This window comes from Vibrio sp. 10N.247.311.49 (assembly GCF_041467655.1).
Lineage (GTDB): Bacteria > Pseudomonadota > Gammaproteobacteria > Enterobacterales > Vibrionaceae > Vibrio > Vibrio crassostreae_C.
In genome coordinates this window covers 1-57,671 of the sequence record NZ_JBFSVA010000004.1, presented here as the reverse complement: position 1 = coordinate 57,671, position 57,671 = coordinate 1, and the positions used below count along the sequence as shown (strand labels likewise).

Genomic DNA, 57,671 nt, shown 5'->3' with positions numbered 1-57,671 from the left:
TCGAGCAATTCACCTTACCTTTGCTATTTTCCTAGCATTTACCGCTTATCCAGCTATGAAGAACTCGCCGCGGGACCATATCCCGGCAGTCGACTGGGTATTAGCGCTTGTAGGTAGTTTTTCAGCTTCTTATATCTATATTTTCTACACTGAACTTGCCGGTCGTTCTGGTGCTCCCACAACATTTGATATTGTTGCAGCGGTGTTCGGTATGGTTCTACTGCTTGAAGCAACACGACGCGCTTTAGGTCCACCTCTTATGGTTGTGGCGGCAGTATTCCTACTTTACACCTTTGGTGGCCCTCACATGCCAGACGTTATTGCCCACAAAGGTGCGAGCCTGAACAAGGCAATGTCGCACCTGTGGCTAACAACTGAGGGGGTATTCGGTGTAGCGCTTGGCGTATCAACGTCATTCGTATTCTTGTTTGTACTGTTTGGTGCAATGCTAGAACGTGCTGGCGCCGGTGCTTACTTTATTAAAGTTGCATTCTCACTGCTTGGTCACATGAAAGGCGGCCCAGCGAAAGCAGCCGTTGTCGCATCAGGTCTGTCTGGTTTGGTATCAGGTTCATCTATCGCGAACGTGGTAACCACGGGTACCTTTACTATCCCGCTAATGAAGCGTGTTGGTTTCCCGGGCACAAAAGCCGGTGCGGTAGAAGTCGCGGCTTCAACCAATGGTCAATTAACACCACCTATCATGGGTGCAGCAGCCTTCTTGATGGTTGAGTATGTGGGCATTTCGTATGTAGAAGTAATCAAAGCCGCGCTACTGCCCGCTCTGATCTCTTACATCGCTCTGATTTACATTGTTCATCTAGAAGCATGTAAAGCAGGTATGACTGGCCTACCTCGTCGCCACACACCAACTATCGTACAAAGCTTACTGTCTTTCACGGGTACCATTTTAGGTCTGTGTGTCATCAGCGCCGCGGTTTACTACGGTGTGGGTTGGACGAAAGATGTCTTTGGCGATGCGGCAACACCAATCGTAACTGTGGCGCTATTGATCGCTTATGTTGCTCTGGTTCGCGTATCTGCAAAATACGCAGCTGAAGGCGGCATGGAAATCGATGCTGATCTAAAAGAAGTTCCGGATCCGGGGCCAACGATTAAATCTGGTTTGCACTTCCTACTGCCTATCGTAGTACTTGTTTGGTGTTTAACAGTTGAACGTTTCTCTCCAGGTCTGTCGGCATTCTGGGCGACCGTGTTCATGATCTTCATTCTGATCACTCAGCGTCCGTTAATGACTCTGATGAACAAATCAGACGATCTTGCAGAGCAAACTAAAGCTGGCTTCGTTGATCTCGCAGAGAGCTTGGTTTCAGGCGCACGTAACATGATTGGTATCGGTGTCGCGACAGCGGCTGCAGGTACGGTTGTAGGCGTGGTGACTCTAACGGGTATCGGTCTAGTAATGACGGACTTCGTTGAGTTTATCTCAGGCGGTAGCATCATTCTTATGTTGCTATTCACTGCAGTAATCAGCTTGATCTTAGGTATGGGCTTGCCAACAACGGCGAACTACATCGTTGTATCAACGCTGATGGCTCCGGTAATCGTGACCCTAGGCGCTGCGCACGGCTTGATCATTCCATTGATTGCGGTTCACTTATTCGTGTTCTACTTCGGTATTCTTGCAGATGACACACCTCCGGTAGGTCTGGCAGCCTTTGCGGCCGCCGCGATTGCGAAATCCGACCCAATTCGTACAGGTATTCAAGGTTTTACCTATGATATCCGTACCGCAATTCTACCTTTCATGTTCATCTTCAATACTCAACTACTACTGATGGGCATTGATTCTTGGTGGCACTTAGCACTAACGATTTTCTCATCTGTGACTGCGGTACTTATCTTCGCAGCTGCAACACAAGGTTGGTGGTTCACCAAGAACAAGTGGTGGGAAACGGTGCTGCTTATTGCATTAACCTTCACTTTCTTCCGCCCTGGCTTCTGGTGGGACATGATTTACCCAGAGAAAGTTCTTTCACCTGGAGTTGAGATTGCTCAAATCACGGAAAAGCTGGATGTGGGACAATCACTTGAACTTAGAGTGGGTGGCGAAAACTTAGAAGGTGACTATTCTGAACAGACAGTTCGCCTGCCGTTTGAAGATTCTGCGACCTCAAGTGAAGATCGTATTGCCTCTATGGGTCTAATGCTGACTGAATCAGAAGGCAAGATGATTGTTGATATGGTTGAGTTCGGTAGCCCAGCAGAAGCGGCTGGTATTGATTTCGATTGGGAAATCAAATCCGTTATCCAAGATGCAGATCGACCAATGAAAGAGTGGGTATTCTTACCAGCTCTGATCATTTTGATTGGTTTAGCGATGAACCAAAGAAGACGTGCTCGTAAGGATGAGATTAGCGCGTAATGGATAAGGCTGAGTAGTGCTTAGCGCTATTTGGCTTTATTACATGGAAAGGATAATTACAGTGCTAAGTGGAAGCTTAGCGCTGATTAAAAAGAGACGAATACATGTATAGACAAATCCTTGTTCCCGTTGATCTTAACGACAAAGGCTTTTCTGATAAAGCAGTCGAGCTAGCGGTATGGCACGCGAAACACAGCAATGCTGAAGTCCACATTCTGAACGTCCTACCAGGCATTCACATGTCGATGGTGGCGTCTTACTTCCCGAAAGATGCAGCGAACCAAATGAAGCTTGATGTGAAAAATCAGCTCAAAGAGTTTGCTGACAAGCACATTGACGATGAAGTGGTGTATAAAGTTCACGTTGCCGAAGGCAAGACTTACACAACGATTCTAGATTACGCAGAAAAACTGGGCGCTGACCTTATCGTGATGCCTAGCCATAAGCGTTCGAAAATCGACAAAGTTGTGCTTGGTTCTGTTGCAAGCAAAGTGGTACAGAACTCACCAATCAATGTATTGGTAGTTAAGCCGCAAGGCTAAATCACTTAATCGACACAACGATCTAAAAAGGTTGGCCTAAAAGCCAACCTTTTTTGTTTTTCGTTCACGCAATTTAATTCTTCAATCAACTCACTAAGTTCTGCGGATTACCCGCAACAAACCCATCAATATTGTCGATTAAGATATCAGACAGCTTTTGAATTGAACTGTCACTGCCCCACGCAACATGAGGTGTCAGCAATAAGTTAGGTAGGTGACTGTTAGCTAAGAGTGGGTTCGAGTTGTCTGCAGGCTCTTGTGTAAACACGTCCATGCCCGCACCTGCGATCTCATTACCTTTCAAAGCTTCAACCAAAGCTTGTTCATCGACAAGCCCACCACGGCCAGCATTAATTAACACCGCACTTGGTTTCATCATTGCTAGCTCTCGCTGTGAAATCAGATTACGGGTCGCTTCAGTCAATGGACAATGCAAGCTGATCGCATCGGCTTGCTTCAATACCGTATCAAAAGGCAGATACCCCTCTCGACAAGACTCCGCCCCTTTTCGCTCAGCAAAAATCACCTTCATACCTATCGCTTTAGCCAGTATCGCAGTCGCTTGGCCTAAGCTGCCACTACCGATTAAGCCCAATGTGCTGCCTGCAATATCTTGAATCGGATGTGTAAAAAAACAGAACTGCTTGTCCTTTTGCCACTCCCCGACTTCAATGTCTTGATGATAACCAACAAGGTTTCGTTTTAGCGTAAACAGCATAGCAATCACATGTTCAGGAACCGATTGAGTCGCATAACCTTGTACGTTTGTCACTGCAATGTTTTTAGATTTGCAGTATTCCACATCGACATTATTGACACCGGTCGCTGAAACCGCGATCAACTTGAGTTTTTTCGCACCAGCGAGATTCGACTCATTGAGCACTACCTTGTTAGTGATCACCACATCAGCTTCTTCAACTCGCTCTGATACTTGCTCAGGAGCTGTGAAATCATACTCTACCCATTCATGCTCAAAGCTCAGAGGCTTTAAATGAATTTGAGATGGGATAGTCGCTCTATCGAGAAACACAACATTCAGCGTTGGCATTCTTCTTCCTTGGTTAGATCTATGAATCAGTCCATTCTAAGCTTTTAGCTTACTGTAGTCTGGAAGCTCAAGCGCAATTTCAAAGTGCTGTTCGATTTGTGGGGATGCTTGAGGATAAAAGTCACAGGGAACAAAGGCTTTAAACAACTGATTATTCGCTGGATGATAAAAGCTCAGCTCACACGCATGCAAAGCCAACCTATCACTGTATTCAAATGCTTCTGATGTTGCGTAAAACTCATCGCCCACAATCGGTGCGCCTATTTCCATGCAATGCACTCTCAATTGGTGAGAACGCCCGGTAATTGGCAGTAACTTAAGTAAAGTCGTTTGGAGTTCTTGCTGTTCTACCACATAACGAGTCTGTGATGATTTACCATCCTCGAAACACACTTTTTGCTTCGGCCGGTTTGGCCAATCGCAAATAAGAGGGAGGTCAATCAAACCTTCTGCTTCTTCTACTGAACCCCATACTCGGGCGTAATAGAGTTTGTGTGTCAGTCGATATTGAAACTGCTTCTTCAAATGACGCTCAGCTTGTTTGTGTTTAGCGAGCAGCATCAAGCCTGATGTCGACATATCCAAGCGATGCACCACCTGAATATCTGAAAAATCCACGACTAGGCGACTCCACATACTGTCGTAATGCTCTGGTAACCTCCCAGGAACTGAAAGTAAGCCAGCAGGTTTATTCACCACAAGAATATCGTCATCTTGATACACAATATCAATCCAGGGGTCACGCGGTGGTGCGTAATGTTCTAACGCCATTCTAGCCTCTAGTTACTGTTAAATAATAATTTATGGTCAAGTTGTTTATTAAAAAATACAATTAAAGTCTTTTTTGTACATAAAAGTTGACGACCTTACAAAACATGGTATTGATAGGGGAACGGAAAATAAGAAGTCAGCATCAAAGGAAAAATGATGGAAAGTACGGTTAAAACTACAACAACAAAAGCACAAACCTCTGCTCCCCTATCAACGTTAATTCGGTCTCTTGGCCCAGGTATTATGATGGCAGCAGCTGCTGTGGGAGGTTCACATTTAGTTGCATCCACTAAAGCTGGTGCGATATATGGCTGGCAACTTGCCGCTCTTATTATCCTCGTGAACCTGTTTAAGTACCCGTTCTTTAAAGCCGGCATCCAATATACATTGGGAACGGGTCAAAGCTTGGTGGAAGGTTACTCTAACTTAGGTCGCCCTTACCTTGTGATCTTTTCTATTTTGAGTGCTATTTCAGCCGTTGTGAATACCGCAGCCTTACTGTTATTCAGTGCAAGCTTACTTAGCTACTTTGTTCCTTTTGATTTGGCCACCAGCACATTGTGTATGATCGTTTTAGCGACATGCTTAATCATTCTATTCGCCGGCCATTATCGCGCTCTCGACACGCTATCTAAATCGATCATGGCGATACTGACCATCACAACCTTAGCTGCAGTCGCCATTGCTATCGGCTCTCCAGTCGAACCTGATGCTGCTTTTGTTCCACCGTCGCCTTGGTCATTGGCTGCTATTGGTTTTATCGTGGTGACCATGGGTTGGATGCCTGCGCCTATCGAAATATCAAGCATCACCTCTATGTGGCTAAAAAGCCAAAAAGAGAAGCAGGAAGTGACCGCACAATCAGCGCTGTTCGACTTTAACGTTGGCTACATTGGTACGGCGCTGCTTGCTTTAGTATTCGTTGCGTTAGGCGCGCTAGTACTTCACGGTTCGGGAGTTGAACTGTCTCGCTCCGGTGTTGGCTTTACTCATCAATTGGTCGGCATCTACGCTTCGACAATTGGTGAATGGTCTCGTCCATTAATCGCTCTGATCGCATTCTTCTGTATCTTTGGCAGCACCATTACCGTTATCGATGGTTATTCACGCGTGCTTGCTGAATCACAACGTCTATTGCTTAAAAAAGAAAGCAGCCCAAAAATGCTACAGGGTTGGATCGTCATCGTCTCTCTCGCAGCACTCTCCATCGTGATGTTCTTCAGTGCTGCTTTAATGCCTATGCTTGATTTCGCGATGGTACTTGCTTTTGCAACTACGCCATTCTTCGCATTGCTTAACTTCATCTTAGTCAGTAAAACAAAGCTTCCAAAAGCGCTCGCGATTGGCACTAAGCTAAAATGGTTGTCTGTCGCAGGTCTTATTTACCTATTTGGTTTCCTAGCCGTATTTGTTTGGTGGAAATGGTTAATGTAATTTCTTTGCCATTGCACGTTTCAACAATCAAAACACCTTTCAAATACTAGATAAAAAGAAGGCCTTCATCATGAAGGCCTTCTTTTGTTAAAGCATTTACTAATTCAAAACTAGTTGTGAGAAACCACTATCAAACGTAGTGAATCTAATTGAACCTGAGCTTTGCTGATGTAACCTGTCAGTGCATTGATTTGAGCTTCGATAACCTCTAGCTCTTCATCACGAATATTAGGGTTCACGGCTTTAAGCGCTTGTAGACGCTCTAATTCACCGTTCAGGTTAGTCTGCATATCTCGTTGAGCCTGTTCACGCACTTCTTCCACTTTAGGAAGTACGTGCGTCTCACCCGCTTCAATTAGCTTGTGAATCTCACCTTGTACCGAGTTCACTAGCTTGCTCGCTAAGTGACGGTTTACTGGGCTTAGTTGACGGTTAAAGCTGTCGAACTCAACCTGAGCAGATAAATCGTTACCACGGCCATCCATCATCAAACGAATTGGCGTCTTAGGTAAGAACTGGCTGATACCGCTGCGCTTTGGCGCTTGCGCATCCACAAGGTAAACCAACTCAAGCAGGATAGTACCCACTGGCAGCGCTTTGTTTTTCAGCAATGATACCGCTGATGCACCCACACCTTCACTCAGTAGCAGATCAATACCGCCTTGAATCATTGGGTGCTCCCAGCTGATGAAGTTCATGTCTTCACGAGAAAGGGCTGTATCACGATCGAACGTGATGGTTGCGCCTTCGTATGGTAAGCCAGGGTAGCTTGGTACCATCATGTGCTCAGATGGTGTCACGACTAGCGCATTTTCACCCTTGTCGTCTTGGTTCAAACCAATCGTGTCGAACAAGCTCAGTGCAAACGTTACTAGGTTAGTATCGCCATCAGTTGATGCAATCTTCTCTGCGATTTCGTGTGCTTTGTCGCCGCCGTTTGAGTGCATCTCTAATAGGCGATCGCGGCCTTTTTCTAGATCCGCTTTTAGGCTTTGATTTAGCTTGGCAGACTCTTCAATCACTTCATCAAGCTGCTCTGTATTACCAGAAGCCAGCATTTCGATAAGAACATCTGAGTACTTGTCGTAAACTGTGCGACCAGTTGGACATGTCTCTGCAAATGCATTTAGACCCTCATCAAACCAACGCGCAAGAATCGCCTGTGACGTGCCTTTTAAGTAAGGGACATGGATGTCGATGTCACGCAGCTGACCGATACGGTCCAAACGACCAATACGTTGTTCAAGCAAGTCTGGGTTGAACGGAAGATCGAACATTACTAGCTGGTTCGCGAACTGGAAGTTACGACCTTCAGAGCCGATTTCGCTACAGATAAGAACCTGAGCTCCGCCCTCTTCTTGAGCAAAGTAAGCCGCGGCTTTATCACGCTCTAGAATCGACATGCCTTCGTGGAATACGGTTGCACGTACACCTTCACGCTCACGTAGTGCTTGCTCTAATTGAAGAGCAGTACTTGCACGTGATGCGATCACTAAGATTTTTTCGCTTCGCTTGTCTTGGATCTTTTCAATCAGCCAGTTAACACGCGAATCGAACTGCCACCAGCTTGAGTCTTCACCTTCAAACTCTTGGAAGATCTCTTCTGGATAAAGCATCTTCATAGCACGAGCTTCGGGAGCCATCTTGCCACCGATCATGCCAGATACACGCATTGAGGTTGTGTACTGCGTTGGAATCTCCATCGGCAGTAGGTTTACATTACGCTTAGGGAAGCCTTTGATTGCAGCTCGCGTGTTTCTAAATAGAACACGGCCAGTACCATGGCGGTCCATAAGGTTATCAATTAATTCTTGGCGAGCTAACGCTTGCTCTTCTTCGCTACTATCACCTTCGATAACACGGAACAGCGGCTCTACATCTTGCTCAGAAAGCAGTTCAGTAATCTGATTCTTCGCGCTGTTTTCAAGCTTCACACCAGAGAACAATGCAGTAACAGCATCAGCAACCGGTGCGTATTGGTCTTCTTCTTCAACGAATGCTTCGTAATCGTAGAAGCGGTCAGGATCAAGCAGACGCAGACGTGCAAAGTGACTCTCACGACCTAGTTGTTCAGGCGTTGCTGTTAGTAGTAGCACACCAGACGTATTTTCCGCTAAGCCTTCAACCACCTGGTATTCGCGGCTTGGTTTGTCTTGGCTCCACTCAAGGTGATGCGCTTCATCGACAACCAGCAAGTCCCACTCGCCTTCAAGTGCTTGCTCGTAGCGCTTACGGCTCTTACGTAGGAAATCCAAAGAACACAGAACGTACTGCTGGGTATCAAATGGGTTGTCCGATTCAGCAAACGCTTCAATACAACGCTCTTCATCGAAGATAGAGAAGTGCAGATTGAAACGGCGCATCATCTCTACTAACCATTGGTGCTGTAGAGTTTCAGGAACCACAATCAGAATTCGTTCAGCACGGCCAGACAACACCTGTTGGTGGATGATCATGCCCGCTTCGATGGTTTTACCTAGGCCAACTTCATCAGCCAGTAAAACGCGCGGAGCGTGACGACGGCCCACTTCATGAGCGATGTATAACTGGTGAGGGATCAAGCCAGCACGCATACCACACAAGCCACGCATAGGGCTCTTGTGTTGTTGGTACTGGTTACTCAACGCGCGGTAACGCAACACGAAGTTATCCATACGGTCGATTTGACCTGCGTACAGTTTATCTTGTGGCTTGTTAAAGCGGATCTGGTTACTTAAGAAGATTTCACGCAGAGTGACTTCTGTTTCTTGGGTATCTTCGCGAGTACCTAAGTAGGTTAGCAGTCCTTTGTCTTCGATAACTTCTTCGACAGACAGAGACCAACCTTCTTGGCATTCGATGACATCGCCTACATTAAACGTTACTCGGGTTACGGGAGCATCAGTACGTGCATAAACACGGTTTTCTTCTGACGCTGCAAACATTAGTGTCACTGTGCGAGCATCCATTGCTACAACGGTACCTAAACCTAAATCGCTCTCCGTATCGCTTATCCAGCGTTGCCCCAAAGCAAATGTCATGAATCGACTACCTCAATCTTATAGTTGGAATTTGGTCTTTTTAACTGCAGTTTCAAACAAGAACGTTCTTGCTCCTGAACTAAAAATATAGCCAAAAATGCCTAGTTTGCAGCCACTTTTTAAGTGCGCTCTAGATAATAAATATCTCAAGAAAATGGTGCAGAAAAAGGTCGCTAATCTTACTCGATGCTGTGATTTAGGTCACGCCTAAAGGAGATGATTTCGTGCTTTTTTTCTGTTTTCGCCAGTGCAATCAAACTGTCAAAAAATCATGGTTAATCTATAGGTAGCAGATTGCTGCTCTCAAACGAATACGCCATAGTCATCTACAACGATATGGTGGTATTCCTCTAGATGAAGTTTAGGTGAGTAGTTGACTATCACCAGAATCAGATACTAATCTTTATATGAGCTTTATCTACGTTCAATGAATGCAAGGCAAGCCGCACGTCGGCAAGGAGATGCTATGGGCGAGACCAACCGGAAGCTATTTGTTTTAGACACCAATATCCTACTTCACGAACCCTTCGCTATATTTTCTTTCCAAGAGCACGATGTCGTTATCCCCATGACAGTGCTAGAAGAACTAGACAGAATCAAAGACAGTAAGAGAGACGTTGCCCGAGATGCGAGAATTGCGATACGAACTCTCGAAGATCTATTCAGGGAAGCTACACCAGACCAAATATCGGAAGGTATCCCTTTCACCAAAGACATTAAAGCCTCAGGCAGTATTTCAATACTCGCCGATTACGAACTTCAAGAAAGCATTAAGGCCTTCGCCGACGACAAAGCTGGCGATAACCGAATCCTCAACGCAGTCCTCTATCTTCAAAACAAACGTGCGCCACGCGAAGTGGTTCTCATCACCAAAGACATCAACATGCGCTTACGAGCCAAAGGCGCTGGTGTTCGCTTTGTTGAAGACTATCAAACAGACCAACTGATTGATGATATCCAATATCTCACCAAAGGCTTTCAACAGCTCGAAGGATCATTTTGGGATGGTATCGACAATGTCGAGAGCAGAAGTTTAGGTGGAAAGACACTGCACACCTTAGCTAGAGCGCCTTTTGAGCCAACCTTCCTTAACCAATATGTGATTGATGAAGAGAGTGACTTTGCCGCTCGAGTCGAAGAGATTGAGCCAGAAAGCATTACCCTGAGAGACCTCAGTCGCGAACGACTGATGAATCGCAGAGCATGGGACATCACACCCAAAAACGTCTATCAAGGTATGGCGATCGATGCCCTGCTCGACCCTGATATTGATCTGGTGATCCTAACTGGTGCGGCAGGGAGTGGTAAAACGCTGCTCGCCATGGCTGCTGCACTTGAGCAAACCATTGAGCGTAAACAGTTCGATAAGATCATCGTAACCCGAAACACGCCCGACATTGGTGAGTCGATTGGTTTCCTCCCTGGTACCGAAGAAGAGAAGATGCTGCCTTGGTTGGCTGCTGTGACCGATACACTGGAAGCGCTGCACAAGAACGATCACTGTACAGAAGGCTCGATGAAGTACATCTGTGACAAAGCCAACATCCAGTTCAAATCGATTAACTTCATGCGTGGACGCTCGATTCAGAATGCGTTTGTGCTTCTCGATGAGTGTCAGAACCTCACCGCTTCACAAATCAAAACCATCATCACCCGTTGTGGTGAAGGTACTAAGATCGTCTGCTCAGGAAACCTAGCACAGATAGATTCTTCCTACTTAACCCCCGTGACTTCAGGCTTAACTTACATGGTTGAGCGTTTTAAAAACTTCGAAGGCAGTGCCAACATCCACCTCAATGGTGTGGTGCGTAGCCGACTGGCAGAGTTTGCGGAAGAGAACATGTAGCGACTCTATACGCTCACTGAATCAATAACCTAAAAACAAAAAGCGCCTCACATTGGAGGCGCTTTTCAATTTAATATTTTGAAGTAAGTTGGCAGAGATTCGTCTGAATTACTCAGTACCACCAACAGTTAACGAGTCTAGTTTCAATGTTGGCTGACCAACACCTACTGGCACACTTTGGCCAGCCTTACCACACACACCAACACCTCGGTCGATGCTTAGGTCGTTACCGACCATAGACACTTGCTGCATCGCTTCAATACCAGAACCGATCAACGTTGCACCCTTCACTGGGTGAGTGATCTTACCGTTTTCAATCATGTACGCTTCAGAAGCCGAGAATACAAACTTACCAGAAGTAATATCAACCTGACCGCCGCCGAAGTTCGGGGCGTAGATACCCTTCTCAACCGTTGCGATGATCTCTTCCGGCGTGTGTTCGCCCGGTAGCATGTATGTATTCGTCATACGTGGCATTGGAAGATGGGCGTAAGACTCACGACGACCATTACCTGTCGGTGCTACACCCATTAGGCGAGCGTTCAGCTTATCTTGCATGTAACCTTTTAAGATGCCGTTTTCGATTAAAGTATTGTACTGACCGTTAACACCTTCATCATCGACGTTCAATGAACCACGAAGATCAGTCAATGTACCGTCATCGACAATCGTACATAGGCTTGAAGTGACTTGCTCGCCAACTTTACCCGAGAATACTGAAGACTCTTTACGGTTAAAGTCGCCTTCTAAACCGTGGCCTACGGCTTCGTGTAGAAGAACGCCCGGCCAACCAGAACCAAGAACCACAGGCATTGCACCAGCAGGCGCAGCAACTGCTTCAAGGTTAACAAGCGCTTGGCGAATCGCTTCATCCGCAAATTGGTAAGCAACCTGAGTGCCTTTGTCATCGCTTAGGAAAAAGTCGTAACCAAAACGACCACCGCCACCAGCACTACCACGTTCACGGCGATCGCCTTTCTGAGCAAGTACACTGATTGATAGACGAACCAGCGGACGAATATCGCCAGCGTAAGTTCCATCAGTCGCAGCAACCAGCATCTGCTCATGTACACCGCTTAGGCTCACAGATACCTCAGTCACCATAGGCTCTTTCGTACGAATGTAAGCATCCAATGATTTCAGTAGTTCCGTTTTCTGCTGTTTTTCCCAGCTCGCTAGCGGGTTAACTGCATCATAGTAAGTTTGGTTAGAGTTGCGTTTAAACGCTTGAACCTTGCCGTTTTGACCTTGCTTCGCGATACCACGAGCCGCAATTGCGCTCTGTTTAAGACCATCCAATTGGATTTGGTCAGAGTAAGCAAAACCGGTCTTTTCGCCAGATACTGCACGAACACCAACACCGCAATCGATATTGAAAGAGCCGTCTTTAATAATGCTATCTTCTAGCACCAAAGATTCGTGCCAGCTAGACTGAAAGTAGATATCAGCATAATCAATTTGGCGGGTAGCAATGCTCGCCAATGTATCTGCGATATTTTGCTCCGTAAGCCCTGTTGGGTTCAGTAGCGCTTCTTCAATTTGATTAATGCTCATAGATGGCTCTTGTTTGTAATTAAAATTGATTGGTAAATCGAGAGTGTTGCGCGATGGGCATATTTTGCCTGATTGATTCGCAACTGGACGTATCTATCTCAACCACCATACTTTTAGGTTCTTGATCTAACTGTGCGACCACTCTTCCCCAGGGATCAACCACCATAGAGTGTCCCCATGTTTCTCTTTGGCAAGGGTGTTTGCCACCTTGCCCTACCGCGACGATCCACGATTGTGTTTCGATCGCACGGCATCTTAATAGTGCTTCCCAATGCGCCTGTCCGGTGACTGCGGTAAACGCAGCTGGAACCACTATGATTTGCGCCCCTTGCTTACGTAACTCAGAATACAAGTGTGGAAAACGCACATCATAACAAATACTCAAACCTAAGCGACCAAAAGGCGTTTCCGCTGTCACAACTTGGTTGCCCGGAGTGAAAATATCCGACTCTCGATAGCACTTATGGGCGTCAGCGACATCCACATCAAACATGTGTAGCTTGTCGTAATGAGCAACGAGGCAACCAAAATCATCAATCACCAAGGTGGTGGTCGTCACTCCGTTAGTTGTGCTTATCGGCATACTGCCAATGACGATCCAAATTCTGTGAAGCTTTGCTAGCTCAGAGATTTTCTTTTGCAGTGGGCCATCATTAAAAGGCTCAGCACACTGGTGATAGTCGGCTTTACTGCCAAAAACTAACGCGTTTTCAGGGCAAACAACCCACTTAGCCCCCAACTCTTTGCACTTTGCAACTTCTTGAGCAAGGTACTCAAAGTTCAATTCAGGGCTGGGGCCAGATGTCATTTGAATCAACCCAACACAATCCATGTGTATCGCTCCTCCATTCATTATGATTCAGAAATCAGCATTTCACCGTATATTCGCTGACTCGGGCATAAGGTCTTTTCGGCTAATTTAAGGCCTATTCGGCTAATTTTCTCAGCTTCTCTGGCAGCTGAAACTCGCCAGAGCTACGAGAAAGTTCGCTCACCGTTGGTGAATCCAATGGTCCTTTCACCGAATAATTTACTTGGGTAAAGACTTCCACAACTGGCGAGATAACCGTGGTCACCGCCAATACGTACAGCGCCGTTTGAGGGGTTACCGCAAAGGCCGTTAATACGGGAATACCCGAGGTAATATCTGGGGTAAAGTTCACCTCAGCATCAACCTGACGCGTGTTGAGGTTAGCGATACCTTTGATTTTCATCTCACCTGCGACCGCATCCATGTTCAGATCATTGGTCAGGAAGATACCATTTTGAATCTCGCCCGTTCCGGTGATGCTGTTGAAGGCCATACCTTTATCAAACACATCTGAGAAATCGAGCTGCATCTTACGGATGATCGAATCTAGGCTAAACAGGCCAAGTAATCGAGCTGCGCCGCTCACATCCGAGATAATGCCTTTACCAAACTTGGTTTTAACGTTGCCATCAAGGGTATCCATTTTGATTCCCCAAGGCGAACCATCCCAATTTAGTTGACCTTCCAACGCGAATGGCGCTTTTTGAATCCCGGAAGTAATACCAAAGCGCTCCATGAGCTCGCTGTTGTTTTCACCCTCAACATCAACGGTTAACGATGAATGACTCTTGTCACCTTGCAGTTCCCACCAGCCACTCACATCCGCTTTGTTACCGCCGCTTCGCACCTGGATTTTGTTCCACTCGATACGATCTTCGTTCCTCGTCATTTCAACATCGACCTTACCCACCTTGTAGCCTTGCAGCCAAAAGTCGTTCAGCGTCAGGGTCAGGTTTGGCATCGCATCGTGGATCTCTCTATCCAATTTGGATATCAATGGCGCAGCTTGTTCTTTACGTTGCAGCAGTTGCTGATCTTGGTTGTTCTTATCACTCCACTCAGGAACAAACAGATGCAGACGATCCAGTGAAACTGTCAAATCATAAGGAGGCAGGTAGTTAATATCCCCTTCTAGCTCTTGGCTAGACACTTCCATTTGCCACGCCTGTTTGTTCTTACTAGCACTAAAATCGACGTCATTCCAAGAGATACCACCCAAGATCAGCTCTTTACTCTCAAAGGTAATACGGCTTGGCGCAGGTATGGTTGGCGTGTTCATTTGACTAAGTACAGCCGTTGAAGGCTTTACCGGTTCCATTACAACCGATAACCAATCATCGGCATTGAATTTGTCTGTACGAATCAGGGCGTGATGGCCCACCACCGGGCTAATTTTGTAGCCACCGCGACCAAGCACTAAGTTGGTCGCCGTTAACTCAGGCACGTCGCCTGTGATATCAATCTCAGCTTGGTACTTGGTGTTTGGCAATTGCAGGCGCGCGGTAATCGTCTCTTGGTTACCCGATGCCTGTAGCCTTGCAGAGCCACTTTCTAGTGATTTTTTCGACAATGGATATGGGTAATCACTCGCCAAGTATTTTAGGTCTGACTGTAAGTCTAGTTGGTAGGTAAAGCCGATATCATTCAGCTGGATATCAATCTGGCTTTGCCATTGCGCATGACCTGATAAGCGGCTTAACCATTGCTCACCGATGTAAGGTTCTAGAGGCTTGACGTCCCAATCACCTAACACATCAATATCAACTGCATAGCCAGGACCATCATTAAGGCCCTTAAAATCAAGCGAGATACCTTGGTTAAGCAGATCCGCAGCGAGGCCATTTGCCGTCACTACGTCATTATCAAATTCAATTCGACCCGTGGTGTTCTCGAGCACCATTGGCGGCGCTTCAATCTCAACATGGTTGCCACTTAAGTCGGCGTAACCCCATGCTCTTGCTTCTTTTTCAGAATCAAACGGAATATTCAGCTGGAACTCAGAAGAGACATCACCACTCACTTGAAGTGCGGTTAAGGCTGCGCCTACCGAGCCCACCAGTGGCGAAGACGTCATGTAATCGCGTACTGCGTTGCCAGACGCCGTCGCTTTAGCTTCAATTTCAATATGGCCGCCTTCCCCTAAATAAGGAATGCGTCCTGTGATTCGATCTGCCGTCACATCCATCAGTTGAGCTGAGCGAGAATCCAGATGCATCGCATCATTTTCAAACAACAGATCAAGCTGAAGATCAGTAATCAGTGGCCACGCGGTATCAAAGCTGAATTTCGCATCTTCTAAGCCAACCCAAACCTGGAAAATACCATCGTGGTTAGTGTATGGGTATTGAGACAAATCACCATGCCACAACAGTTTTACGGTATCCGCTTTACCGGCTTGAATCGCAGTTGAAAGGTAGTCTGTTAGATCTTGCCCAAGAGCCAGTGTAGGTAAGTAGCGCCATGTTTCACCGACATTGTAAGCGTCCGCTTCGCCGTAGAAGGATAAAAACGGGCTCGCATCTTTTGGGAAGTCTAAGCGGAATGCGCCTAGTACTTGTAAATCGGGGGTGGCAGCTGTGATTTTGTCTGACCACAGCTTCCAGCCGTTTTCATCTTGCTGCCAAACAATATCAACCTGACCTTGTTTGATATTCAAAGGCGCTTGGAATACGTCACCATAAGGGAACACATCGTCAATAACATGCAGGCTAGCTTTCGCTTCCGAGGCCGAACCAAACACACTACCAGACACTTGGCTAAAGCCTGGGACTAGTTCCCACTGCTCGATAGCAAGATCAGAAAAACTGGCTGAATAACGTAAACTGTCAATTCCCGAACCCATGGAAACACGGATATCAGAAACAGAGCCGCCCGGCGCCAATACGTTAATCATTTTGGTTGATTGTTCAGAGTCAGGCAGCAGCTTAATCAACGGAGTAATAGTCGCAATATCCAGCTCAGAAATGTTGAGTTGCCATGGACCTTGATTCCACTTGAACGCTACGTCGAGTTCCGGCCAAGGTGTGTCATCCGTTCTAAGGTTTAGTGAGTGACCATTTACTTGCCAACCATCATCAGTCGGCGACAACTTAAAGACACCGGACTCAAGCATGAGGTCATGCTCGCCATCTTCGTTCCACGTCAGTTCTGAGGGTAAAACCTCAACATAAGCGCTCACTGGCTTGCTATTTCGCAGCGTAAGCCAGCTATTCAAGCTCACAGTACCCGTTTCAATGCCGGATTCCGCCTGCATATAATGCGTAAGCCATGGCTTAACAGAAATGCTGTCGGCACTGACATAAAACTCACCAGTCACATCAGTCAGTGACCCACCATCAATAAAGTTAGCACTCACTGACAGAGAGTTTAGATTGGCACCTTTGATACTCACCACACCTTCAGCAAGGTGATGTTTGTCTGAGTTTTGCCATTTTAAGGTTTCTATATCGAGCTGACGTTCTTCACCCGAAACAGAGTGATAAAGAATAGAAGAATCTTTTGCAGTTACATCGACGAGTGTTTTTAGCAGTAAATTATCGAGCTCTTGCATCGCTCGCTGGGAAGAGCCAGAATCTTTAGGCTCATCTTTGCCATTTTGCCCAGCAAACAGCTCAATTGAGCGGATATCAAGATACATTTGATTCATGACCAACTCGGCCACAACCGGGCGCATCTGTACGACCGATTGAATCAAGTCAAACTCGACTTCAACACGCTCGACAGAAAAGCTCACATCTTCCGCATTGGGAAGGCTGGCTTTAACGCCTTGCAGAGCAATAGAGGGGTGAGTGTTACGCCAAAAACCGCCCACGTCTTGAATCGAAAAATCAAAACCGGAGTGTTGGTTTACCCAAAGCTCAATTTCAGATTGATACTTGTTTAAATTGGGCAAGGCTACACGCAGTGTAGTAACGGCAATGGCTAGCGTTACTAAGAGAGTAACCACTAACCATAAACATGCACGTAGAATCAGAGTAACGCTTGAGCTCACAAAATTTCCATTACATCATAACAACATCAAACTGCTCTTGTATGTACAGAGGCTCAGCCTGGATTTTAACTTGCTTACCAATAAAGACTTCAAGCTCCGCAAGCGCATGAGATTCATCGCCCTCTAACGCCTCAGCTACGGCAGCTGCCGCATAGACCACAAATTTATCGGCGTCGTACGCACGATTCACTCGCGTGATCTCTCGAAGAATTTCATAACAAACGGTTTCAACTGTCTTCACACTGCCGCGGCCTTCACAAGCAGGACAGCTCGAACATAGGATATGCTCAATACTTTCACGAGTACGTTTACGAGTCATCTCAACCAACCCAAGCTGCGTGAAGCCATTAATATTGGTTTTCACACGGTCTTTGTCGAGCGCAGCCTCTAAAGAAGTTAGTACTCGCTTACGATGTTCCTCAGACAACATATCAATAAAGTCGATAATGATGATGCCACCTAAGTTACGTAGACGCAGCTGACGAGCAATCGCTTGAGTCGCTTCTACATTGGTGTTGAAAATCGTCTCTTCTAGATTACGGCGACCAACAAACGCGCCAGTGTTGATATCAACCGTGGTCATCGCTTCAGTTTGGTCAATAATCAAATATCCACCAGACTTTAATTCGACTTTACGATCCAATGAACGCTGAATTTCGTTCTCGGTATCGTACATATCAAAGATAGGTTTATCACCTTCATACAGCTCAAGCTTGTCTGTCAGCTCTGGCACGTATTCAGAGGTAAACTCTTTTAGGTTTTCATATTCTAGACGAGAATCGACCTGAATCTTGCTCAGCTCAGTACCGACAAAATCACGTAAGATACGTTGGCTTAAGCAAAGCTCACCATACAAACGAGTACGCGCCTTGTGCTTACCACGACGCTCTAATACTTTTAGCCATAATCGCTTCAAGAATGCGGCATCTTGTGCCAACTCATTTGAATCTGCACCTTCTGCTGCTGTGCGGATGATGAAGCCACCGTGTTCGTCACAGTAACGAGACACGACTTTTTTAAGACGGTTACGTTCAGACTCGCTGTCGATACGTTGAGATACACCAACATGACTTGCGCCCGGCATAAATACCAGATAACGAGACGGTAGAGTGATATCAGTGGTTAAGCGAGCACCTTTAGTACCAAGAGGGTCTTTGACCACTTGCACCACAATGTCTTGCCCTTGACGGACAAGCTCTGAAATATCACGAACCTGAAATTGTTTCTTTTCGTTTTCAGCGACACATTCAGTGTGTGGGACAATATCAGAGGCGTGTAAAAAAGCTGCTTTCTCAAGGCCTATATCCACAAAAGCCGCCTGCATTCCCGGAAGAACACGGCTTACACGTCCTTTATAGATATTTCCTACGATACCGCGTCGAGCATCTCGTTCGACATGGATCTCTTGAAGAGCCCCCCCTTCAATCATGGCCACACGAGTTTCACTCGGGGTCACGTTCAGCAACAATTCAGCACTCATGGTGCACCTCAGGTTAGTAATTATAAGAATTCTTGCAGTAGCTGGTCCGTTTCAAATAAAGGTAAGCCGACAACGGCGTAATAACTACCTTCGATTCGGGTGACAAAGCGTCCGCCCAAACCTTGGATCCCATAGCTACCGGCTTTATCGCATGGCTCCCCTGTTTGCCAGTATTGTTCTATTTCTTTTTCACTGAGGGGTTTAAACCATACGTCGGTAATAATGATTTCTGTTCTTTGTTTTTCTTCTGAAACCACAGAAACCGCCGTCATCACTTGGTGACGTTCATTCGCTAACTGAGTAAGCATACGCTTAGAGTCAGCAAAATCGCAGGGCTTCTCAAGTACTTGCCCTTGACTAACAACGACGGTATCAGAACCAAGAACGACTATATCAGAGCCATTATCTACAGTATCAGAACTAGGAACGACATGCTGCCTTTCAGAAGGGTTATCTTTTAATAAAGACAACGCAGCTAAAGCTTTATCTAAAGATAGTCGCTTAACATATTCTTCGGCGGTTTCTTGAGCGTGTTTACACTCTTCAACATCGGTTACGAGGACAGAAAACTCATAACCGAGTTGAGATAGCAATTCTTTGCGGCGTGGAGAGCCGGATGCCAAAACTAAATGTTTCTTTTCCATCGTCACGCTACCTCACATGCCAATGGCGACGCACGCGTCTCATTAATAAAAACATCCAAGGCCAAAGTATACAGTTTATCAATGCGCTCCATAACGATAACGGATTGAAAACAACATCTTGGATCAAATATTCACCAAAGAAGATCAACACCTCAAACAAGACCGTTAACGCGGCAATGATCATCGCTTGCTGCCATAACGCCATGTTACGAATGACGAGGAAGTTCATCGCAATAATGTACATCACTATTGCCATCATCATGCCTCGAATACCCAGAGTAGAGCCGATCAAAAGGTCCCACAATAAGCCTAAAATCAAAGCACTACCCACGTTAACACGATGCGGTAGAGCCAAAACCCAGTAACACGTAACCAGCAGTAACCAAGATGGTCTAAATAAATCTAAGCTACCAGGCCAAGGGATCGTCTGCAGAATCAGTGCTATTAAAAATGAGCAGAAAATTACTACCTTGCTTCTCAAAACGCTATTGGCCATCTTCGCCCTCTAACAATGCTTGTTCTATGCTCGATTGATCCGCTTGCATCTGTTTGTTTTCATCAGGCCATACAAGCAGCAGGTATCTGAGCTTATCGAACTCAACCACAGGCTCTGCTTTAATCACAGCGAACTCACGTTTCGGGTCGTAATCAACGGCCGTAACATAGGCGACTGGATAACCTTCTGGATATACCCCACCAAGACCTGATGTCACCAACAGATCTTCTTCTTGTATATCGGTACTGGTTGGAATGTGCTCTAGCTGGATCTCATCAATCATGCCATTGCCCGAAGCAATCACACGGATGTCATTACGAATAACCTGAACAGGAATCGCATTGTTTGCATCAGTGAGTAGTAATACACGACTATTATGAGCAGCAACGAAAGTGACTTGGCCGACAATGCCTTTTTCGTTGATCACCGGCTGACCTTCATACACCCCATCAATCTGACCTTTGTCGATCACGACTTGATGGCGATATGGTGAAGTGTCTACCGCCATAACTTCTGTGACGACTTTCTTCTCATCACGGATAAACGGAGACCCCAACAGCTTACGAAGGCGCTTGTTTTCTTCTTGATATTGCTCAAGCAGAATCAGCTCGCTCTTCAGACGCAAGACTTCTCGTTTAATATTATGGTTGGATTCAATTAACCCTTTGCGAGTGCTAAAACGGTCGTAAACACCATCGAACATAGTGCGAGGCAAGTTGGCTGCATATTGAATAGGCGCAACCATGCTGTTTAATAGATAGCGAACATTTGAGAAAGCATCTAAACGACTATCAGCCAGCATAAGGCTGGCTGATAAAATTACAGCAAAAAACAGGCGCAATTGTAGAGAGGGACCTCTACCAAAAATTGGCTTCATTCTATATTTGGTCCTAGAGCTACATTTGATCCTATAGACAAGGTCCTAGGCTCTTTACATAAAACTAGATAAGAAAAGAGCCTAACACTAGATATTATTCTTCGCTGAACAGATCGCCGCCGTGCATGTCGATCATCTCTAGAGCTTTACCGCCACCTAGAGCAACACACGTTAATGGCTCTTCTGCAACAACAACAGGGATACCTGTTTCTTCTGTTAACAGGCGATCAAGGTCTTTAAGCAGTGCACCACCACCTGTTAGTACCATACCGTTTTCTGAGATATCAGAAGCCAGCTCTGGTGGACACTGTTCAAGTGCAACCATGACTGCAGATACGATGCCAGATAGAGGTTCTTGAAGTGCTTCAAGGATTTCGTTTGAGTTTAGGCTAAAGCTACGAGGCACACCTTCAGCAAGGTTACGACCACGTACTTCGATCTCTTCGACTTCATCGCCAGGGTAAGCTGAACCGATTTCGTGTTTGATCTTCTCTGCTGTCGCTTCACCGATCAAGCTGCCGTAGTTACGACGAACGTAGTTGATGATCGCTTCATCAAAACGGTCACCACCAATGCGAACAGAAGACGAGTAAACCACACCGTTCAGTGAGATAACCGCAACTTCAGTAGTACCACCACCGATATCAACAACCATTGAACCTGTTGGTTCAGATACACGTAGGCCAGCACCAATCGCAGCAGCCATAGGCTCATCGATTAGGTAAACCTCACGAGCACCAGCACCTAACGCTGATTCACGGATAGCACGACGCTCAACCTGTGTTGAACCACAAGGTACACAAACCAAAACACGAGGACTTGGTTTAAGCACACTGTTGTCATGCACTTGTTTGATGAAGTGCTGAAGCATTTTTTCCGTTACGTAAAAGTCGGCAATTACACCGTCTTTCATTGGACGGATCGCTGAGATGTTACCAGGCGTACGACCAAGCATTTGCTTAGCAGCGTGGCCAACAGCAGCGACACTCTTTGCAGAACCCGCACGATCTTGGCGAATAGCTACAACTGAAGGCTCATCAAGAACAATGCCTTGGCCTTTTACATAAATAAGGGTATTGGCTGTACCTAAATCAATCGATAGGTCGTTTGAAAACATGCCACGAAGTTTTTTAAACATATTCTTCGCTCATCCTGCAAGAATTAGAAGACAAAAATTGCACTAAATGTACCAATGCCTTGCTGTTACGGCAAGGCATTGAAGTACAAACATGGACTGAAACCCGCAATTTCTTACAGATTCCTAACTTAAGGGGCAAAAATTATATTATTACTGACCTGTTAAGCCACTTTCACCTCGGTAGATCACACGATCGTTACCACGGTAGATACCAAATGTGACGACGGTGGATGGATCTTCATCACCCAGTTGGCGCCAGTTGTAACGTAGCCATGGTTGATCTTGATCACTGCCACTACATGAGATGTTATTTCCGCCATCGCTATCAGGCTCAGAGTCATCCATTCTTAACCACAGACGAACTTGCTCACGTGGCGCGTCTGTTCCTGCTGGCGTATTTTGATTTGCTGTGACCTCTTCTTCTCCATCATCCACATTTCCACTACCGCTAAGTGAAACTAAAGTGGTTGCCGCCCCTTCACTGTGCCAAATAACTTGTTTACAAGTATTAGCCCCATTGAAGGTACTGTGGTCATCATCCTCGTTAACAATAAACTCGCTGCCATCCCAGAACTCAGTTCGCAGCGGAATAGTTAGAGTAGTACCGGAATTACCACCAATATCATCAAGCGCCATTCGGCCATAACGAGCTGGAGGCTGGACCGGAAACTCGACAGAATCAGTCAAAATATCAGAGTCAGTAAATGAAACAGGATCAACTCCTGCAACGGTCAAGCCAAAGTGGGTAATAGTGGAGTTAGCATCTGAAGTATTAAACGGTGCATCTCTGCGGCTAACGTCATCTGAATCCGTAACTCGCTGAAGAACAGAGGCACTATCGTTCAACAACCAATGCTTACGATCATTAGACCAAGACCCAGCATCCGTATCTAGCAAGAAGCCGTTATCTATATTGCTATCATCTAGAACACCAAACTTTGCTTGTAGTTCTGTATTAAAGAATCGGTAATTATTAAGCGCATTATCCGTATCACCTTCACCTTCACCTGATGCCATTGGATATACTTGGTGAACTGTAGAGTCATAAGGTTGACTCAAATAAGCAATGTCGTTTTGATTCGCGACATTCCATTCAGGGTTCTCTTGCAGGAAGTACTTCGGATAGAAGCGGCCAATTGATTTACTTCCAGAAAATCCACCAAGAATCTTGCCGTAAAAGCTGCTCGAATCTTCAGTCACTTCAAAATTTATACTACCAACTTCTGAATACTTTAAACTTTTGAATTTATAACCATTATCATTAGGACTAATATCGGAACTAGACTGAGTCAATTGGCTGCCAGGCTCTAAGCTACCAAGCACTGCACCATTATTGCTAGGTGTATCCAGAGTATGAGTTGCAACGACAGCACCAGAGGACAGCAAATAGTTTTGTGTTACTAAGCTATTGTTACACGAAGGGTTAGCGTTACTCGAAAATCGAATTGGTTTAGCAAACACGTCAAACTCTTCCCCTGCTGCAACAAACGCATTCCCACCACTGCTGTTGCCATCAGAACTGTTGTTTGTACAGATTGCAAATTGCCAAGGTCTGACATAGACCTCAACGATACCTTCTAACGAATCCCAACTGTCACCATCATTATCTTCACAATCATACCCCGTTGGACATTCAAAAGTAGGGTCCGAAAGTTTGAAGCTAACCTTACCCGCTTCACTGTAAATAACGGAACCTGTAGTTTGAGCGGAACTATCAAATTCAAAAATTACCGAAGTATCGCTCCAATCGCTCTTACTTTTTACCAATAAGTTTCCATCAACGGCTCCCTGGGCAGAAGTGGGGTGCACCAATGAAAAGTCCGAGACATTGAGAGTTTTATCCCCTAGATAACCTAAAACAGGTGTTGCCGTATCATCTTTACAAGCCAAAGCTTTCAGGTCAAAGCTCGCAGCCAGACCGGCTACAGCATATATATCGCTCGCTTCAAATTTGTATAGCGATACTAAAAAGTCGCCAGAGTCACTTTGATTGGAATCTGACGCCAATTCAGCCTCAATTTTATAAGTCCCAATTGATTCAGCATCTAAACCGAGCGTTAATATCCCAGATGAATTTGTCGAATAAGAATTACCACCGTTATGGCGCCCCTCAATAACACTATCAACAATTATGCCAGCAGGTGTCGTAATATAAACTTCAACTTGCTCCGTGGCTGGATTCCCTTGAGAATCAGTTATGATGACCGTCACTTGTGGAGTTTCACACAATAAAGAGAAATCTTTATTAGGTGTCAGATCCAATTGATAATCTGATGGTTGCACAGGACAAAACTGACCATCATCAATAATTTTCCCATCAGGTCGTAATTCTATATTTTTCGCTGTTACTCGACCATTTATAAGACCGTTGCCACCAGTAACAAGGACTTTATCGCGACTAAAAATTAGCGCATTCAAGTTCCTTTCCACCTGAACTAACGCATTGCTACCTTTATAATTCTCAGCCCATATAGACAGTTTGAAGCTATTATTAATAACTTGCCCCCCGCCTGACAATTCAAAACTATTCACATAGATCTTAGTATTTTGAGATAATATTATTTTACCGCTAGCACCTACAATCAAATGCTCAATATAATAGGTATCCCCAGTCAAGTTAATCGTACCTGAACCTCCAGCGGATACTGTATTATACTTACCGCTAACCAAGTTGATTTCTTGCCAACCGGCATCCACATTTTGACCTGTTGGTAAATCTAGATCGACAATATTAGGCTCAGTTATATATAGCGATGAGTTCTCTACACACTCGTTGCCATCACATTGTGTCTTTGGGTTAACGGTTGGGTTTGTCGGGTCAACCCATATGCCTACTTGCCCACTAGACTGGTAGGTACCTTCAATCTGAATCGAGGCCGTATTTGAAGTCCATAATAAGCTACTATTATCCCCCCAAGACTGAACCACATATGGAGCAACATCACATATATCTAATGGAACATCTTCCATTTCAAAAGCAAAGTAACCCACTTCTTCCGGAATATGCGTGCGGTCTCTAAAGTCCTCATCTACAACAAAGCTAACTTGGTTCGTGTTAATGTTACATCGACGTAGCCAGCCTCCGTGTCCACCAGCCCTCTCTTGTTTATTAGCTATGATCCCGTCAATATTCGTTAGAGAGGTGGTAGCATACTTATCCTCACAGCCATCCAACATTGGGTCATTACCGCTTTGACTTGGCGTATCATACCCTCTTGCAAATTGAACCTTAAAACCATCAACATCAAGGTTAGTATTGGTGGCTAACGTCGCTAAAAACGCGATCTTCTCATCGTCATAATCATCGTTACTGCGGTGAGAAGCACTTAGCTCCAAAAACAAATCAATGTATGACGTTTCATCGGTTCGCCTAACCTTGCCAGAGGTCATCCATTTATCATTGTTATTTCGAGTTTGAATTTGATGCAATACCACCGGATTAGAAGAAAAGCCAGCTCCGCCAAAATCGCTATAAAGGACTCTATCATTACTATTTGAGCCTGATTTAGCACTGGCTGCATTGGTGTTCAAATAACCCGCTATGACTTCATGGCCATTAAAATCGGCCACACCGGGCTCAATCGCAAGGTAACTGACTTCTGTTATCGGTTGGCTATCTAAATCTGAACCACCGCCATTCTTTGGCGCCTTAATCTGCTTGATGGTCGCTTCGGTTTTGCTTACCTCGGTAACCATTAACGTTGCAGGAGCATCCGCGTCAGGGGCACTTGAATCAATGGTTGGCATCACAAACACCAGTGGCGTGTTGGTATAAGACTGAGTCAGTGGGATCTTACATTCTCCACCAGAGCACTGAACGATACCAAATTCATACTGAGCATCGTTTGAATAAACCGGCGGTGGCTCGATATCCGAGCTGTCACATTCTAGTTCAGTACTGTCCCCACTATTAATATCGACGCTTTGCGGGTGAATACCTTTAAAGTCTGCGGGGTAATTGCCTAAAAAAGTAAAACCCTGCCCATCGTCAACGTAGTAGTCTGCGGTTCCGGCATCATTTCCCGCTCCCGGCTGATAAATCAGTTGAACACTATAGTCTCCCCCACCAACCATGTAACGAGGATCGCGAATAAAGGGCGTATCTCCCACCGTAGGCTCATTAATATCATTGGTCCAGATGGTGTATTCCGGGCGGTTATTTCCGGGCTCTTGCTCTGCAAACACAGATTCAACAAGCTGGGCGGAATTGATATTAAATGATATTTTAAATTCACCGCTCGGATCTACGTTACAAGTCGACGCTGTCGCGATCAAAGGGAATAGGCAGAAACAGGCAACTAAAATATATCTACATGCTTTCATCGTATTGACTCCTTCACCCACACTTCTTGATTACGTTGCACTTGGCTCACACCAGAACCGCAAATTACCGAAGACTCTAGAACATAGAAAACAAAGCCATCAAGCTCTCCTCGATTGGAACACTGCACTCGCTCAAGAGAGCAATTCACCGAAGCCGTATCAACAATAGAGCTTGCTACCGTAAAAACCCCACCTCCGGGTTGGAGATCATTGCTGCTACAAACACTAGCAACAGCAGAAGAAGCCTGAGGATCAGGATCCGGATAAAACTGAGTCATAACATATTCATTAACAGAGTGACTGAGCAACCAAGCTTGTGTGCCAAGTACAACTCGAGTGTTTGAATCATTATCAGACCAACTCGTTCGACTCAAACTTGTCGCTAAGAAACCAAGCACCACGATAACAAAGATGACAATGACTAACGCACTACCTTTTTGGGTTGATTTACGGGACATTAATCACCTGTATATCTAGCTCAAACACTGTGGACTCATTATTTTCTGCAAACTCGAGAATCAACTCAACAACACCGTTACTCTGAACATCCGCAGGTTGATAACTCAGAGTGCTATTCTCACTCATAACTCGATCGCTTATTGTGACACCATTACGAGTTAGTAAATTACTATTCGCAAGGCAATACTCCACAAGGTTATTTGAGTCAAAAATGTAGTGCCTTTTACCTACAGATTCACTGACAAGAGTGTTAGCTCCATTTGGAATAGAAAAGTATGCAGCAGATACGCTCGGAGGAACCACACTATCAAGAGGGTATACATTATTTAGGTTGTTGATATCCGTATGTGGTCTAGTCGGATTTATAACCAATGACATAGATTGTAATGAACTACTTGTCGCTCCAGTATCACTAACTAGAAAGTTAATGTCTGCCCCCGAGGTAGCGTAAAAACCTGAATCAACAATTGGATAAAATGATACGCAACCGCTACTTACAGAAGCAGGAAACAGATTAGGTACAGCATGCCTCACTTCACGCGAAAGCTTTTCCAGTACAAACCTAGCTTCGGTTTGTAGCCGAAAGCGCTCTACAGAGCCAAAATAGCTTCTCATACCGAGTTCAGTAAAATTCGCGACACCAAGCAAAACGATACTTGAGATGACAATAGCTAAAATCATCTCTATAAGCGTAAACCCTTTCCCTTTCATTAATACTCCCCTTTATAAGCAACTAAAGTGATAGGAGGATTATTGCTTGCGGTAATTGTTAAGGTAAATTTCTGCATCGAAGCAGTTGGGGTATCGTTGGCAACAACCAAATCCACATCAAAATTAGTATAAGTGCTGCCGAGTTCAATTGGAGTACCTGAGCTCACCGTTCCGTAATCTCGAGCTAACAGATCGGTCATAATACTTTGACCTAATGCCGAAGCTCGGTTGGAATAATTTACTTGCCCTGAAAGCGCAGATTGTGGTGCAAGAAAAGTAGAAAATGCGAGCATTGCAAAACCAAGTAGTACAATAACAATGATCGACTCGATAAGCGTAAAGCCACTATTTACGTACTTCATGGGCATACCTGATTACTTGGATAAACAAAACCTTGAGAGTTAACACAAACCCAAGCTCTGTCTGAACTATTATTGGATAAAATCGTAATTTGAACACCAGATGAGGCGGTATTTTCAGGATTACCTAAAAGGCTGAATTCGATTGGCGAAGAGTAATTAGAGGAAGGTACAGACGCGAAACTATAATCATCACTAACGATAACATCACTTCTTGTTTCAGATGTGTTATCACAAGCAGATTGCGAACCGATACAATTGTTCGCAGCTACTAAACGTAAGCTTTCAGCACCTGACACAGACATATCCATATTGGATTGCATTCGATTGAGCTGAATTTGTCGGATGACAGAAGATGTCTGTTCTTGAAGAGCATACAATTCGTAGACTTGGCGACCTCCAAACCGGCTAATAGCTGTCGCTGAAATAATAGCAAGTAAAAGAATCACTACGATCAATTCAACAAGAGTGAAACCTTTGTTTGGCTTTATGTCCATATACATCCTAAGTAGCTCAATCGCAGCTCTACATTACAAGATAGAAAAAAAACAATGAATATATCTATTGTGAATATTAGAGATTTATTAGTTTATTCCTAAAATAAAAAAGGCCGGCAAATGCCGACCTCTAGCTTACCGTAGCAAGCTATTTAGTTACCATTACAACCAGCACCAAGAGTCACTGATGTAGATGCAGCTGTATCAGCAGTTGTTCCTGTTGCTTGAGTATAAGTAACGATACACTCATCTTCACCAACATCTGCTCCAGAAAAGCTGAATGAGATAGTACCTGAACCACCACTAGTAACGTCTTCCCAGTCATCATTTAGGCCAACAACAGCAGCTCCAATACCTGTAGATGTTGCAGTTGGGTAACCGAAGGCAATATCAATGCCTTCGACGTTTTGTCCTGAAGAAATAGCTTCTAATCCCTCAACAGCAGCTTTACCGTAAGTAATACCAGCAGCACCATCAATTGCACCTTTTAGACCTTGGAGTGAAGACTCACGAGCATCATCTTGCAGGTTTAGGAAGCGTGGTGCCGCAGTTACAGCAAGAATACCTAGAATAACAATTACAACCACTAGTTCGATTAGGGTGAAACCGCCTTGTCTTTTCATAGTTTAGCTCTCTCTATGTTTAATTTTACGCAGACTTACTGCAAAGTTACGGTCACACGACCAGTTTTAATTTCGTAAACAAATTCATGTTCTGTACTACCTTCTAATTGAACGTAAGTACAGGTTGCATCACCTGAATTCGCTTGCGCTGAATATTTGTAATTTGAGTCATTAGCGACATCTGAAACCGCACCTACTTTAGGTGGATTTTGCAGCAAGTTTTCCATCAACTCAGAACATGTTTGGTCTGAAATATCTTGTGGAGCAGTGCTCGAATTATTGTTCAGAGTCCACGGATAGCCATCACGAAAGTCGGTCTCGACGTTGTTACTGTTTTTTGATCTTGTTAACCAAAAATCAACACCATCATAGTTTACAGTATTGTATGTTTCAACACCTATCTTCTCTGACGGCCTTGCTTCCGCTTCCCATTGTGCTCTTGCTGACAAAACAGCCGTTGCAAAGCCACCAGCGACACCTTCAATACTGGATTTCTTGGCTTCATCCGTCACATCAAGAAAACGAGGCAACGCAGCGACCGCCAATAAACCAACAACTACGATCACTATCACTAATTCGACAAGGGAGAAACCCTTTTGATTCTTAAGCATTTTCTACCTACTCATCTAATTATTAACGCGCATTATACATTCGCGCACGTATAAAACCATACTAAAACTGTCAATATTTTCACAAAGCCAAAATATTGGCTTTTACACTAAACCTTTCTCTTTCAAGTAATATATCTACCTGATATTTATCAGTATAATGATAACTACAGTGAAAGTGTCTGTTGTCACTTTTATCTTCAACTCTTGGAGAGCTTAGCCCTAAAATGCTCCCTTGAGGATATAATTGATCCAGCCAATAATTACAGTCTCGCTCCGTACCTTGGATAGGCATTACCCACCCAGTTCTGCTGTAGATCTTTGGGGGTTCCGAGCCTTCTTCTTGCCCAGCACCCGATAACAAATACTGCTGTTTGAACAAATTGGCTTGCTCCAAAATCCGCTTGCTCGCGACGATAAATGCCGTGTTAGTCGCTTCCTCTTCTACCGTTTTGAATGCCGAAAGCACACCGACAATAAGAAAAAGAATAACCACTGTCCAAATAACAAAACGTGAGCGTTGTAGGTTATTTAGCATTCCCTAGCCTTTGATCGCATCCAACATTCCCCACATCGGCAAGAAGATACCTAGCGCCAAAATCAGCACCATGCCTGCAACGATGGTTAACAAAATGGGTTCAATTCTGGCGGTTAAGGTTTTCAGATCGTAATCGACTTCGCGGTCATAAAAATCAGCCACTTCAAGTAATAGCTCATCAATACGACCCGTCTCTTCACCGACGGAGATCATTTGTATCACGAGCGGTGTGAAAATTTCGCTGTTAATCGCGGTCGACGAAACCGTACTACCGGCTTCAATGGCCGATTTCATGGCTTGAACTCGCAACTCTAGAAAACGGTTATCTAAAGCTTCCGCCGAAAGCGCTAGCGACTGGTTCAGTGGAACACCCGCTTTAAGCATCAAAGCAAAAGTACGCGAGAAGCGTGACAACAGTGCTCGATTCACTACCCCGCCAATGACCGGCATTTTTAAGCGTAATCGATCCCACTTTTCCAAGCCTTTGTCTGTCTTCACCCAAGCTTTAAAAGCGAAGATAAGACCAAAGATCACTCCAAGCATTAAGCCCCAGTAATTCACAAAGAACTCAGACATACCAATCAAGATACGAGTAGGCAGCGGCAAGTCGACACCAAAGCGCGCAAACATGCTTGAGAACTGTGGAATAACCTTGATGTTAAGAATGAACATTGCAATCAAGATAAAACTGATCACGAATGTTGGGTAACGCATCGCAGTCTTAATTCGTTTGCGAGTCTCAACTTCTTGTTCGTAATATCCAGCTAATTGCAGTAAAGCCTGATCTAGACGGCCTGTGTTTTCACCAACGCCAATCATCGAGACAAACAACGGACTGAATACCTTGGGGTGCATCTGCATTGACGCCGCTAAGCCGCGACCATTAGTTAGCTCAGCAACCACCTCTTCCAAGGCGGCTTTCAGCTGCTTATTTTCGCAGTGTTGAGTGAGGCCTTTCATCGATCTTAATAGTGGTACACCCGCTTTGGTTAGGCTGTATAACTGTCGACAAAACAGAACCAACACCTCTAACGGTACACTCGGAAAGAACAGACTCGATACATCCATATCTAAGACTGAACCACCACTTTTGCCCAGTTTGATAGAGGTTGGAATGATCCCTTTACTCATCAAGCTTTCAGCAGCAAGATCTTCGTTATTCGCGTCTAATTGCCCACTTACTTGACTACCATCAGAGCTGCGACCTACATAACGATACGTTGGCATATCATTCTACCCCTACAGATAAATTGGGTCAGTGGCACCGGACGCATCACCTTCGCCAAGATGCATTATCTCATCAAGACTCACGACACCTTGCAGAGCCAATTCCATCGCAGAAGCCAATAACGGTTTATAGTTTTCAGACTGTCTCGCCTTTTGAGCAAAACCTACCGCATCATTAGCTCTCAGTGCATCCATCATGTTTTGTTCTAGCTCCAACATTTCAAATACACCAATACGCCCACGGTAACCGGTTAAATTACAGTTCTGACAGCCACGGCCTTTCATAAACGGCACACCCACTTGGTTAGGGAAACGAACGCTCAGCCATTGCTTACGAGGTTCATCTAACTCATCCTCAACCTTACAATCGGTACAAACTTTGCGAACCAATCGCTGTGCAACGACCGCTCGAACAGCGCTCGCGACCAAGTAACCCGGTGCTCCCATATCCATCATGCGCAGTGCACTGTCTACCGCATCATTGGTATGGAGGGTGCTTAATACTAAGTGGCCAGTCAGCGCGGCTCTCAAGCCAATCTCAACCGTTTCGTGGTCACGCATCTCACCAATAAGAATGATATCGGGATCCTGACGCAAGAAGGTTCTTAGGACTGTAGAGAAGTCGAGATTGATCTTAGGGTTTACCTGAACTTGGTTCACACGAGGAAGACGGTATTCCACCGGATCTTCCGCGGTAATGATCTTTTTACCCGGTTCGTTGAGCTCACTTAATGCCCCATACAGGGTGGTGGTTTTACCCGAACCTGTCGGCCCAGTAACCAAGATCATACCGTGCGGGCGGCGCAGCTGTTGACGAAGACGAACCAACAGATCGCTCGGTATACCCGAGGCTTCAAGTTTACGTAGTCCTGCAGATTGGTTAAGCAGACGCATCACGACAGACTCACCGTGCTGTACCGGCATGGTCGACATACGAATATCAACCGACTGACCTTTAGCACGGATATTAAAGCGACCATCTTGAGGAAGACGTTTTTCTGAGATATCGAGGTTTGCCATCAGCTTCAAGCGCAGTACAAGTGCTGAAGCAATATTCACTTCATTCAGCAATGTTTCATGCAGCACACCATCAATACGCTGACGAAGACGCAATACGTTTGAATCTGGCTCGATATGGATATCCGAAGCACCAACCTGAATAGCATCTTCAAATAGTGAGTTGATCAGCTTAACGACGGTAACTTCATCACTGTCTTCTTCAGCGATATCGAAATCAAAAGCATCATTAACTTGGTGTTCAGCGTGAAGTTGCTCAGCAAACGAGGCAATCTCTTTGGTTCTTCGATAATAGCGATCGAAGCCATCAACCAATTGCCTTTCTTGAGCAACAACGAATTCCAGCGCGTAATCGCCGAGCTGACCAAGCAAAGACTCTTGGGCAAACAGATCCGCAGGGTCACTCATTGCAACACGCAAAGTGTCACCTTGGCGTCCAATAACCAATGCACGAAGGCGACGAGCATGTACTTCGGGTAAAAGCTGTACTGCTTCAACATCGACAACGGCTCGGCTTAAATCAATAAGAGGAATCGCTAACTGCTGCGACAAAAAGCTCAGCATTTGCTGTTCTGACAAGAAGCCAAGCTCAATTAGCGCATCACCCAGCTTACGCCCAGTACTTTTCTGAGCGGCCAGTGCTTGTTCAACTTGAGCCTCAGTGATAATGCCTTCTTCGACAAGCAAATCACCAAGTCTTTTTCTTAATCTAATTTGCATCGCCGCTCTCCTCTAAAGCATTGAGTATTTTTAACCGGTCACGCACAAAGCTTTGTGATTGAGATGAGATACCGACTCTGGTTAACGCACCTTGGTATGACGCTTTAGCAGCTGTGAAATCGAGTTGACGTTCTTGCTGAATCGCTAAGCCTAACCACCAGCGAGCATTATCTGAATCGACCTCAACCAACTTTTGGTAACTTTCCAATGCCACTTCTTCTTGCTGACTCTTTTGACTCAAGGCCGCACGCATCGCCAAATAATTTTGGGTAGGGTTCGGTGGTAAATGTATTAACGGACTTAAAGCCGCTTCTGATTGATTCGCTTTTACCAGCAGTTTTGATAACCCTAAACGCAGTTTTTCACTGTTGATGTTGAGCTTGATACCAGACTGATAAAGCTCATAGGCTTTGCGAGTATCGCCTTTACCAAAATAGAGAATCGCAAGTTTCTGACGGACATCTTCATTTCTTGGGGTATAACGCAGCGCCTCGGTATAACCTTTCAACGCACCAGTAAGATCGTTCGCATCAAGCGCTTTCTGAGCTCGACCTTGTGCATTCACAGATAGCTGTTCCGGAGTTAACTCAACCTGCTCGATCAACATTCCGCTATTTTCTGAACCACCAGAGGTTATAGGCTCATTAGAGATAGACGCAGGATCTTTTTTGGCCACACTAGCAACGTAAACTGGTTGGGGGATGTCAGTCCTAATCGTTTTAGGCGTGCTTAGAGGTTTAGCCGGTGTTTGTTGTTTTGTCGCTTTTGGGGCAGACATAACAACTGATTCGGAAACACTAGGCTTAGATTGAGCGCTTTTTGCCATCGCAGTGTTTTCTGTTGAAAGGATCGCAGAGTCTAGTGTCACCAATTTCTTAGTTGGCGATGAGATAGGTTGAGCAACTTCCTGAATGCCATTTGAATCATCAACGACAGAGACTTGAACCTGTAAATCTCGAGTTGAGATTGACTGCTCAACAATAGACTGATCAATCACAGGGCCTTGCGATATCGCCCAACCGCCCATCGCTAAGCTCAAAGTAAAACCTGCAACAACCCAAACTAGGGGGGAACGCGTTTTTACTTTAGGTACGACTGCCGCTTCAATCGAAGTCGCTGACTTTTTCTTTGCCAATTCAGACAAGGCGTTGTTAATGACGCTCATAATTAATTCCAACCCCACAGTATTGGCGTTTTAAATTTAGGCTTACACACATCGTACGTTTCATGCATAGCTGAAAAAAGATGTTGGTTGTCGATACTTTTCTTATCGTCACTGAACGAAAGCAATAGAGCCTTATGGCAAAGTTGGTTTATCAATCTAGGGATACCTAACGACGAACGACAGATCGCCTTTTTTTGATTCAAGCTGAATAACTCAGGGCTACCACCAGATTTAGCGATTCGATTATCAATATAAGCCACCGTTTCATCGAGATTCAGCGGTCTCAGTGTCGAACTAAATGTGATTCTTTGGCGAAACTGCCTTAGGTGGTACGCCTCTAATCGAGCATCCAATTCTGGCTGACCTAATAAGACAATCTGCAGCAGTTTTTTATCTTCCGTTTCAAGGTTACCAAACAACCTTAATGTTTCGAGCGCTTCATCCGATAGAGCCTGAGCTTCATCAAGAATAGCCACCACTCTTAAACCAGAATTGTGCAATTCAATGAGCTTATGCTGAATGTTATCAACCAAGGTTGCTTCATTATCGACAGCTAAACCAAGCTCTGTTGCAACCGCCTGGCGCAAGTCTGCCCCTGATAACACAGGGTTTGGTAAATAGATCAGAGCTGTACAGTAATGTAGGTGATTGACCAACATCCGGCAAACCATGGTTTTTCCAGTGCCTACCTCTCCGGTCACCTTAATCACGCCCTCGCCCATTTCCAACGCCGAGATTACCGTCTGAATCGCTTCGAAATGAGGCGCTAAACCATAGAAGAAATCGGTATTCGGCGTTAAGGTAAATGGCAGTTGTTCAAAACCAAAGTGAGCTTGATACATACGACGACCTAGCTTAGTGAGACACTGCCACTCTATATTGAGAAAGTAAGCAATTACTCTTCATCAGGGAACCACTGTTGAAGAAGATCACGTGAACGCTCCAACTCATTTTGCCAAGTATTCACACCCACGATCGTTGGCTTAAGTAAGATCACGAGCTCAGTTTTTTGCGTTAACTGATTGGTATTACGGAACAAATGACCTAAGGCTGGAATATCACCGAGGAATGGAACTTTAGAGGTCACATCACTGGTGTTGGATTTCATCAAACCACCAATAACAACCACATCGCCATCTCGAGCTCGAATCACTGAGTCAGACTCACGAATAGAGCTTTTCGCCAAAGGAAGCTGCACCACACCCGTTGTAGAACCAAGGTTGAGCTCTTTCACTTCTTCCTCGACCTCAATAACGGCTGGGTGAACATGTAAGAATACGCTACCTTTATCATCTATCTGAGGGGTCACATCTAAGGAGATACCCGAAAAGAACGGAGTTAACTCAACCTCAGGTGCGACGTTCGCGTTGTCACCACTGCCTACCGCGCTAGATAAATCCGTCACGTAGTATTCGTCAGTACCCACTTTGATAACCGCTTTCTGGTTGTTTGCAGCTGTGACTCGTGGGCTTGATAGAACGTTCAGGTCACCTTGAGTATCCATAAAGCTCAATACCGCTTCAAAACTGCCATCTGAGATCGTTACGTTGGTTTGCCCGCCTAACAAAGAGCTGATCGCATCTAATGGAGGCAAAGTTCCACCAGGTCGATCAATTACCACACCGCCGCTGCCAATCGACTTAGATAAATTAGACCAGCTAATACCTTGTTGGTAACCATCACTCAAGGTTACTTCCATGATTTTGGCTTCTAGGATAACTTGACGCTGCAGGCGTTTTTGAGAAATACCTAAGAACTCTCGAACCTCACGAATTTCGTCAGGGTAAGCACGCACTGTAATCACACTCGCTTGCGGGGTCACGACAACGCTTTGCCCATCGCCCGAGCCAATTAAGTGAGCAACCGCCGCTTCAAGCTGTGGCCAAAAATCACTTTCAGAGGTCGTTTCAATCTCTGTACCACCATTCGATGTCGAGTTTGATGAATTAGAAGAGTTAGATGAATTTGACGAGTTTGAGTTCGAGTTTGAAGAGCTCGATGAATTCGAATCTGAGTTAGAGATCGTGCCGGTGGTGATCGTCGTTAGTGAGCGACCAGAACGCTTAACTTGTAAGTAATCGACAGGGATCGTTACGGTGCGAAGACCGGCAGGATAAACTTGAATCACTTTGCCACGCTTTTCAATATCGTAGCCATACATATCTTGAGCAACAGCCAGTACCTCATCTAACGTCACGTCCGTTAGATTAAGCGTAAGGTTTCCAGACACACTTGGGTGAATAGCCGCACTATATTCCGTACCTTTCACTAAGCTGGCAAAAAAAGTTCTCGCTTCAACGCCTTTTGCCTGAATACGAAAACGCTTAACCGTTTCCATCCCCGGAGACATCGAGTCAGAATTAAGCTGAGGCATAAGGTCATCTTGAACCGACGAAGGCAGCTCATGAAGCGCTCTGCTATTGGCTTCATTAATTGATTCGTTTAAAGACTCTTTAATCTCAACAGGATCTCTATGCCCCATCGAACAGCCGACTAAAGATGACACTAGGATTGCTACTACAAGTTTACGCATGTCTTCACTCTAACCTTAATTATTCTTAACATCTAAAGAGAACATCTCTAATTTCCACTGCTTAGAGCTTCTCTGCAGAGTGACGTATTCTGGATCTATGTTCTTAACTCGGTACCCTCTGATCGTTTCCCCTTGTCCGAGAATCTGACCATTCATAATCGCATAGCAAGGCGTATCTCCCTTACACACGATGCTTTCTAAAGAAGGCAAGCGATAACGAGTTGGTGCTTTCTTAGCAGGCGCCGTTTTCTGTTGAGGTGAAAGCCAGCCTAATGGCGCCGTGGGATCTTGCTCAGCCCACACAAAAGAGCTACTAAATAGCAAGGACAACAAAAGAGTTCTAACCACCGATAAACTCCTGTCTAGTACCTAATGTGTAAACCTCGAACACCAGTCGAGCTTTAGGATATTCTTCTACTGAGTATTCAAATGTGCGCCAGTAGTAACTCACAGGTAGAGACTCAAGTGCTTGAAGGTAAGCTGAGATATCAAAGTAACTGCCGGTTAGCTCCATTCTTACAGGGTGAAGAAAGTAGCCTGAATATTCGCTGGTCTCTTTATTGTTCGAAATCGCTTCTGGTTTTAATGACTCTAGCGATTCAAGCTTTAGTCCATTACCGGCGTTAAGAACGCTCTCCAGTAACTGCGACATTTGAGAAGGTGTGATTAATCCATCAACAATCTGAGAAAGCTGAAGAGAGAGATCTTGGCTCTCCACCAGCAGCTTTTTGTACTCTCGATTAATTTCTTTGTCTGGGTCTTTGTTTAACTGAGCTTGCAGAACAAGTAACTCACCTTGCTGCCTTTGATTCGATTGAGTCAGGCTGCTCGCCTTGGCATTTTTAGCTTGTAGATCGAGATACGCAGGCTCAACCAATAAGGTGAACAACAACATCGATAGGCCAACAAAACCACACACAAAAAGTAGCCATTTTTCTCTTTGACTTAATGCAAGAAACTTATCGCTCAGCTGGTTCCACTGCTGCATTATTTACTCTCCCGACGAGTACTTAGCTCAAACGTCACCACATCCTGATCATTACGGCCAATTTTTAGTTTTTCAAAAGTGCGTCCGACTAAATTAAGCTCACTTTTAAACTGACCAATCCAGTTCGGAACGACATTTGCGTTACGAGCCAAGCCACTAAGATCTAAAGTATCGTGGGTCATGTAGATGTGCGAAAGAGAAATGTCATTTCGGCCTAATTTAGCTAAGGAATTCATGACGCCAGAATACCCGACTTGTTGGGATTCGTCGTATTGTCCAACAGCCTTCAAAGCCTCTTTTTTAGCCTCAGTCTCACGTTTGAGACGCGCAACCGCCGCGACTTTCTCTGGAGACGGTTTATGCTGAGTTAACTTACTATTCAATTGGTTAACTTGCTTGTTAAGTTGATTCGAGTCTTGTTGCAGGGCTGTTAGCTCTTTATCTAGATTAGAAACTTGATACTGCATTGCGAAGTAACCACCAAGCATCAAAACACAAACTACTCCCCAGCTCGCAACAACATTGGTCAGCGTAAAATATTCTTTTTTAGGCTTAAGGTGTTCAGGGTAAAGATTGACCTTAAACGTCTCTTTTTCAGCTGCAAGTTTAAGCAACAAACTCTCTGAATTATCACGCTCACCTTCAACCAACAGTGAAACTGTCGAGCTCAATGTACTGTTTAAGGCACTTTGTAACTCTGCTTCATCTTCTTCGTCACAACAGATTTTAAGCTGGTGAAGCTGGGTGCCTTTAATTTGAGAAGAAAGGTAATCAATCGAGCGTTGAAGCTCTAAAGCGAGGCCATCTAACTGAAGAGCACTTGACGCAACACCCGTTAAAGGTGGCACAACACTGCGGATGGTTCTTTGAAAACAAACGGTATTTTCGACAAACGCACCCAATTTAAAGTGTGAATTGACGCTACGTTGTAAAAGAATGAAATTAGACAGTTCGCCTGCACTGTAACCCCAGATTTCATCTTCAGGAGCAACACCTATTAATTCAACCTGAGCCGAATTAGTGATATTCAAAAGCTTGTCCAACAGCTTTTTAGGCAGGACATATACTTGCAGCTTGTTCGACGTTGGTAACGCGACCGCACTCGCAGTAATTTCCGTGACTCTTTCTGAAACAAGATCTTTGAGTAAAAAAGGCAGTGCTACCGACCATTCACTCTCTGGAATGTCCGGTTTATCAATTTGGTAGGTTTGGTAGTAGTTAGCACAGACAATCAGTTGGACGCTATTACTGGTAAACGCCTCACTGCTAAGCGATTTTTTTAGCGCACTCTCCCAGTCCCCATTAACCACGGGAATGCTGGCTACTTGAGGATCTTGTTCTGTCGATGAAATATAAATGGCGTCATTGCCCAGCAAGACAACTTGCGAGCTACCTTTATTATTCGTTGGCTTTATTTTGTCTAAAATCGCTTTAAAATTCATTCTTAACTACTACTCTTACGCCATCGATTTCTTCGTCCAACTTTGACAACAGATTCCGCTTTCGCGGCTTTTTCTGCTTGATTAGGCAAAGGGATAATTTGTTGTTCTTCGTCGAAATATCTCCCTTGATAGCCGTTAATGCCTAACTCTATCAAGGTATTCTTTTCTTGTTTTGTCTCGACTCCAACGGCAATAACTTGAGTTGGAGAATCACCACACGCCCCAATTAAGCTTCGAACAAACAGTTGGTTCTCATGCCTTTGGTCGATTTTCTTTATTAGGCTTCGATGAAGCTTAATATAATTAACCTTCAAATCCTTTATATAGTGAGTGCTAACAATGGTTCGCCCAGCTTGGCCAACCACAACTTTACACCCTAAACCTCGCAACATCTTTGCCACCGGTCTCATATAATCAAGATGAGCAATCAAGTGCCCTTCTGGAAACTCAAACGCAAGCTGAGAGCGGTGTTGAGCAGAGAGCTGTAACAACTCACTCCTAAACCACTTAAAGTGCTGTTTATTAGCAAACGGGGTAACATTCAGATTCACTGAATAGTTGATAGGTTGAGTTGATTCTTTCAACGATTTCAACACAACCTTTAGAACCGATTGGTCCATTTGAGCTTGATAACCCACTTGCTCTACCGCAGGCATAAATCGAGACGATTTCAATAAACCTTTGTCAGGATCCTGAATTCTAGTAAATATTTCTCTATGCAATTCATTAACTTGACCAGATTCCGGCATAAGATAACACCGCTGAGCAAAGATTACTAAATTTTCAGGAAGCAGCGCTTTATCAAGTAATGTTCTCCAACGAACACTGCCTCTATCAAGCTCATTCTTATTCTCTTTCGGGTAACGGCTCCAGTTATTAATACGCTCTAACTGAGCACTCTTTAGTGCCGTTTCCGTTTCATCCATGATCTGGCTATGACGCTCACCTTCGGTATACATGGTCACACCAATATGACACCAGTTATCCGACTCTAAAGGCTCTGGCGGAGCTAGCTTATCTAACTGCCTTAAACACTGAGCAGCCAAGGTCGCAATATCTTTTGCGCCCTGATGAGGGATAAATACAGCAAAGTCCGCTTCGTAATAGCGAGAAAAAATGACATCGGGATAGCGTTGAACGATATTCGACAGTACTTCACCGACTTCAATAATAAAGCCGTCTGTGGTTTGCTTATCGTTAGCATCACTAACTTGCTCCCATTCGTCGATACGTATCAGTAACACACCGCCTCGAGCACCACTTTCATGCAGTGCCGATTCCAGCTTATTATCGAATAAAACTCGGTTTGCCGTTCCCGTGAGTTTATCTAGGAAAGTATGGGTACGAATAAAGGTATCAAAGCGACTTCGTTCTTGACGAGCATCTTGTAGCTCTTCAATCAATACATCTAAGGCTTCGCTTGCGGTATAAGGCCACTCTCGCTCATCTCCCTTTGCATGAGCTTCAACCTGACCGGCCAAGATCATTCTTCCTCGCTCTTCCAAGATTTCAGAACCCATGAGTTGTTCTTTCAACCAACGAACACCGCGAGCAAGACAGAACAGAACCAATGCGACAGCCAAAGTAATTGACCACATCGCTTCCATTGAGTAGTTGTAGCCAATATAAGGAGGAAGTGCTTTAAATTCGATTCGGTAGCCTTCATTACGCTCTAAAATGAAGCTTTTCTCATAAAGACGATTGGGATCAATTTGTGGGGAGGTATCTTTGAAACGATAAACGATGCCGGTCTTGTTCGAGAGTTTCATCTCAACAATATTGCTCGCCTGCAACATCTTAGGCATCCAACGCTGCATTGAATACGCGGCGTCAGGGTCTTCCATCTCTTTATCTACAACGTCGACAATGCCAACCAAATAATGGTCTAAATATTCCTGTCCAATACGCTTAAAGGAAAGTGTGCCACCAATAAAAAGAATGAACATCGCGCTGATCACTATCACGGTGACAAATGCGACCAATCGAGTGCTCAATTTTAGTGTCGGGGTATATCTCATGAATAACGAAATCCTTTTCAACTCACATTATACCGTATTGCTACTTATACTATAAATTGACGTTGTAAATAAAGCGTTAAGAATTGTAGGTAACAAAAAGCCGCGATGAACGCGGCTTTTTCCAATTTAATACTGTCTTTATAATATATTAAAAACAGGGACTAAAATGGGATGTCATCATCAAAATCCATTGGCGGCTCATTATATTGAGGTTGAGCCTGCTGAGGAGCTTGTTGAGGTGCTTTTGGCTGCTGTTGAGCGGGAGCACTGTATTGTTGTTGCTGTGGCTGCTGTGGCTGACCCCAACCACCTTGCTGTTGGTTGTTACCCATGCCACCTTGAGCAGGAGCACCACCTTGAGCACGGCCGCCAAGCATTTGCATTACACCATTGAAGCCTTGAACAACCACTTCAGTTGTGTAGCGATCTTGACCGCTTTGATCTTGCCATTTACGAGTTTGAAGTTGACCTTCAATGTAAACTTGAGAACCTTTACGTAGGTACTCACCAGCAACTTCCGCAAGCTTGCCAAACAGAGCAACACGGTGCCATTCTGTTTTTTCACGCTGCTCGCCAGTTGCTTTATCACGCCATGACTCTGACGTTGCAATGGTAATGTTCGCTACTGCGCCGCCATTTGGCATGTAACGAATTTCAGGGTCATTACCTAGGTTACCCACTAATATAACTTTGTTAACTCCACGGCTAGCCATGATTTGCTCCGTCTAAATTCATAGTCTCAGAAAATTTTAGCGCACAAGAATAGCATGCTTTTCTACAGTGATAAATCGCATTCCTATTCTCTCCTCACTACAAAGAATAAAAACGTAACAAATCATGATATTCAGAGCGATGTTGCTTTTTTCTCCACTTACAAACCACTCATTTACTTTGATAATTGATATTCAACGCAAGTCACTATCAAGGCGCTAGAGAAGCTAAAGCCTGCATGACAACGTGGAATCTAATCCCACTCAAACAGGACGTTTCAATGAGAAAATCAAGATACGCTCGCACTTTACACTTTCTGTGCATCGACCCAAACGATACCTATCTACATGTAAAAGAGATAGAAAAGCATTTATCTATTGTTCTCTACAAAATGACACCCGACGCATTAATGCTAGTTGATAGAAAGCAGAGTAACCGGATCTTGCTCGTCGATTACAGAGAGGTACCACAACTACTGATTATTTGTCCTAACCTGACTGTTATGTGGAAAAATCACGAAATCATTTTATTCAATGTCCCCCAGCAACTTCCAACCTCAGAGCTTCTTACCTATGGGGTACTAAAAGGACTCTTTTACAACACTGAACAAAAGGACAAGATTGCTCGTGGTCTTCAAGAAGTCATTGATGGCGATAACTGGCTGCCAAGGAAGGTAACCAATCAACTGTTGTTTTATTATCGCAATATGGTCAATACCAACACCACACCAACCAATGTTGATTTAACCATTCGTGAGATCCAGGTGATTCGCTGTCTTCAATCCGGGTCTTCAAACACACAAATCGCCGATGACTTGTTTATTAGTGAGTTCACGGTTAAATCTCACCTCTATCAAATATTCCGTAAGCTTGCGGTAAAAAATAGAGTTCAAGCGATAGCATGGGCAAACCAGAACCTGCTTGCATAATCGACCCACCTCTTAGTCTGACGATAATTTTGAGGGAAGCTCTAGTAAACCATGGCTATTGTTGCTGAATTTTCGACATAACTTATGCTAGAGTTGCCCTCAGAAATATCAACCACTCAGGTTGAATCAATAATTATTATAGATAAAGGGTCTTATCATGATCAAAAAGTGCCTTTTCCCGGCAGCTGGCTACGGTACACGTTTTTTACCTGCAACCAAGTCAATGCCTAAAGAAATGATGCCTGTAGTAAACAAGCCTCTGATTGAATACGGTGTAGAGGAAGCTATCGAAGCTGGTATGGATGGAATGTGCATCGTTACTGGTCGTGGTAAGCATTCTCTGATGGATCACTTCGATAAAAACTACGAACTCGAACATCAGATCAGCGGCACGAATAAAGAAGACTTGTTGATCAATATCCGTGAAACAATTGAAGCGGCAAACTTCACTTACATTCGCCAACGTGAAATGAAAGGTCTAGGTCATGCTATCTTGACTGGCCGCGAGCTTGTGGGTGATGAACCGTTTGCAGTCGTGCTTGCTGATGACCTTTGTGTGAACGAACAACAAGGTGTGTTGGCTCAAATGGTTGCACTGTACAAACAGTTCCGTTGTTCAATCGTTGCTGTTCAAGAGGTGCCAGAAAACGAAACGCACAAATACGGTGTTATCTCTGGTGAAATGATTAAAGATGATCTTTTCCGTGTTGACGACATGGTTGAGAAGCCAGAACCAGGTACTGCACCAAGTAATCTAGCGATCATTGGCCGTTACATTCTGACTCCAGACATCTTTGAACTTATCGAGCAGACTGAACCAGGTAAAGGTGGCGAAATCCAGATTACCGATGCATTGTTAAAACAAGCCAAAGCAGGCTGTGTATTAGCATACAAATTTAAAGGCCAACGCTTTGACTGCGGTAGTGTAGAAGGCTATATCGAAGCAACAAATTACTGCTTTGAAAATCTATACAAAAAAGACCAGCAACAAATCGAACTAGGTAAGCACTCAACAACAAAAGAAGCTTAATCGCTAGTTTTGGCATACTAACTAATGATACGTAGCGATGAGTTAGTCGCGTAATAAATGATTTAAAGGGTGACTCGAAAGCGTCACCCTTTTTTTGTTTACTGTTTTTTTATCCAGTAAAACTTTGCACAAATCTCACTCTATGTAATACTTTAGCCACTTAAAATTACATGGTCTATTGAGATGGATAAAATAGAAATTAGAGGCGCTCGTACGCATAACCTCAAAGACGTCAACCTAACCATTCCACGTGACAAACTGACTGTCATCACCGGATTATCGGGTTCAGGAAAGTCGTCACTTGCGTTTGACACACTCTACGCAGAAGGTCAGCGTCGTTATGTTGAATCTCTGTCTGCTTACGCTCGTCAATTTCTATCTCTTATGGAAAAGCCTGATGTCGACCATATTGAAGGTCTGTCTCCAGCTATCTCAATAGAACAAAAATCGACTTCACATAACCCTCGCTCAACCGTCGGTACCATTACCGAAGTCTATGATTACCTCAGATTATTGTATGCGCGAGTAGGCGAACCTCGCTGTCCAGACCACAACATCCCTCTAGCAGCACAAACCATCAGTCAAATGGTCGATAAGGTCTTAGAACTGCCTGAAGGCTCAAAGATGATGTTGATGGCACCGATTGTCAAAGAGCGCAAAGGTGAGCATGTTAAAACACTGGAAAACTTAGCTGCGCAAGGCTTTATCCGAGCCCGAATTGATGGTGAAACCTGTGATCTATCCGATCCACCAGCCTTAGAACTTCATAAAAAGCACACCATTGAGGTCGTCGTTGATCGATTTAAAGTACGTCCCGATCTACAGCAACGTTTGGCTGAATCGTTCGAGACCACATTAGAGCTCTCTGGCGGTATCGCTGTCGTCGGCTGGATGGACGAAACGGATCAAGAAGAGATCGTATTCTCTGCTAACTTCGCTTGTCCTAAATGTGGTTACAGCATGCAAGAGCTTGAGCCTCGCCTGTTCTCATTTAATAACCCGGCAGGAGCATGTGGTACGTGTGATGGTCTTGGTGTTCAACAGTATTTTGATCCAAGCCGAGTGATTTTAGATGAGAACCTAAGCATTGCTGAAGGTGCGATAAAAGGTTGGGATCAAAAGAACTACTACTATTTCCAGATGCTAACGTCGCTTTCAGAACATTATGGTTTTGATCTGTATGCGCCATTTAATTCTCTACCGAAAAAGACTCAAGAGATCATTCTAAAAGGATCAGGTCGAACTGAAGTGGAATTCAAGTACATCAATGACCGAGGTGATATTCGAGTTAAGCGTCATCCATTCGAGGGCATTTTAAATACCTTAGAGCGCCGTTACCGTGATACTGAATCGAGCGCGGTGCGTGAAGACCTTGCCAAATACATCTCAACCAAGTCGTGTTCTAGCTGTGATGGCACTCGCCTGAGATTAGAAGCTCGCAATGTTTTCATTGGTGATACAACACTTCCGGAAATCGTTGAACTTAGCATTGCTGACGCACTACAATTTTTCCAAGAATTGAAGCTAGACGGTCAACGTGGGCAGATCGCAGATAAAGTGATGAAAGAGATCAATGATCGTCTGCATTTCTTAGTCAACGTTGGTTTGAACTACCTTAACCTATCACGCAGTGCTGAAACGCTGTCTGGTGGTGAGGCGCAACGTATTCGTTTGGCGAGCCAAATCGGTGCCGGTTTAGTTGGCGTTATGTATGTACTTGATGAGCCATCAATTGGTCTCCACCAGCGCGATAATGAACGTCTATTGCAAACCTTAATTCACCTGAGAGACTTAGGTAATACGGTACTTGTTGTGGAACATGACGAAGATGCAATTCGTTGTGCTGACCATGTTATCGATATCGGTCCAGGAGCAGGGGTGCACGGTGGTCACGTGGTGGCAGAAGGTACCATGCAAGACATCATCGAAAACCCGAACTCTTTGACAGGCCAATACCTGAGCGGTGCTAAAGAAATTGCAGTGCCTGAAAAGAGAACGCCTATCGACAAGAAAAAGGTCGTCGAGATCGTTGGCGCAACGGGGAACAACCTAAAGAATGTGACCGCGACAATTCCTGTTGGCTTGTTCAGTTGTATTACGGGCGTATCAGGTTCGGGTAAATCAACGCTTATCAACGATACCTTCTTTAAAGTCGCCCACACTCAATTAAACGGTGCCACGACTGCAGTTCCAGCAAAGCACAAAAAGATTAAAGGGTTAGAACATTTTGATAAGGTAATCGACATAGATCAAAGCCCTATCGGTCGTACACCAAGATCAAACCCTGCGACCTACACAGGGATTTTCACCCCTATTCGTGAACTATTCGCGGGCACTCAGGAATCACGTTCTCGTGGTTACAAGCCAGGTCGATTCAGCTTTAACGTTCGTGGTGGTCGTTGTGAGGCTTGTCAGGGAGACGGCGTAATCAAGGTAGAGATGCACTTCTTACCCGATGTGTATGTGCCTTGTGATGTGTGTAAAGGTAAGCGCTATAACCGTGAGACTCTAGAGGTCCGCTACAAAGGTAAAACCATTGACGAAGTTCTAGAGATGACTGTGGAAGATGCTCGTGAATACTTCAACCCGGTACCTGTTATCGCTCGTAAACTGCAAACTTTAATGGACGTTGGCCTCTCTTACATTCGCTTAGGGCAAGCAGCTACAACCTTATCTGGTGGTGAAGCTCAGCGTGTTAAATTAGCGCGTGAACTGTCTAAACGAGACACGGGAAAAACCTTATACATTCTCGATGAGCCAACAACAGGCCTTCATTTCCACGATATCCAGCAGCTACTGACGGTATTACATAGACTGCGTGATCACGGTAATACAGTTGTCGTGATTGAGCACAACCTAGATGTCGTTAAAACAGCAGACTGGATCCTAGATCTTGGCCCAGAAGGTGGGCAAGGTGGTGGTGAGATTGTTGCAGAGGGTACACCTGAAGATGTGGCGTTAGTCGAAGGTTCACACACTGCTCGCTTCCTTAAGCCTATGTTAAATTTGAAGTAGGTGTAAAATAGCGCCCTGCGGACAGACAGAAAAATGTTAAAGTAACAGAGCTTGTTTCAGAAGGAACAAGCTCTGTTTTTATAAGGTTAGGGATTTATGGCAACAATACACACTAGCGGTACTCAGCTAGAAAATCAGGTCACTCAGCTACCACTCAACAAAGCATTTCTGGCTTCTTTAGCTGTTGTATTCTTGTTAGCTATGCATTTTTTTATGCCGAATCCTGGTGGTTCGGGCCTTGCTCTATCCTTTAACCCTACCACTTGGCTAGCGCTAAGCTTCACGCTAGCGATTGGCTTTTACCAACTCGCGACCAATCGAGTACTCAAGTATTCCAAATTAACAATTGGCTTGTTGATTAGCTGCATCATACTCACGCTACCCATTTTATACAGCAATGCTGCACCTCAAGGAGCGTCAGGACGCTTGCTTGGATTGTGGGCGGGCTTTGCCTTATTTGTGGTGCTGCAGCAATTTAAGTTCAGCAATAAACACAAGCAACGTATGTTGTGGTTCATTGTACTTGCTGTTGTTATACAAGCACTATTTGGCTATGTGCAATATTTCTTATTAGAACCTGGCAACCTATTTGGCTACAACACTGCTGCAAACCGACCATATGGGATATTTCAACAACCGAATGTAATGGCAAGCTTTCTTGCTACTGGTTTTGTGCTGTCCGCTTACCTTTTAGCAAGGCAGCCGGCTAAATATAACCATAAGATCAGCGAATCATTCCTACTGTATTTAACTCCAACCTTAACCGTGCCCTTGCTGATCATCATTGCATCACGTACCGGATGGTTGGCCGCTGTCATTGGGTTTATCTGCATTCTGCCCTATCTATACAAGTTCTCGACCAAGAAACGCTTCTACGGATGGTGCGCATCAGTGCTCGTCGGTGTCGTCGTCGCTTTTTCGGTGATCAGCCTAAGTGCGACTGATAGCCTCGCTAGCAAGAAAGCGAACCTAGAAAGCCCGCGCGCTTATACGTTCCCGCAAGCTTTAGATATGATGATCGAAAAGCCATTTACAGGTTATGGTTACGGGAAATTTGAGTCTGAATACACGCTATATACAGCTCGCCAACATCAACTCAACTCGAACTATCATCCAGGTCTTCCTTCAATGGATCACCCGCACAATGAGTTCCTGTTTTGGGGAGTTGAAGGGGGGATTGTACCAATCATCGGAATCTTGATTGCTGCAATATTGGTGATGTCACGCATAACAAGTTCAGCAAAGGGAACACGTCTAGCCCTGCTCGCGTTATTTATCCCAATCCTTTTGCACTCTCAACTTGAGTATCCTTTTTACCACTCGGCGATTCACTGGATAACATTCATTATATTGATTTACTGGGTAGATCAGCGCTCTTCCCGACATTATCAACAGTCGTTCAGTATCATTAGCAAGACCCTATTTAGAGTGTTGAGCTTAGTGCTCCCTATTTTGGTCAGTTTTTATATGTTGAGCGCCCTGCACACCAACTATGTACTGACTAAGTTTGAACAATCTAAGCCGAAAAATCCGGACATTCTTAAGCAGGTAACGAACCCAGTAGTGTGGAAAGATCGCTACGATTGGGATATATACAGCACTTACCTTAATATCGGCCTCTACAAAGCCGACCCGAGCCTTATACAGCCTTACATCGATTGGTCACTGGAGATCATAAAGAGTAAACCAAGACCGGCTTTCTACAGCAATCTGATTCTGGCGTATCAAGGCCTAGGAGAAGAAAGTAAAGCAGAGCAAATTCGTAGCGAAGCGAACTTTTTATTCCCTAACAGAGACTTTTCAAAGGTTCAGTATAAGAAAGTGTCACAAGCAGAAGATAACGTTTCGTCTGCAGAATAATGTTAAGAATTCGCAACGCAAGCTTCACTTAGTAGGCAGTAGGAGCTTGGGGTAGATACAAAAAAGCGCACGATCTCTCGTGCGCTTTTCTTTTTAATTTCAGTTCATGCAGCTACTTCAAAACATCTTTTAGCGCTTTTAGGCACAACGCGACATTCTCTTTACGAGCACCGTAACCCATTAGGCCGATACGCCATGCCTTACCAGCCAAAGAGCCAAGCCCAGCACCGATTTCAAGATTATATTCTTCTAAAAGCTGCGTTCTGATCTTAGCCTCATCAATTCCTTCTGGGAAATAAAGTGCATTAAGCTGCGGCAGGCGGCTCTCTTCATCAACCACAAACTTTAACCCTAGAGCTTCTACGCCTTCTTTAAGCTCTTGGTGCATCGCATGATGACGAGACCACGCATTATCTAAGCCTTCATTTTTCAACAAAACCAGCGACTCATGCAGAGCATAAAGGCTGTTCACGGGTGCGGTATGGTGGTAGCTACGCTTACCTTCTCCACTCCAGTAACCTAATACTAAACTTTGATCCAAAAACCAGCTTTGCACTGGTGCTTTACGGGCTTTCATTTTATCAACCGCACGCTGAGAGAAAGTCACTGGAGATAGCCCTGGCACACAAGACAGACACTTTTGGCTGCCAGAATAAACCGCATCAAGCTGCCACTCATCAACCAGCAATGGCACACCACCTAATGATGTCACTGCATCAACAATCGTTAACGCATCAAACTGACGAGCGACAGCAGAGATAGCTTGAGCATCAGATAACGCTCCGGTTGATGTCTCTGCATGCACAAATGCAACAGCAACGGCATCGGGGTTTTCTGCCAATGCTTGTTCTACCTTTTCAACTGAAACGGGCTTGCCCCATTCGTCATCAACAAGGATGGCTTCGCCACCACAACGCACCACGTTTTCTCGCATACGCTCACCGAAGACACCGTTACGACAAACAATCACCTTTTCACCAGGCTCAATCAAGTTAACAAAACAGGTCTCCATACCTGCACTGCCCGGTGCAGAAACGGCAATCGTAAATTCGTTTTCAGTCTGAAAAGCGTATTTAAGAAGTTGTTTAAGCTCATCCATCATCGCAATAAACAGCGGATCTAAGTGACCTATGGTTGGACGGCTCAAAGCCTGTAACACTTGAGGTGAGATATCTGAAGGACCAGGTCCCATTAACGTTCGGTGTGGTGGATAAAAGCTATCGATAGCAGTAGTGAGTGGTAAATTAGACATGTACATCCCTTACGTTAATGTTGTGAACAATCCACCCTAAAGCAAATTGATTACCTCAGCAATTAGCCATAAGTATTGAGGTCAAACCACTGTCACATAATTGTTAAAATTATTTTTCAATTATCTCAAGTTACGGATTGACATTGTTACCACAAAAACGTTCAATGAAACGGCTATCTAGCAGAAGAGGAGCACTGCCCAGGCAGATGTTTTGTGGAACCGCATTTCCAATACAAAACATTTATGGGGAGCAGTGCCGAGATAATAAAAGGATGCAGGACCTTTATTATCGGTTGAGCGGGCTGAATCCCGTCAACTGTCGCCATTTCTATATGGTGAAGAGCTTCTGAGGTTACTATTCTAATAATTCCTCTCTTTTTGCTCTAAAACTCTCTTCGAAAAACATCGGACGTTGGATTACCCAACCGTAATTTTATTTTAGGAAGTCGTGGGAGATATATCGTGAGTGCATCTAATGTAGCTGGTTCTTTTAATGTCGCTAAGTTTGGTGGAACAAGTGTTGCCAACTTTGAAGCAATGAGCCGTTGTGCTGCCATTATTGAAAACAACTCAAACACGAAACTGGTCGTGAGTAGTGCATGCTCTGGTGTCACTAACTTGCTGGTTGAACTAGCAAATGGTGTTCAAGACAAAGCTCGTCGTCAGGAACTAATGGCGCAATTAGCGGACATTCACAACGCAATTCTTGACCAACTCGCAGATCCAATCAGCATCGAAAAAGAAGTCCACAGCATTCTTGATGACATTGCGAGCGCTGCAGAGGCCGCATCATTCCAAACAAGTACTAAACTGACGGATCACCTTGTCGCATGTGGCGAGTTGATGTCGACACACATCTTGGCTCAGATCATCTCTGAACGAGGCACTCCTGCTGTTCGCTTTGATATCAGAGATGTGATGCGTACTAATGATGATTTTGGTAAAGCCGAACCTCAACTAGAAGATATTGCCGCTCTAGCGCAAGAGAAACTGATTCCACTTTGCCAACAACAAGTTGTCGTTACCCAAGGTTTTATCGGCGCTGATAGCGAAGGTAACACCACGACTTTAGGCCGCGGTGGCAGTGATTACTCAGCAGCACTGATTGCCGAATCTGTACAGGCGATTGGTCTAGAAATCTGGACGGATGTTCCAGGTATCTACACCACAGATCCTCGTATTGCACCTAAAGCTTCTCCTATCCCAGAGATCAGCTTTAGTGAAGCATCGGAAATGGCAAACTTTGGTGCAAAGATACTGCACCCTTCAACTCTAGTACCTGCATTGCGCCACCAAATCCCGGTATTTGTCGGCTCTTCTAAAGCACCAGAGTTAGGTGGAACTTGGATTCGCCAAGAAGTTGAAAGCTCACCATTATTCAGAGCACTTGCTCTTCGTTGCAACCAAACGATGGTTACGCTTCGCAGTGCAAACATGTTCCATGCTTACGGCTTTTTGGCGAAGGTATTCGAGATCCTTGCTAAACATAAGATCTCAGTCGATCTCATCACGACTTCAGAGATCAGTGTCTCACTGACTCTCGATCAAACAGACACATCAGGTGGTGCTCCTGAGTTACCAGAAGCTGCTCGACTGGAGCTTGAAGAGTTGTGTTCTGTAGATATTGAACACGACCTATGCCTTGTTGCGCTTATTGGCAACAACATGAGTGAAAATAAAGGCTATGCAAAGCAGGTGTTTGGCACTCTGGAAGATTTCAATCTACGTATGATTTGTTACGGAGCAAGCCCACACAACTTGTGCTTCTTGCTAGATGCATCTGTTTCTAAGTTGGCGATCCAAAAACTTCACCAAGAGTTATTTGAATAAGGCGATGGTTAATTAATTGGTTTTAATTAACCAAACCCCAGATACAAAAAGGGTTGCTCTTGAGCAACCCTTTCTCTTTTTTACTTTACGAACCAAAGCTCGTCATAGATTCAAACTAGTTAATGTTTGGACCTAACCACTTCTCAGCTTCCAACATATCCCAGCCCTTACGATCAGCATAGCTATCCACTTGATCCTGTTGAATCTGTGCAATAGCAAAGTATCTAGCATCAGGGTGTGAGAAATACATACCCGACACTGAGGCACCTGGCCACATTGCGTAACTCGTGGTTAGTGACATGTCGATGGCTTTTTCAACGTCCATCAACTCCCACAACGTGCCTTTCTCTGTATGTTCTGGGCAAGCAGGGTAACCCGGAGCTGGACGAATACCTTGGTACTTCTCTCGAATCAAATCGTCGTTAGACAAATCCTCATCAGGCGAGTAACCCCAAATGTCCTTTCTCACTTCTTTGTGTAAATATTCTGCAAACGCTTCAGCCAAACGGTCCGCAACCGCCTGAATCATAATCGCATTGTAATCATCACCATTAGCTTTATATTCATCAGCAAGCTCTCGCTCACCAATACCGCCAGTAACCGCAAAGCCACCAATCCAGTCAGCTTTACCGCTTTCTTTTGGCGCAATGTAATCAGACAAACAGTAGTTAAAGCCTTTTGGTTTCTCTGTTTGTTGACGAAGATTGTGTAGAACTTTTAGAACTTCGGTACGAGATTCATCGGTATACACCTCAATATCATCACCAACACTGTTCGCTGGGAACATGGCACACATACCACGCGCTTCAAGCAGCTTCTCTTTCTCTACGCGATCCAGTAAATCATTAGCATCTTTGAATAAACGTTTTGCCTCTTCACCCACTTCTTCATGCTCAAGGATTGCAGGGTATTTACCAACCAATGACCATGTCATAAAGAATGGAGTCCAATCGATGTACTGACGCAAAGTTGCCACATCAAAATCATTGAAGATATGAACTCCCGGCTTAGCGGGTGCCGGTGGCGTATACGCATCCCAATCGATAGCAACTTTATTGGCACGAGCTCTTTCAAGCGTGACAGGCTTGGTACGAGGCTTCTTACGATTGTGCTGATCTCGAACGCGATCGTAATCGATATCCAGCTTCTCAACGAAAGCGGGTTTCAATTCATCAGAAAGTAGTGAAGTACAAACACCCACTGCACGCGAGGCATTATTTACGTATACAACAGGTTCTGAATAATTCTGCTCAATCTTAACTGCTGTGTGAGCTTTAGATGTGGTTGCGCCGCCAATCAGAAGAGGCAGCTTGAAACCCTGTCTCTCCATTTCTTTAGCAACATGTACCATTTCATCAAGAGACGGTGTAATCAGCCCAGACAGGCCAATAATGTCGACATTCTCTTCTTTCGCTACCTTGAGAATCTTCTCGCAAGAAACCATCACACCTAAGTCGATAATTTCGTAGTTATTACACTGTAAAACCACACCAACGATATTTTTACCGATATCGTGAACGTCACCTTTAACGGTCGCTAACAAAATCTTACCGTTAGTTGCGCCCACTTCTTTGGATGCATTAATGAATGGTTCTAAATGGGCAACCGCCTGTTTCATCACACGCGCAGACTTTACAACCTGTGGTAAGAACATCTTACCTTCACCAAACAGGTCACCAACAACGTTCATTCCGTCCATTAGAGGACCTTCAATCACTTCAATAGGACGAGAGGCATTAACACGAGCTTCTTCGGTATCTTCAACAATAAAGTCGGTGATACCTTTTACCAAAGAGTGCTCCAAACGCTTCTCTACAGGCCAAGTTCGCCACTCTAATGCAGATTTATCTTCAACCTTACCAACAGCACGCTCTAGGTATTCGGTCGCCATATCCAGCAATCTTTCAGTCGAATCATCACGACGGTTTAGTACGACATCTTCAACAGCATCACGCAGATCTTCTGGAACATTATCGTAAATTTCCAACTGACCAGCGTTTACAATGCCCATATCCATACCGTTTTTAAAACAGTGATATAGGAATACCGCGTGAATAGCCTCACGGACGTAGTTATTACCACGGAATGAGAATGAAACATTCGACACACCGCCAGAGATCATCGCATGCGGGAGATCGCGTTTGATGTCTCCTACTGCTTCAATGAAATCAACCGCATAGTTATTATGCTCATCGATACCAGTAGCCACTGCGAAAATATTCGGGTCAAAAATAATATCTTCTGGTGGGAAACCGACTTCATCAACAAGAATGTTGTAGGCATTGGTACAGATTTCGACTTTACGCTCTCGAGTATCAGCCTGCCCGACTTCATCAAACGCCATCACGATGACAGCAGCACCATAACGACGAACTAATTTGGCTTGCTCAACAAACTTCTCTTTGCCTTCTTTTAGAGAGATTGAGTTAACGATGCCTTTGCCTTGAATACACTTTAGGCCAGCTTCGATAACTTCCCACTTAGAAGAATCGACCATAACAGGTACTTTCGAGATTTCAGGTTCTGAAGCACATAGATTCAGGAATTTAACCATACACGCCTCGGCGTCTAGCATCCCTTCATCCATGTTGATATCGATAATCTGAGCGCCATTTTCGACTTGCTCGCGAGCAACACTCAATGCTTCGTCGTAAAGCTCTTCTTTGATCAAACGCTTGAAACGCGCAGAACCAGTGACATTGGTCCGCTCACCTACATTCACGAACAAAGATTCTTTAGCTATCGTCAGTGGCTCTAGTCCCGAAAGACGACAAGCAACTGGTAAGTCTGGCAATTGACGCGGCGTTACACCTTCAACGGCCTCAGCCATTTGACGGATATGCTCTGGAGTAGTACCACAACACCCACCAATTAGGTTCAAGAAGCCACTTTCAGCCCACTCTTTAACATGTTCAGCCATATCCTCAGGAGAAAGGTCATACTCGCCAAATGCATTAGGCAAACCCGCATTAGGGTGAGCAGAAACATTGCACTCTGAGATACGAGACATCTCACCGACATACTCACGCAGTTCATCAGGGCCCAATGCACAGTTCAATCCAAATGAGATTGGTTTTACATGACGAAGGGCGTTGTAGAATGCTTCTGTCGTCTGTCCTGAAAGGGTACGACCTGATGCGTCAGTGATGGTACCGGAAATCATCACGGGAAGAGCAATACCCACCTCTTCAAAAACAGATTCAACGGCAAAGGCACACGCTTTCGCGTTTAACGTATCAAAGATAGTTTCAATAAGAATTAAATCTGAACCGCCCTTAATGAGCGCGCGAGTCGATTCAGAATAGGCTTCAACCAGTTCGTCAAAGCTAACATTACGGTAACCTGGATCGTTTACATCAGGCGAGATAGAACAAGTTCGGTTGGTAGGGCCTAATACACCCGCGACGAAGCGAGGTTTATCTGGGGTCTTTGCAGTCCATTCATCAGCTGCTTCACGAGCAAGCTTGGCAGCAGCAAAGTTAATCTCTTCACTAAGGCTTTCCATATCATAGTCGGCCATAGCGATGGTTGTAGCGTTAAAGGTATTGGTTTCGAGGATGTCAGCCCCAGCTTCCAAATACTCCATATGGATATCTTTGATAAGTTTAGGCTGTGTAAGAACTAAAAGGTCATTGTTGCCCTTCAAGTCACTGTGCCAATCAGCAAAGCGTTCACCACGATAGTCTTGCTCTTCCAATTTATAATCCTGAATCATGGTGCCCATGCCACCATCAATCAGTAAAATTCGTTGCTTCAACAGAGCGTCAACCTTTTGCCTTACATTACTTCCCACGGTACAACCTCATTCCTTTAATTATCCCTCCATCCTATCACACATTAAAAAGGAGTCTAGACGTCTAAAAAAGGAAATTGATTACTGAGTCATGACAAAAAAATGTTTGCTATTTGAGCATGAGACAACGAAAATTCATATTCATACTTTGTTACATGTTGGAATCCCAATGTCGGTCTATTACACCTTATGCTTCTTGTCCGCTGCAGCCATGCTTATTGCTTTCGTGAATACAAAAATTGGTAAAATGCAGACAACCATCGCCATTACAGCTGGCTCAATGATGTTATCTCTATTAATTATCATTGCGGGACAAAACAATTGGTTCCAATTGGCTGACATCGCCTCAGAAACCGTTGCCAGTATCAATTTTGAAGATTTCCTTCTAAAAGGGATATTAGGATTCTTACTATTTGCAGGCGGTTTGGGAATCAAATTACCAAACCTAAAAGACCAGAAATGGGAAATAACAGTACTCGCGTTAGGTGCTACGCTGTTTTCAACATTCTTTATCGGTTTTGTGCTGTACGGGTTTTGCCAGTTCATCGGTATTCAATTTGATCTGATTTACTGCCTACTCTTTGGCTCGCTAATCTCTCCAACCGATCCCATCGCCGTGCTAGCAATAGTAAAGAAACTCGACGCTCCCAGAAGAATCTCTACTCAAATCGAGGGAGAATCTCTATTCAACGATGGTTTTGGCTTAGTTATCTTCGTAACCCTATTTACTATCGCATTCGGCACAGAAGCGCCAACCGTCGGTAGTGTGACCATGCTATTCGTTCAAGAGGCGATTGGCGGCATTGTCTATGGTTTTGTTTTAGGTCTTGTATTCCACTACCTAATCAGCAATACAGATGACCACTCGATGGAGTTACTATTAACCATCGGCATCCCAACTGCTGGTTATGCGTTTGCTGAAGTTCTACATGTATCAGGCCCATTAGCGATGGTGGTCTCAGGTATCATGATTGGTAACTGGACTCGCTTTATCGGATTCTCAAAAGAGAGTGAAGATCACTTAGATCATTTCTGGGAATTGATAGATGAATTCTTAAACGGCGTATTATTCCTACTAATTGGTATGTCGATGCTGTTATTCAAATTCCACCAAGAAGATTGGATCTTAATGGCTTTCGCAGTCCCTCTAGTATTGAGTGCACGTTACTTGAGTGTTTTCTTGTCTTACATCGGATTTAAACGCTTTAGAACTTACAACCCGTGGTCGATTAAGATTCTAACTTGGGGTGGTTTACGCGGTGGCTTAGCACTAGCCATGGCACTTTCAATCCCTTCAGGTATCTGGGTAATTGAAGACAAAGCAATCGATGTTAAAGAGATAATCCTTGTCATGACATACGCCGTTGTTGTGTTCTCTATTCTAGTTCAAGGCTCAACAATCACTCCTATGATAGAGAAAGCAAAACAAGCAGAGAAAGAGCTAGATTAATATCTAAATAGATCAACCAAGGCCGCCTACTTTAGGTGGCCTTTTTTATACCTAATGAAAGTCAAACTCGCCAATTCCCTCACTGAAGTTATCGTTGAAAGGTATGCGTGGAACATAGAGATTATATCGATATTTGATACCGCGAGTATTTAAGTAGTCGAAAGCCTTGTTGTGGGTATCCAGAACTCTTTAAGTAGGTTAAGTCATACAGAGAACTCGTTCTTGTGCGCACTCGCTAGTCTACCCAATAACCCACTCTCAAGTTATATAAGCTTCAATCGAAAGACTTCACCTTTCACCTGGAAACAAAAATAACGGGACTCAACGTCTCGCTAGAATAGCGTTAGTTATTAACAGGACTGTGGAGCTAGATGAGTGGTGAACGGTTTGAACTAAGTCATTAAATACCGCAAGGCAGCACTAAATCGGTGTTCGATAGAGATAGCTAAAGGAACACTTGGTACTTCTAGTGATACTTGTAATACCAATTAAAGTAAAAATGTGATCTAATTAAGATTGATGAATTATTGTGAAAT

General features: G+C 44.6%; 41 protein-coding genes and 1 riboswitch (1 of these 42 running past the window's edge). Of the genes, 10 read left to right on the top strand and 31 right to left on the bottom strand.

The features are described 5' to 3' along the window. A protein-coding gene (locus AB6E54_RS06115; protein WP_102332752.1) for a TRAP transporter permease crosses the window boundary here: on the top strand, window positions 1–2,386 show its 3' portion. The gene continues 194 nt to the left of window position 1, outside the view; the window shows 2,386 of its 2,580 coding nt (coding positions 195–2,580); the start codon falls outside the window, past its left edge; the stop codon is at window positions 2,384–2,386. 104 nt (window positions 2,387–2,490) lie between these two features. Beyond that, window positions 2,491–2,928: a universal stress protein gene (locus tag AB6E54_RS06110; protein ID WP_048609641.1), complete on the top strand. Its 438-nt coding sequence runs from the start codon at window positions 2,491–2,493 to the stop codon at window positions 2,926–2,928. Between the two features lie 85 nt (window positions 2,929–3,013). Here AB6E54_RS06110 and AB6E54_RS06105 read toward each other — a convergent pair whose 3' ends face one another. Together AB6E54_RS06105 and rluA are read right to left on the bottom strand one after the other, a co-directional pair. Beyond that, window positions 3,014–3,976 (bottom strand): D-2-hydroxyacid dehydrogenase, encoded by a 963-nt coding sequence (locus AB6E54_RS06105; RefSeq protein ID WP_372106008.1) that lies wholly within the window; start codon window positions 3,974–3,976, stop codon window positions 3,014–3,016. Between the two features lie 36 nt (window positions 3,977–4,012). Further along, window positions 4,013–4,747 (bottom strand): bifunctional tRNA pseudouridine(32) synthase/23S rRNA pseudouridine(746) synthase RluA, encoded by a 735-nt coding sequence (gene rluA, locus AB6E54_RS06100; RefSeq protein WP_102332750.1) that lies wholly within the window; start codon window positions 4,745–4,747, stop codon window positions 4,013–4,015. Between the two features lie 156 nt (window positions 4,748–4,903). Between rluA and AB6E54_RS06095 the strand changes: the two genes are divergently transcribed. Next, window positions 4,904–6,181, top strand: coding sequence for an NRAMP family divalent metal transporter (locus AB6E54_RS06095; protein WP_010434396.1), 1,278 nt, complete (start codon window positions 4,904–4,906; stop codon window positions 6,179–6,181). Between the two features lie 110 nt (window positions 6,182–6,291). Here the strand turns inward: AB6E54_RS06095 and rapA are convergent, their stop codons facing one another. Then, on the bottom strand, window positions 6,292–9,201 hold the full coding sequence (rapA, locus tag AB6E54_RS06090; protein ID WP_102332749.1) for an RNA polymerase-associated protein RapA: 2,910 nt from the start codon (window positions 9,199–9,201) through the stop codon (window positions 6,292–6,294). Window positions 9,202–9,667: 466 nt separating this feature from the next. Here rapA and AB6E54_RS06085 point away from each other — a divergent pair, with 466 nt between their 5' ends. Beyond that, window positions 9,668–11,047 carry a PhoH family protein gene (locus tag AB6E54_RS06085; protein WP_102332748.1) on the top strand — a complete coding sequence of 460 codons (1,380 nt, stop codon included), beginning with the start codon at window positions 9,668–9,670 and terminating at the stop codon, window positions 11,045–11,047. 108 nt (window positions 11,048–11,155) lie between these two features. Here AB6E54_RS06085 and tldD read toward each other — a convergent pair whose 3' ends face one another. From tldD to AB6E54_RS05955, 26 genes are all read right to left on the bottom strand, one after another. Further along, complete coding sequence (tldD, locus tag AB6E54_RS06080) at window positions 11,156–12,601, bottom strand: metalloprotease TldD (protein WP_008220563.1); 1,446 nt, start codon at window positions 12,599–12,601, stop codon at window positions 11,156–11,158. Window positions 12,602–12,620: 19 nt separating this feature from the next. After that, window positions 12,621–13,433: a carbon-nitrogen hydrolase family protein gene (locus tag AB6E54_RS06075; protein ID WP_372106005.1), complete on the bottom strand. Its 813-nt coding sequence runs from the start codon at window positions 13,431–13,433 to the stop codon at window positions 12,621–12,623. 94 nt (window positions 13,434–13,527) lie between these two features. Beyond that, window positions 13,528–17,403 (bottom strand): YhdP family protein, encoded by a 3,876-nt coding sequence (locus AB6E54_RS06070; RefSeq protein ID WP_372106003.1) that lies wholly within the window; start codon window positions 17,401–17,403, stop codon window positions 13,528–13,530. Window positions 17,404–17,413: 10 nt separating this feature from the next. Then, window positions 17,414–18,883, bottom strand: a complete 1,470-nt coding sequence (rng, locus tag AB6E54_RS06065; RefSeq protein ID WP_017061363.1) for a ribonuclease G — start codon at window positions 18,881–18,883, stop codon at window positions 17,414–17,416. A gap of 20 nt (window positions 18,884–18,903) precedes the next feature. Continuing rightward, complete coding sequence (locus AB6E54_RS06060; RefSeq protein WP_372082783.1) at window positions 18,904–19,527, bottom strand: nucleoside triphosphate pyrophosphatase; 624 nt, start codon at window positions 19,525–19,527, stop codon at window positions 18,904–18,906. Window positions 19,528–19,534: 7 nt separating this feature from the next. Next, window positions 19,535–20,023, bottom strand: a complete 489-nt coding sequence (gene mreD / locus AB6E54_RS06055; RefSeq protein ID WP_017061361.1) for a rod shape-determining protein MreD — start codon at window positions 20,021–20,023, stop codon at window positions 19,535–19,537. Continuing rightward, window positions 20,013–20,900, bottom strand: a complete 888-nt coding sequence (mreC, locus tag AB6E54_RS06050; RefSeq protein ID WP_004735927.1) for a rod shape-determining protein MreC — start codon at window positions 20,898–20,900, stop codon at window positions 20,013–20,015. Before mreC ends, mreD begins: the two co-directional genes overlap by 11 nt. A 94-nt stretch (window positions 20,901–20,994) precedes the next feature. After that, the gene (locus tag AB6E54_RS06045) at window positions 20,995–22,038 is read right to left on the bottom strand and encodes a rod shape-determining protein (protein WP_017062957.1); all 1,044 of its coding nucleotides are present in this window, start codon (window positions 22,036–22,038) and stop codon (window positions 20,995–20,997) included. Window positions 22,039–22,188: 150 nt separating this feature from the next. Beyond that, window positions 22,189–26,361 carry a DUF6701 domain-containing protein gene (locus AB6E54_RS06040; protein WP_102332745.1) on the bottom strand — a complete coding sequence of 1,391 codons (4,173 nt, stop codon included), beginning with the start codon at window positions 26,359–26,361 and terminating at the stop codon, window positions 22,189–22,191. Further along, window positions 26,358–26,819, bottom strand: coding sequence for an MSHA biogenesis protein MshP (locus tag AB6E54_RS06035; RefSeq protein WP_102332744.1), 462 nt, complete (start codon window positions 26,817–26,819; stop codon window positions 26,358–26,360). The genes AB6E54_RS06040 and AB6E54_RS06035 overlap by 4 nt, the downstream gene beginning before the upstream one ends. After that, window positions 26,809–27,531: a PilW family protein gene (locus tag AB6E54_RS06030; RefSeq protein WP_102332743.1), complete on the bottom strand. Its 723-nt coding sequence runs from the start codon at window positions 27,529–27,531 to the stop codon at window positions 26,809–26,811. The genes AB6E54_RS06035 and AB6E54_RS06030 overlap by 11 nt, the downstream gene beginning before the upstream one ends. After that, window positions 27,531–27,893 carry a prepilin-type N-terminal cleavage/methylation domain-containing protein gene (locus AB6E54_RS06025; RefSeq protein ID WP_102332742.1) on the bottom strand — a complete coding sequence of 121 codons (363 nt, stop codon included), beginning with the start codon at window positions 27,891–27,893 and terminating at the stop codon, window positions 27,531–27,533. Before AB6E54_RS06025 ends, AB6E54_RS06030 begins: the two co-directional genes overlap by 1 nt. After that, window positions 27,890–28,387 (bottom strand): Tfp pilus assembly protein FimT/FimU, encoded by a 498-nt coding sequence (locus AB6E54_RS06020; protein ID WP_371706451.1) that lies wholly within the window; start codon window positions 28,385–28,387, stop codon window positions 27,890–27,892. Before AB6E54_RS06020 ends, AB6E54_RS06025 begins: the two co-directional genes overlap by 4 nt. Before the next feature lie 152 nt (window positions 28,388–28,539). Next, window positions 28,540–29,010 (bottom strand): prepilin-type N-terminal cleavage/methylation domain-containing protein, encoded by a 471-nt coding sequence (locus AB6E54_RS06015; RefSeq protein WP_102332740.1) that lies wholly within the window; start codon window positions 29,008–29,010, stop codon window positions 28,540–28,542. 35 nt (window positions 29,011–29,045) lie between these two features. Then, a complete protein-coding gene (locus tag AB6E54_RS06010; protein WP_102332739.1) occupies window positions 29,046–29,621 on the bottom strand; it encodes a prepilin-type N-terminal cleavage/methylation domain-containing protein in 576 nt (191 codons plus the stop codon). 79 nt (window positions 29,622–29,700) lie between these two features. Further along, the gene (locus AB6E54_RS06005; protein ID WP_017068728.1) at window positions 29,701–30,156 is read right to left on the bottom strand and encodes a hypothetical protein; all 456 of its coding nucleotides are present in this window, start codon (window positions 30,154–30,156) and stop codon (window positions 29,701–29,703) included. Between the two features lie 3 nt (window positions 30,157–30,159). Further along, on the bottom strand, window positions 30,160–31,383 hold the full coding sequence (locus AB6E54_RS06000) for a type II secretion system F family protein (protein WP_102332738.1): 1,224 nt from the start codon (window positions 31,381–31,383) through the stop codon (window positions 30,160–30,162). A 12-nt stretch (window positions 31,384–31,395) separates the two neighbouring features. Beyond that, complete coding sequence (locus AB6E54_RS05995; protein ID WP_102332737.1) at window positions 31,396–33,120, bottom strand: GspE/PulE family protein; 1,725 nt, start codon at window positions 33,118–33,120, stop codon at window positions 31,396–31,398. Then, window positions 33,110–34,285, bottom strand: a complete 1,176-nt coding sequence (locus tag AB6E54_RS05990; RefSeq protein WP_017071536.1) for a lipopolysaccharide assembly protein LapB — start codon at window positions 34,283–34,285, stop codon at window positions 33,110–33,112. Before AB6E54_RS05990 ends, AB6E54_RS05995 begins: the two co-directional genes overlap by 11 nt. Before the next feature lie 2 nt (window positions 34,286–34,287). Then, on the bottom strand, window positions 34,288–35,127 hold the full coding sequence (locus AB6E54_RS05985) for an ExeA family protein (protein ID WP_102332736.1): 840 nt from the start codon (window positions 35,125–35,127) through the stop codon (window positions 34,288–34,290). Between the two features lie 53 nt (window positions 35,128–35,180). Continuing rightward, a complete protein-coding gene (mshL, locus tag AB6E54_RS05980; protein WP_017065932.1) occupies window positions 35,181–36,818 on the bottom strand; it encodes a pilus (MSHA type) biogenesis protein MshL in 1,638 nt (545 codons plus the stop codon). 15 nt (window positions 36,819–36,833) lie between these two features. Continuing rightward, the gene (locus AB6E54_RS05975) at window positions 36,834–37,166 is read right to left on the bottom strand and encodes a hypothetical protein (RefSeq protein ID WP_017061346.1); all 333 of its coding nucleotides are present in this window, start codon (window positions 37,164–37,166) and stop codon (window positions 36,834–36,836) included. After that, entirely contained in the window at window positions 37,159–37,806 is a 648-nt protein-coding gene (gene pilO / locus AB6E54_RS05970; protein ID WP_017061345.1) for a type 4a pilus biogenesis protein PilO, read from the bottom strand. Before pilO ends, AB6E54_RS05975 begins: the two co-directional genes overlap by 8 nt. After that, entirely contained in the window at window positions 37,806–39,248 is a 1,443-nt protein-coding gene (locus AB6E54_RS05965) for an MSHA biogenesis protein MshI (RefSeq protein WP_017065934.1), read from the bottom strand. The genes pilO and AB6E54_RS05965 overlap by 1 nt, the downstream gene beginning before the upstream one ends. 2 nt (window positions 39,249–39,250) lie before the next feature. Beyond that, window positions 39,251–41,266, bottom strand: a complete 2,016-nt coding sequence (csrD, locus tag AB6E54_RS05960; protein ID WP_102332735.1) for an RNase E specificity factor CsrD — start codon at window positions 41,264–41,266, stop codon at window positions 39,251–39,253. A gap of 161 nt (window positions 41,267–41,427) precedes the next feature. Beyond that, window positions 41,428–41,979, bottom strand: coding sequence for a single-stranded DNA-binding protein (locus AB6E54_RS05955; RefSeq protein WP_017062970.1), 552 nt, complete (start codon window positions 41,977–41,979; stop codon window positions 41,428–41,430). Window positions 41,980–42,257: 278 nt separating this feature from the next. Between AB6E54_RS05955 and AB6E54_RS05950 the strand changes: the two genes are divergently transcribed. From AB6E54_RS05950 to AB6E54_RS05935, 4 genes are all read left to right on the top strand, one after another. Then, complete coding sequence (locus tag AB6E54_RS05950) at window positions 42,258–42,905, top strand: LuxR C-terminal-related transcriptional regulator (RefSeq protein WP_102332790.1); 648 nt, start codon at window positions 42,258–42,260, stop codon at window positions 42,903–42,905. Between the two features lie 157 nt (window positions 42,906–43,062). Then, window positions 43,063–43,935 carry a UTP--glucose-1-phosphate uridylyltransferase GalU gene (gene galU / locus AB6E54_RS05945; RefSeq protein WP_004735975.1) on the top strand — a complete coding sequence of 291 codons (873 nt, stop codon included), beginning with the start codon at window positions 43,063–43,065 and terminating at the stop codon, window positions 43,933–43,935. A 183-nt stretch (window positions 43,936–44,118) separates the two neighbouring features. After that, entirely contained in the window at window positions 44,119–46,950 is a 2,832-nt protein-coding gene (gene uvrA, locus AB6E54_RS05940) for an excinuclease ABC subunit UvrA (protein ID WP_017061339.1), read from the top strand. Between the two features lie 96 nt (window positions 46,951–47,046). Continuing rightward, the gene (locus tag AB6E54_RS05935; protein WP_372106000.1) at window positions 47,047–48,810 is read left to right on the top strand and encodes a PglL family O-oligosaccharyltransferase; all 1,764 of its coding nucleotides are present in this window, start codon (window positions 47,047–47,049) and stop codon (window positions 48,808–48,810) included. Between the two features lie 112 nt (window positions 48,811–48,922). Here the strand turns inward: AB6E54_RS05935 and AB6E54_RS05930 are convergent, their stop codons facing one another. Next, the gene (locus AB6E54_RS05930) at window positions 48,923–50,062 is read right to left on the bottom strand and encodes an alanine--glyoxylate aminotransferase family protein (RefSeq protein ID WP_017061337.1); all 1,140 of its coding nucleotides are present in this window, start codon (window positions 50,060–50,062) and stop codon (window positions 48,923–48,925) included. A gap of 176 nt (window positions 50,063–50,238) precedes the next feature. Then, window positions 50,239–50,416: riboswitch (Lysine riboswitch) on the top strand. A gap of 108 nt (window positions 50,417–50,524) precedes the next feature. On the opposite strand from AB6E54_RS05930, the gene lysC reads away from it, so the two are divergent. Further along, the gene (gene lysC / locus AB6E54_RS05925; protein ID WP_017062973.1) at window positions 50,525–51,892 is read left to right on the top strand and encodes a lysine-sensitive aspartokinase 3; all 1,368 of its coding nucleotides are present in this window, start codon (window positions 50,525–50,527) and stop codon (window positions 51,890–51,892) included. Between the two features lie 115 nt (window positions 51,893–52,007). Here lysC and metH read toward each other — a convergent pair whose 3' ends face one another. Next, complete coding sequence (gene metH / locus AB6E54_RS05920) at window positions 52,008–55,685, bottom strand: methionine synthase (protein ID WP_372105998.1); 3,678 nt, start codon at window positions 55,683–55,685, stop codon at window positions 52,008–52,010. A 169-nt stretch (window positions 55,686–55,854) separates the two neighbouring features. Here metH and AB6E54_RS05915 point away from each other — a divergent pair, with 169 nt between their 5' ends. Then, window positions 55,855–57,135, top strand: coding sequence for a sodium:proton antiporter (locus AB6E54_RS05915; RefSeq protein WP_017061334.1), 1,281 nt, complete (start codon window positions 55,855–55,857; stop codon window positions 57,133–57,135). The last annotated feature ends 536 nt before the right edge of the window (window positions 57,136–57,671 follow it).

Coding starts and splice junctions, on each gene's coding strand:
- AB6E54_RS06110 (WP_048609641.1), top strand. CDS start 2,491: ATGTATAGACAAATCCTTGTTCCCGTTGATCTTAACGACAAAGGCTTT.
- AB6E54_RS06105 (WP_372106008.1), bottom strand. CDS start 3,976: ATGCCAACGCTGAATGTTGTGTTTCTCGATAGAGCGACTATCCCATCT.
- rluA (WP_102332750.1), bottom strand. CDS start 4,747: ATGGCGTTAGAACATTACGCACCACCGCGTGACCCCTGGATTGATATT.
- AB6E54_RS06095 (WP_010434396.1), top strand. CDS start 4,904: ATGGAAAGTACGGTTAAAACTACAACAACAAAAGCACAAACCTCTGCT.
- rapA (WP_102332749.1), bottom strand. CDS start 9,201: ATGACATTTGCTTTGGGGCAACGCTGGATAAGCGATACGGAGAGCGAT.
- AB6E54_RS06085 (WP_102332748.1), top strand. CDS start 9,668: ATGGGCGAGACCAACCGGAAGCTATTTGTTTTAGACACCAATATCCTA.
- tldD (WP_008220563.1), bottom strand. CDS start 12,601: ATGAGCATTAATCAAATTGAAGAAGCGCTACTGAACCCAACAGGGCTT.
- AB6E54_RS06075 (WP_372106005.1), bottom strand. CDS start 13,433: ATGGATTGTGTTGGGTTGATTCAAATGACATCTGGCCCCAGCCCTGAA.
- rng (WP_017061363.1), bottom strand. CDS start 18,883: ATGAGTGCTGAATTGTTGCTGAACGTGACCCCGAGTGAAACTCGTGTG.
- AB6E54_RS06060 (WP_372082783.1), bottom strand. CDS start 19,527: ATGGAAAAGAAACATTTAGTTTTGGCATCCGGCTCTCCACGCCGCAAA.
- mreD (WP_017061361.1), bottom strand. CDS start 20,023: ATGGCCAATAGCGTTTTGAGAAGCAAGGTAGTAATTTTCTGCTCATTT.
- mreC (WP_004735927.1), bottom strand. CDS start 20,900: ATGAAGCCAATTTTTGGTAGAGGTCCCTCTCTACAATTGCGCCTGTTT.
- AB6E54_RS06045 (WP_017062957.1), bottom strand. CDS start 22,038: ATGTTTAAAAAACTTCGTGGCATGTTTTCAAACGACCTATCGATTGAT.
- AB6E54_RS06040 (WP_102332745.1), bottom strand. CDS start 26,361: ATGAAAGCATGTAGATATATTTTAGTTGCCTGTTTCTGCCTATTCCCT.
- AB6E54_RS06035 (WP_102332744.1), bottom strand. CDS start 26,819: ATGTCCCGTAAATCAACCCAAAAAGGTAGTGCGTTAGTCATTGTCATC.
- AB6E54_RS06030 (WP_102332743.1), bottom strand. CDS start 27,531: ATGAAAGGGAAAGGGTTTACGCTTATAGAGATGATTTTAGCTATTGTC.
- AB6E54_RS06025 (WP_102332742.1), bottom strand. CDS start 27,893: ATGAAGTACGTAAATAGTGGCTTTACGCTTATCGAGTCGATCATTGTT.
- AB6E54_RS06020 (WP_371706451.1), bottom strand. CDS start 28,387: ATGGACATAAAGCCAAACAAAGGTTTCACTCTTGTTGAATTGATCGTA.
- AB6E54_RS06015 (WP_102332740.1), bottom strand. CDS start 29,010: ATGAAAAGACAAGGCGGTTTCACCCTAATCGAACTAGTGGTTGTAATT.
- AB6E54_RS06010 (WP_102332739.1), bottom strand. CDS start 29,621: ATGCTTAAGAATCAAAAGGGTTTCTCCCTTGTCGAATTAGTGATAGTG.
- AB6E54_RS06005 (WP_017068728.1), bottom strand. CDS start 30,156: ATGCTAAATAACCTACAACGCTCACGTTTTGTTATTTGGACAGTGGTT.
- AB6E54_RS06000 (WP_102332738.1), bottom strand. CDS start 31,383: ATGCCAACGTATCGTTATGTAGGTCGCAGCTCTGATGGTAGTCAAGTA.
- AB6E54_RS05995 (WP_102332737.1), bottom strand. CDS start 33,120: ATGCAAATTAGATTAAGAAAAAGACTTGGTGATTTGCTTGTCGAAGAA.
- AB6E54_RS05990 (WP_017071536.1), bottom strand. CDS start 34,285: ATGAGCGTCATTAACAACGCCTTGTCTGAATTGGCAAAGAAAAAGTCA.
- AB6E54_RS05985 (WP_102332736.1), bottom strand. CDS start 35,127: ATGTATCAAGCTCACTTTGGTTTTGAACAACTGCCATTTACCTTAACG.
- mshL (WP_017065932.1), bottom strand. CDS start 36,818: ATGCGTAAACTTGTAGTAGCAATCCTAGTGTCATCTTTAGTCGGCTGT.
- pilO (WP_017061345.1), bottom strand. CDS start 37,806: ATGCAGCAGTGGAACCAGCTGAGCGATAAGTTTCTTGCATTAAGTCAA.
- AB6E54_RS05965 (WP_017065934.1), bottom strand. CDS start 39,248: ATGAATTTTAAAGCGATTTTAGACAAAATAAAGCCAACGAATAATAAA.
- csrD (WP_102332735.1), bottom strand. CDS start 41,266: ATGAGATATACCCCGACACTAAAATTGAGCACTCGATTGGTCGCATTT.
- AB6E54_RS05955 (WP_017062970.1), bottom strand. CDS start 41,979: ATGGCTAGCCGTGGAGTTAACAAAGTTATATTAGTGGGTAACCTAGGT.
- AB6E54_RS05950 (WP_102332790.1), top strand. CDS start 42,258: ATGAGAAAATCAAGATACGCTCGCACTTTACACTTTCTGTGCATCGAC.
- galU (WP_004735975.1), top strand. CDS start 43,063: ATGATCAAAAAGTGCCTTTTCCCGGCAGCTGGCTACGGTACACGTTTT.
- uvrA (WP_017061339.1), top strand. CDS start 44,119: ATGGATAAAATAGAAATTAGAGGCGCTCGTACGCATAACCTCAAAGAC.
- AB6E54_RS05935 (WP_372106000.1), top strand. CDS start 47,047: ATGGCAACAATACACACTAGCGGTACTCAGCTAGAAAATCAGGTCACT.
- AB6E54_RS05930 (WP_017061337.1), bottom strand. CDS start 50,062: ATGTCTAATTTACCACTCACTACTGCTATCGATAGCTTTTATCCACCA.
- AB6E54_RS05915 (WP_017061334.1), top strand. CDS start 55,855: ATGTCGGTCTATTACACCTTATGCTTCTTGTCCGCTGCAGCCATGCTT.